This is a genomic window from Megalodesulfovibrio gigas DSM 1382 = ATCC 19364 (assembly GCF_000468495.1).
GTDB lineage: Bacteria > Desulfobacterota > Desulfovibrionia > Desulfovibrionales > Desulfovibrionaceae > Megalodesulfovibrio > Megalodesulfovibrio gigas.
Genome location: NC_022444.1, coordinates 3,093,088 through 3,149,766, shown reverse-complemented (window position 1 = coordinate 3,149,766; position 56,679 = coordinate 3,093,088). Strand labels below are relative to the sequence as shown.

The window sequence follows — 56,679 nt, the reverse complement described above, 5'->3', positions numbered from 1 at the left end:
GCCAGGCGGTGCTGCGTCGTCGTCGGGCGAAGGGCCGCAAGCGGCTGGCTGCCTAGTTCGGCCGTTGGCACAGCCCCAGGTCCATTCCCGGACCCATCCCAAATGCCACAGGCTGCGGCATCGGCCGGAGTACCAGCAGTGTTACGACACGGGCCGTCGCTACGGCTCGCGGAGTTTCCTGGTGTTCGTGCGGTCGCGCGTCGTGGCGGAGTTGTTGCCGGGCTGCGGGCAGGCTGACGTCCTGGCGCAGCCGCAGCATCGTTTGGGCATGGCGGTGAGTCGCAAGATCGGCAAGTCCGTGGTGCGCAATCGGTGCAAGCGGGTGCTGCGGGAGTGGTTCCGGCTGCACCGGCATGTGCTTGCGTGGCCCGACACGGGATCGCCCGTGCCGACGCTGGCCGGGCTGGATCTGGTGGCCGTGCCGCGGCGCGGGGTGGACGTGCTGGCCCTGGATTTGGAAACCGTTGCTCGCGAGCTGACGCCTCTGGCACGGCGGGCCTGGAAAGACTGCCTGCATCAGGCTGCCTCCGTCCGCCCGTCCTGTGGTGGCGACGGCTGATCCGCCGCTGCATCGTCTTCTTGCGTCGTGCTGCATGAAAAAATCCGCCACGCCCCGCATTGGCCCTGTTGCAGGGCTTGTGATTTGGTGCATCAAAGGGTATCAGACAGTTCTCTCGCCGTGCTTGCCCCGCGCGTGCCGGTTTTGGCCGTCGTGTTCGGAGTATACCATCGGTGCAGTGCGCGCGTACGGCCTGGCGGCAGGAATGTTGTTGGGCATGTGGCGCATTCTGAGATGCAATCCCTGGAATGCCGGCGGGGTGGACCCCGTCCCGGAACGGTTGCCTGCGTGGTTTGCCAGGGCAGGCCTGGCTGGCCGACTGGAGCGGGCGGACGGCGCATGCCGGCCGCAGGGCTCCGGCGCGAACCTGCAGACGGCCGACAGACGGCGGGGCTGACGCACCGTGCGCAGACCCTCGCAGCAGGATCGCATCATGCGCCCGCCGCGCCTGCTCGGCGCGTGGCAGTGGGTGCGGGATGCGGCAACTCAACCGATTCGCAGCGCATGCGCTCGGCCTTGCGTGCCGGCCGTGCGGCGCTGCAGAGCAAGGCTCAGTGCACATGCAGAATTCTCCTGATCAAAAGCGCCTCATCGTTGCCGTGGTCCTGTCCCTGGGGGTACTCCTGGGGTGGGGGTACTTCTTTCCCGCGCCCAAGGCGCCGCCGCCAGTGGTGAACGCCACGGCCAGCAACACTACGCAAGCGCAGTCTTCCCCGGCCGAGCAGTTTGCCGCGCCCGTCACGCCTGAACCGGTAAAAACCGTGACTGGCACTCCCGTGGTGGTGCAGAGCCCGCTGTACAAGGCGGTCTTCAACTCCGCCGGCGGCTGGTGCTCCACGTTCCAGCTGCATCGCTATCAGGTGTCCATCGCCGATGGTGCGCCGGATGTGGATCTGGTGGCGCAGGGCGCCTCGGCCGCGCATCCCATGGGTGTGCTGCTCTCCAAGTACCCCACCTGGGACGTCTTTTCCTGGGGGCCGGCCCTGGGTGCGGACGGCCAGCCTGTTTCCGAGCTGAACCTGGCTGACGGCAAAAACGCGACCCTGTCCTTCGTGGGCGAGGCCGCGGGCATTCGCCTGAAGCGTACCCTGACCTTTGATCCTTCCACCTATTATATTGCCGAATCGCTGACCATCCACAACGTCAGCGAAGACGCCAAACAGGTGGGCGACGTCCGCTTCACCATGGCCGTGCTGCCCTTCACTGCCGACGGCGACAGCTACAACGTCACCCGCGTGGCCGCCTACGACGACGAAGGCTTCAAGGAAGATCAGGACAAGGACGATCTGCGCGAGAAAGGCTTCCAGCGCGACCTGGGCGTGCGCTGGGGCGGCATCATCAGCAACTACTTCATGGCCGTGGTCGCACCCGTGGACCCGAGCGCGCCTGGGCAGTTCCTGGCCAAAATCGAGGACGGCATCTTCCGCACCACCCTGTCCAAGCCGGCGGATCAGCTGGCCCCGGGCGCGGAAACCACCCTGCAGATGGGCTACTACCTCGGACCCAAGGATCCCGTCTACCTCAATGAGTTGCCGGGCAATTTGGCCGCCGCCATTGATTACGGCTTTTTCAGCGTCATTGCCAAGCCGCTCTTGGTGGCGCTCAACTACTTCTATTCGCTGGTGGGGAACTATGGCGTGGCCATCATCCTCCTCACCGTCTGCGTGAAGATTCTGTTCTGGCCGCTTTCCGCAAAGAGCTACAAGTCCATGGAGCAGATGAAAAAGCTGCAGCCCATGATGGCCAAGATTCGCGAAAAGCACGGCGACGACCGCCAGAAGATGAACGAAGAGATGATGAGTCTCTACAAGACGTACAAGGTGAACCCTGCGGGCGGTTGTCTGCCCATGCTGTTGCAGATTCCGGTGTTCATCGGCCTGTACCAGGCCTTGCTGGGCGCCATCCAGCTGCGGCATGCGCCGTTCATTTCCCACGTGCCATTCACGGATCTGGTGTGGCTGGCGGACCTCTCGGCCAAGGATCCCTATTATGTGACGCCCCTCGTCATGGGCGCCACCATGTTCCTGCAGCAGAAGTTGAGCCCCCCGCCCGGAGATCCCACCCAGGCCAAGATCATGATGCTCATGCCCGTGATCTTCACCTTCATGTTCCTCAATTTCCCTGCGGGACTGGTGGTGTACTGGCTGGTGAACAACGTGCTCTCCATCGCGCAGCAGAAGTGGATGCTCCGGAACGCCTGATGGCGCACGCAGCGCGCATCCTCAAGCCATGATTGCGGGAGAGACAATGGACGAGTTTCGGATTTTTGAAGGCAAAAGCATTGACGACGCCATATCCCAGGCCCTGACCTACTTCGACGTTGCCAGAGCCCAGTTGGAGATAGACATCATCAGCGACGCCAAGGCCGGCATCTTCGGCCTGGTGGGCGCACGCAAGGCGCAGATCAAGGCCCGGCGGCGGGAATCGCCCCGCAAGCAGATGGAAGCCGTGCGGGAGGCCGTGCGGGCCCCGCTGGAAGACGCCGCCGCTGCGGAACAGCCCCGGCCGCAAGCGCCTGCAGCGCCCGTCGCAGTCCAGGCGGATCCGTCCGCCACGGAGACGGCACCCATCTCCCCGGCGACCCCAGCCCCCGAAGGGACGGCCGACACACCCGATGCCGGGCCGGCGCCTGCCGGAAACGGCGGCAAAAACGGGCAGGAAAAATCCCGCCGCAGCCGCTCCCGTCAGAAGCCCGCGCGCAAGGATGGCGCCGCGCAAGGTGCGGAAGCCCCGGCTGCCGCGCCCCGGCCTGCCCGGTCCCGCCAGTCCGCGCAGATGTCGGAGGATTCCGGCGAAGCCGTCGCCCGTCCTGCCTCGTCAGCCCCTGCGGCGTCCGCCTTGCCCGACCTCGGCGACGAGCAGGCCGAGGCGGTGAAGGAGCAGGTCCAGCAGATGTTGGAACAGCTCCTGGCTCCCCTCGTGGGCGAACCGGTGCTGCAGCTCTCCATGCCCGAGCCAGGCAAGATTCTGGTGGGCGTGGATGCCGGCGAGGACGCCGGGCTGCTCATCGGCAAGGAAGGCGGCACCCTGGCCGCCCTGCAATATCTGGCCAACCGCATTCTGGCCAAGCAGTGCGAAGGGCCCCTGCCTCGCGTGTCCCTGGAGGCCGGCAACTACAGAGAACGCCAGGACGACACCCTGCGCCAACTGGCCCTGGGCCTGGCGGAAAAGGCCCGGACCACGGGCAAGGCCCAGTCCACGCGGCCGCTTTCGTCGTACCATCGCCGGGTCATCCATCTCGCCTTGCAGGAGGATGGCGGCATCGTCACCCGCAGCAAGGGCGAAGGCGCGCTCAAACGGGTGATCATCATGCCCAAGAAGGTCCGCCGTGCCCCGGGGCCGGAGGACGGCGCCGCAGTCGAGGCTGTTGCCGGTGCTGCGGACGCGCCCCAGACCAACGGCCGGCCCGAGGCGGGCTCCAATGGCAGTGCTGCCGACGGCGGCGAGTCTCCCGCCAAGCCGCGTCGGCCCCGGCGTCCCCGTCGCAGGCGCAGCCAGGGCGATGCCCAGCGGCAGGCCGCTGGCGCCGAGCAGGGCCAATCGGCCGGCGAACAGGATAATGTCGGGGGTGACACCGGGGGCGATATCAGGGGTGATATCGGGGAAGCCGCTGCCCCTGCCCCTGCCTCTGCCCCGGCACCCGAGCCGCCCACCGCGATGACGCCTGCCGAGACGTCCCCCGCGACGCCTCCCCCGCCGGCAGAGCAATAATCGGGCAGCGCCGTGTCCTACTCCGGGGACGACACCATCGCCGCCATCGCCACGCCGCCCGGCCAGGGCGGGGTCGGGGTGGTCCGGCTCTCTGGTTCGCACTGTCGCGAGGTGCTGGCCCGCATGTTCCGGCCCTCAGCCCGCGCAACTGGCGAGTTTCTCCCAAGACACCTGCACCACGGCCATGTGCTTGATGCGCATGGCCGGGTGCTTGATGAAGGCCTGGCCGTGTTCTTTCCCGCCCCCCGATCCTTCACCGGGGAGGATGTGGCCGAGTTGCACTGCCATGGCGGCGGCGCCATTCTGCGAGCGGTGCTGGAAACCGTGCTGGCCACGGGGCTGGTACGGCCGGCATCGGCCGGGGAGTTCTCCCGCCGGGCCTTTCTGCACGGCAAGCTGGATCTCACCCAGGCCGAGGCCGTGGCCGAGGCCATCGCCGCCCCCACCACCGCCGCGGCCCAACTGGCGCAGGACCGCCTTTCCGGAGCGTTGTCCCGACGCATCGACTCCCTGCGATTGATTCTGGAATCCCTCAAGCGCGACTGCTGCCTGGCTGTGGATTTCCCCGAGGACGAAGTGGAATGCCTGCCGCCGGATGCGTTCCAGGCGCAGGTGGCTGAGGTCCGCGAGGCAGTGGCCGGGCTGGCGGCCCAGCATCGCCGGACCCGTGTCTGGCGCGAAGGCGCGCTGGTGGTGCTGGCCGGGCGGGTGAACGCCGGCAAGTCCAGCCTGCTCAATGCCCTGCTGGGCCGGCAGCGGGCCATCGTTTCCGAGGTGCCGGGCACCACGCGGGATTATCTGGAAGAATCCCTGCTGCTGGCGGGCATGGCCGTCCGGTTGGTGGATACGGCTGGGCTGCGCGACCAAGGCGAGATTGTCCCCGGCGGGCTGGACGGCGCAGAAGCCCAGGGCATTGCCCGCAGCCGCGAGTTGATGGACGGTGCGGATCTGGTGCTGCTGGTGGTGGATGCCCGTTCGGACGCCGCCGCGCAGCCGCACAGCCCGGAGCGGGCCCTGCTGGCCCGGCTGCATGATCGGGCGCTGGTGGTGTTGAACAAGATGGACGTGGCGGCTGCATCGGCCCTGGCGGCCTTTCCGGACGCCGTGCCGGTGAGCGCGGCCACGGGCCAGGGGCTGGACAGCCTGGCCACCATCATGGCCGACCGGCTGGCCGCTGCCGCACCGGAGCCCAGGCCCGGGGAACTGACACCCAATCTGCGTCAGACCATGCTGCTGGAACAGGCCGATGCCGAGCTGGCCGCGCTTGCCGCCGAACACGCCGCCGGCATGCCCTGCGACATCCTGACCGTGCGTCTGGATGCCGCCGTGGCCCTGCTGGCGGAACTCACCGGCGCCATCACCAGCGCCGCCATTCTGGATCAGATTTTTTCCAGCTTCTGCATCGGCAAATAGGCGGGTATTCTTCCTGTTCCACTGCACGGATACCGGACGGTTGACGTGGGGCAGGACTCAATCTTCTTCCCCTGAAAAAGCAGGCGCATCGCGTCGGCCGCGCGCGCAACGCCAGGGTGTTTCCAAGGCGATCCATACTCATGCAGAATCAATCTCTTCTGGCGGAACTGAAGCGGGAAACGGCCCGCCGCCGCACCTTTGCCATCATCAGCCACCCTGACGCCGGCAAGACCACGCTTACGGAAAAGCTCCTGCTCTTCGGCGGCGCCATCGCCATGGCCGGGGCCATCAAGGCCAAAAAGGCCGGCCGCCACGCCACGTCGGACTGGATGGCCATCGAGCGCGAGCGCGGCATTTCCGTAACGTCCTCGGTCATGAACTTCGACTTCAACGGCTGCGCCATCAACCTGCTGGACACCCCGGGGCACCAGGACTTCTCCGAAGACACCTACCGCGTGCTCACAGCCGTGGACTCGGCCCTGATGGTCATCGACAGCGTCAAGGGCGTGGAAGCGCAGACCAAGAAGCTCATGGATGTCTGCCGCCTGCGCGATACGCCCATCATCACCTTCATCAACAAGCTCGACCGCGACGGCCGTTCCCCCTTCGAACTTCTTGACGACATCGAACAAAGCCTGGGCATTGAGGCCGCGCCCCTGTCCTGGCCCATCGGCATGGGCAAGCTGTTCAAGGGCGTGTACGATCTGCGCCAGGCCCGTCTGCGCTTTTTTGCCGGCCAGGAAGGCCAGACGGGACGCGACGCCCGCCCCAGGGAAGCCGTGGTGCTCCAGGGACTGGACGACCCGGCCCTGGACGAATTGCTGGGCGACACCGCCGCCGGGGAGTTGCGCCGCGATGTGGAACTGCTCGACGGCGCCGGCTACCCCTTTGATATGGACCGCTACCTTTCCGGCAAGCAGACACCGGTCTTCTTCGGCAGCGCCATCAACAATTTCGGGGTCAAGGAACTGCTGGAAGCCGTGGCGGACCTCGCCCCCGCGCCTCGCCCCCGCCGGGCCGATGTGCGGGACGTCTCGCCCCTGGAGGAGCAGTTCTCGGGCGTGGTCTTCAAGATCCAGGCGAACATGGACGCCGCCCATCGCGACCGTGTGGCCTTTGTGCGCATCTGTTCCGGCCGCTTCAGCCGGGGCATGAAGCTGCGGCATCACCGTCTGGGCAAGGACTTCAAGGCCTCCAATGCCATCCTGTTCATGGCCCAGGAGCGCAGCGGCGTGGAGGAGGCCTGGCCCGGAGACATCATCGGCATTCCCAACCACGGCACCCTGAACGTGGGCGACTCCCTGACCGCCGGGGAACCCCTCAGGTTCCTGGGCATTCCGCACTTTGCCCCGGAGCATTTCCGGCGGGTGCAGATCAGAAATCCCTTCAAGGCCAAACAGCTGGAAAAGGGTCTGGCGCAGCTTTCCGAGGAGGGCGCCATCCAGTTCTTCCGCCCCGTGACCGGCGGCGGCGTGCTCCTGGGCGCGGTGGGCGCGCTGCAGTTCGAGGTCATCGCCGAACGGCTGGCCTCGGAGTACGATGTGGAAGTGGAACTGGTGGGGACCAAATACAACGCCGCCCGCTGGCTGTTTGCCGAGAGCAAGGAGCCGCTGGACAAGCTGGCCCGGGAGGAACCCATGGCCATGGTCACCGATGCCGCCGGGTACCGGGTGATGATGTTCACCAGCCAGTGGATGATGGAACGGACCATCGAAAAGTGGACCGCCATCCGCTTCGAGGCCACGCGGGAGTGCGCCGATACGACGCTTTGACCGGTACACCACGCCGGCGGCAGGGTGGTTTCCTGGCCGCCGCGTGGGTGTGCTGCATCGCTGGCGGCATCAAATCGTCATGACGATGCGTGAATCGTCACAGAACAAGCCTTGACGCATTTGCGACTGTTCCACTATGGATAGCGTTGTTTGGTCATTTGACCAAGCGTATATCCGGACAATTCGCGAGTGGAGGCCGTCATGGCTGCGCAAAAATCCTTGTCCTTTCTGGACCGCTTCCTGACCCTGTGGATCTTTCTGGCCATGGCCCTGGGCGTGGGCGCAGGCTGGCTGATGCCGTGGATCAAGGACGTCATCAACTTTTTTTCCATCGGCACCACGAACATTCCCATCGCCATCGGGCTCATCGTCATGATGTACCCGCCCCTGGCCAAGGTGCGCTACGAGGAGTTGCCGAAAGTCTTCAAGGATGTGAAGATTTTGGGATTGTCCCTGCTCCAGAACTGGATTGTCGGGCCGATCCTGATGTTCCTGCTGGCCATCGCCTTTTTGTCCGGCCATCACGAGTACATGGTGGGGTTGATTCTCATCGGTCTGGCGCGGTGCATCGCCATGGTCATCGTCTGGAACGACCTGGCCGAGGGCGACTGCGACTATTGCGCCGGTCTGGTGGCCTTCAACTCCATTTTCCAGGTGCTGTTTTTCACGGCCTATGCCTGGTTCTTCATCACCGTGCTGCCGGGGGCCATCGGGTTGAAGTCTGAAATCGTGAACATCTCCACGGGGCAGGTGGCCACGTCGGTGTTCATTTACCTGGGCATCCCGTTCATCGCCGGCGTGGTGACGCGCATCTGGGGACTGAAGAAGCGCGGCAAGGACTGGTACGAGCAGGAATTCATCCCGCGCATCAGTCCGTTTACCCTCATTTTCCTGCTGTTCACCATCGTGGTGATGTTCTCGTTCAAGGGTGACAAGATAGTGGAGCTGCCCTTCGACGTGCTGCGCATCGCCATTCCGCTGTGCGTGTACTTTGTGGTGATGTTCCTGGCTTCTTTCTGGATGTCCTGGAAGGCCGGGGCCAACTACGAGCAATCTGCCACCCTGTCCTTCACCGCGGCGTCCAACAACTTCGAGCTGGCCATTGCCGTGGCCATTGCCGTCTTTGGCATCGATTCCGGGGTGGCCTTCGCCGCGGTCATCGGGCCACTGGTGGAAGTGCCGGTGCTCATTGCCCTGGTGCACGTGGCGTTTTACATCCGTCGGAAATACTTCCCCAACGCCATCCAGACCCCGGCCGGCGTGTGCCACGTGAGTTGCAAGACGGGGAAGTAGGAAGAAGAAAGAAACGGGATGAATGCGGGGGGCTGAGTTCCCCCCGCACGCCCACCAGTGGTGAAGAAGGAAGAATAATGAGCAAGTTACGAATATTGTTCTTGTGCACCGGGAATTCCTGCCGCAGCCAGATGGCCGAGGGGTGGGCCAGGGCCTTGAAGGGCGAGGAACTCGACGTCGCCTCCGCCGGCATCGTCCGCCATGGCATGAACCCCCGGGCCGTGCAGGCCATGGCCGAGGCCGGGGTGGATATTTCCGGGCAGACCTCCAAGACCATCGATGACCTGCCCGGCCTGGACTTCGACTGGATCATCACCCTCTGCGGCCACGCCAACGAGAGCTGCCCCACGGTCTTTGGCCCGGCCAGAAAGCTGCACATGGGCTTCGACGATCCGCCTGCCCTGGCCGCCGAGATTGCCAGGGACGCCCCCACCGAAGAAGCCGCGATGGCCCCCTACCGCCGGGTGCGCGATGAAATCAGGGCCTTTGTGGAAGGATTGCCTGATTCGCTGGAGTCATAATAGAAAAAGTCTTTGGAAAGGTTCTTCCCCTCTCGCGCTCTCCCCNAGAAAGGGGTTCCCCCAGGAACTCTTCTCAAAGATAAAATGCCCTAGCGCGCCCAGCGGAGCCGCAGCGCATTGCCCACGACGCTTACGGAGCTCAGGGCCATGGCTGCGCCGGCGAGCATGGGGCTCAGGGTTGGTCCGCCGAAGGCGTGCAGCAGTCCGGCCGCCACGGGGATGCCCAGGATATTGTAGCCGAAGGCCCATCCCAGATTCTGCAGGATGTTGCGCCGCGTGGCCCGGGAGAGCCGCAGGGCCGTGATCAGGCTGCGCAGGCCGCCGGAGCCGCCGGCTCCCAGCAGCACCACATCCCCGGTTTCCACGGCCACATCCACCCCTGATCCCATGGCCAGGCCCACGTCGGCCGTGGCCAGGGCCGGGGCATCGTTCACGCCGTCGCCCACCATGCCTACCAGCCGGCCGCCCTGTTTCCATTGCGCCACGGCCGCCGCCTTGCCCTCGGGCAAAACTTCGGCCATCACGTCCGCCTCGGGCAGGCCCAACTCCCGGGCCACGGCCAGGGCCGTGCGCCGGGCATCGCCGGTGAGCATCACCGGACGCACGCCGTGATTGCGCAGCCAGTCCAACACTTCGCGGGCCTCGGGCCTGAGGGCGTCGGCCAGGGCCAGCACCGCCGCCAGCCGGCCATCCACGGCCAGCAGCAGCGGCGTGCGACCGGCTTCGGCCTGGGCATCCAACAGGGCCTCATCCTCCAGGGACAGCCCGGCATCGCGGATGTACTGGGGGGAGCCGATGCGCACTTCCCGCGCGCCGTCGCCGGTCTGGATCATGGCCGTCACCCCTTTGCCGGTGACAGTCTGGAAGGTGGTTGCCGCCGGCAGGGACAAGCCCTGCTCCTGGGCCGCGCGGACAATGGCCCGGGCCAGGGGATGTTCGGACGAGGTCTCGGCAGCGGCGGCCAGGGTCAGGCAGGCGGATTTGTCCAGGCCGGCAAGGGGAAGGATCTCCATCACCTGCGGCCGGCCCTGGGTCAGGGTGCCGGTCTTGTCCAGCACCAGCACGCCCAGGCGGCCGGTCTGCTCCAGGGCCAACCCGTTTTTGAACAGCACGCCCAGCTGGGCCCCGCGGCCCGTGGCCACCATGATGGAGGTGGGCGTGGCCAGGCCCATGGCGCAGGGGCAGGCGATGACCAGCACACTGATGCAGATGCGCAACGCCACGCTGAAAGGTTCTCCGGCTGCCAGCCAGGCCAGTCCCGACACCAGGGCGATGCCCATGACGATGGGCACGAAATACAGGGAGATGCGATCCGCCAGATTGGCCACCGGGGCGCGGGAGCCTTGCGCCTCCTGCACCAGGGCGATGATGCGCGCCAGCACCGTCTCCTCGCCCACGCGGGTGGCCCGCATGCGCAGGCTGCCCTGCACGCTCACGGTGCCGCCGGCCACGGCATCGCCCACGCCTTTGGTCACGGGCAGGCTTTCGCCGGTGAGCATGCTTTCGTCCAGGGCGGCTTCGCCGGCCACAATCTCGCCATCCACGGGCACGCGCTCGCCGCTTTTCACCAGCAGCACATCGCCGGGCCGCACCTGTTCCACGGGCACGAGTTCGGTGGCCGCGGTGGTCCGGGCGTCTTCTTCTGGTCCGGCCGCCACGCGGGTGGCCTGCTCCGGCGTGAGCTGCAGCAGGGCCTTGATGGCCGAGGACGTGCGGATGCGCGAGCGCAGCTCGAAATATTTGCCCAGAGACACCAGCGTAATGATGACCGCCGCGCCTTCGAAGTACAGATCCATGGCCCGCTGCATGGGGTCCACGCCCAGGGCGATTTCCAGTGTGTTCCAGCAGGAATAGATCACCGCCGCCCCCGTGCCCAGGGCGATGAGGGAATCCATGTTCGGCGCCTTGCCCAGCAGTTTTGTGACACCGGAAACGTAATACTGCCGCCCGGTCCAGACCACGGGCAACACCAGGGCCAGCTGGGCCAGGGCGAAATGCAGGGGGTGATGATGCGGGGAAAGAAATGCCGGCAAGGGCAGGCCCACCATCTCCCCCATGGAAAGGATGAACAGCGGGATGGTGAAGGCAAAGGCCGGGATCAGCCGCCGCCGCCACCCGTTCAGTTCCTGGGCCAGCTCCTGCTGCCGCGCCTCCCACAGGGCCCGGCCATCAGCCTGACGAGAGGTCACGGTGGCGGAAAATCCTGCGTTGGCAATAGCCTGCAGCACGGCTTCCACGGCCTGGCCGCGGGCGGCTTCGTCCAGCGAGGAGTCCAGCACAATTTCCGCACTGGCTGCCGGCAAGGACACATCCGCTCCGGTCACCCCCGCCTGCATGGAGGCCACCCGCTGCACCCTGGCGGAACAGGCGCCGCAGGTCATCCCCTGCACGGCCAGCCGCACGCTGTGGTGGTTTTGAGACATGCGCACTGCTCCTGATATTTTCACGTACTGCACGGCCGGCCCCTGCTTGACCGCAGATTAGGGAATATCTAGTATGCACCTGGAAGGATACCAGCAAGGGGCCTTGTCCAACTCACATCCTAACCTCCAGCATGGTGAGCCGTCATGGCCCAAGGTGCGCCCAACTCCCCGTCCCGTCAAGCGTCTGCCGCCAGGATGCGCAAACGTACTTTTGACGTGGACTTTATCAACCCCTTTTTGCAGGCGGTCATCGACGTACTCACCACCATGGCTCAGGTGGTGCCCACGCCGGGGCGGCCGTTTCTCAAGGAATCCACCTTTGCCCGCGGCGAGGTCTCGGGCATCATTTCCGTAAGCGGATACTCCAACGGCTCCATTGCCTTGACGTTTCCAGAGGACTGCGCCAAGGTGATCGTGGGCAACATGCTCAACGAATCCATCCGCGAGATGGGGCCGGACGTGTACGACGGTGTGGGCGAATTGACCAACATGATTTCCGGGCAGGCCCGTAAAGGTCTGGCCACCCAGGGCATGAAATTCCATGCAGGCATCCCCAAGGTCCTGCACGGCAAGGGGCACACGGTGGTGCATCCCACCAGCGGGCCGGTGATCGGCATCCCCTTCAACACGCCCTTTGGTGACTTGACGGTGGAAGTAAGTCTTTCCTGACGCGGCGTGGCCGCGCGCACCATGGAGGCGCATATGCCGTGGACCCAGGCGCAACAGTGGGAGGCCATCTCCCGGCTTTCGGAGATTTCCCATTCCTTCACGTCCACCCTGCAGCGGCAGTTGGCCGGCCAGTTTAACAAAATGAATGCCCTGGGGCTGGCCAACATCGAGCAGCCGCAGTCCGTGACCGTCACGCCCCTCATCGAGGCGGACACCGGACGTCTGGCCAGTTACAAAGCCTGAACGGCGCTGCTATCTTCGCCTTGCAGGAGGATGGCCATGTCTGTTTTTTCGCGTGACGACGCATGGGCCGCCATCAAGGAATGGACCCGTTATTCCCAGTCCAGTGTGGGCAAGGACCTGCACGATATGGCCACCTGGTACGAGGGACGCAAAAAACTCGGCCTGCTGCCGCCGGATGCTGCCGCCCTGGGCACCCCGCCTGAGTACGTGCAGCAGCAGCGGGACGAATTGCGCGCTGCCCAGCAGCAGGCGGCGGCCCCGCCATCCGCAACGCAGGCGGCAGCCACGGGCGACATGGCGGAAGCCCGCAGCGGCGCCATCGTGCACGAAAAGGCCTGAGTCTCCCGGCGACGTTACGTCCCCAGAAATTTTGCGGTGAGATTTTCCCAGTACGTCCGGTTGGCCCGCAACCGCAGCAGCTCCACGTTCACCCGCTTGCGCAGGGGGCTGTGCGCCGGGAAGGCGAAGCCGTAGTTGTCGTTCTCCACTACGGTGGGCAGGATGACGACCTGCTTGGCCCATCCCCGCAGCAGGGCGTATTGCAGCAGCGGCCGGTCATGCACCAGGGCGTCCAGCATGCCGGACTGCAGATCCGCCAGTGCGGCTTCCAGGGTCTGATACCGGTGCGGCTGCACGCGAAGATGCTGCAACAACTCCTCGCCCATGGAATCGGCCAGACACCCGGCGTGCACCGCAGCCAGGTCGGCCACGCTGTTCACCCTGGAGCCAATGCGGTTCACGGTGAGGGTGGTGGTGATGCTGGCCGTGAACACCGTAACCAGGATGACGCAGCTGAACATCCAGAACAGCGCCACCATGCGGGCCGGGAGGGATTTTGGCGCGGCATCGCCGTAGCCCACGGTGGTCATGGTCACGCTGGCCCACCAGATGCCGTCGAACACGCCGGCCGCACCGTGCCGGAACTGCTCGGGGTTCACCCGCCGTTCCAGCAGCCAGACAAGGCACCCCGCCACCAGGGCACACAGCAGCATCATCCCGACATACACCAGAAAATCAAGGGAAAAAATTTCCTCCAACACATTCAGGAACACCCCGGACGATGCCTGCCGGGGCACGGCGATGGCCAGATCCGTATCGAAATACGGGGTGGAGAAGTCCATGTGCTGTTCGCGGCTGGAGGTGATGGACAGGGCCGTGACTGCAGCGTCGATGCTGCCTTGCTCCAGGGCCTGCAACAGGGCGTGCAGATCCATCTCCTGCAGGGTGAACGGCTGCTGGCGATGGGCCATGATGTCGCGCCAGAGTTCCACGGCAATGCCGGTCCATTCGCCGGTGGCATCCTTGAAGGCGAAGGGCGCGGCCTCGGTCACCCCCACCAGCAGGGTATGCGAAGAGGGCGTGGGAGGCGCGGCGGCTTCCTGCGCGGCGCAGGTTGCCGGCCACGTCAGGCAGAGCCAGCACAGCCCGCCAAGGATGCAGACAAGCAGGAGGGAGCCCCAGCCGAAGCAGGGCTCCCCTGGACGTATTGAAGATGCAGGACGATGCATGGATGGATGGCGCGGGCTACTCGGCCGGCTGTTTGCTCCAGGCGCTGTCGGCCGGGAAGAGGTGCGTGCCCGTGGTGATGGACGGCGGGCCCACCAGCAGTTCGCCTGCGGCCGCGCCAAAGCGGGCAAAATGCGGCATGGCCTTGTGCGTCTCGAAGGCGTCCGCGCTGGCATAGACCTCGTACAGATGCAGACGATGGTCGTCTTCCGCGCTCTGGACCACGTTGAACTGCAGGCAGCCGGGTTCGAGCTTCACGGAGTTCACGGCGTCGTCCAGCATCACTTCCAGAAACTGCTCACGCTTTCCGGGTTTGATTTGAAGGGTCACGATGACTGCAAACATGTCGCCTCCTGGAGGGGTCGGGAGTTGTGCTGCCACGGCGCGAACATCGACATTCGATGCCATGTGCCCGGAGTGTGCCATCATCCCGTGAAATAGCCAAGCCAGGAGATGCCCAGCCACAACAAGCCGAGCACGATCAGGTGCAGCGCCACGGCCGCCGTCAGGCAGGCTGCGGTGCAGACCTCCACCAACGCCTCGCAGCGCTGCTGCGTCCATTGGCGCGGCTCCAGCCCGTCACCCTCGGCCGGTCCCAGCCAGGGCTTCATCTGTTCCTGGCCAAAGTAGCGGGCCGGGCCGCCCATGCCTGCCCCCAGGCCCCAGGCTGCGGCGGCCATGGGCCAGCCGGCATTGGGGCTGGAGGTTTTGCGGGCATCGCGCACGGTGTATTGCCAGGCACGCTTGAGCCGGGCCGGACTGCGGCCGCCCAGGAATCCCCGCGCCCAGGCCACCAGCAGGATGCATACTGCGGTAAGCCGGGCCGGCAGGAGGTTCAGCAGATCGTCCATGCGGGCCGCACCCCAGCCGAAATGCAGGTATCGCGGTGTCTTGTAGCCCCACATGGAATCCAGGGTGGAGGCGGCCTTGTACGCCCACAGGCCGGGCGGACCAAGGAGCGCCAGATAGAAAAAGGGCGCCACGAAGCCGTCGGAGGTGTTCTCGCTCACAGTCTCGGCCAGGGTGCGGCGCACCTGGGGCAGGGTCAGGTGTTCGGTGTCCCGGCTTACCAGCATGCGCAAGGCCGTGCGGGAAAGGCCGTCCTGCTCGCGGGTGAACTTGAGCACGCGCCGGGCCTCCCGCCGCAGCTGGCCCAGGGCCAGCCCGGCATAGGCCAGGTACAGGGCCACGAATCCGCCCAGGGGCAGAAACACCACGGCCGCCCCGGCGGCGCTGGCGGCCAGGAGCATCAGCAGCACGGTACAGCTCAGGCCCATGGCCCGCTGCAGGCGCGGCGAGGCGGATTGCGGCCGGAACAGCCGCTCCATTCCCTGGGCCAGCAGACCCAGCCCGCGCACGGGATGCGGAAAACGCGGCGGATCGCCCAGGAGCAGGTCCAGGGCAATGGCCACAAGGGGAATGGCGGCCGGCAGTACGCGTTCATCAAGCATGTGCAGTTCTCTACCTGCCTCCGGGCCGGCAGACAAGCGCGCAGACAGGGAATGGTTGACGAGGCTTGCGGCAAGGCGCTATCCAGCAGCCATGTCCATCCCCGTTGTCCCGCCGCCCGCTGCTTTGCCAAGCCCCCATGTCTGCGCCCGCTGCGCCAAGTGCTGCGTGGTCCAACCCGGCGACGAGGACATGCTGTTTCCCCTGTTCGACGAGGAAATTGCCCGGCTGGAGGCGGCCGCGGCAGCCGCAGGGCTGGAGGTTCCGCCCGTGTCGCCCGCGCCCAACTCCCCGGCCTTTCTGGCGGCCATGCTGCGTCTGTTTCCTGACGATCCCGAACGCATCCAAACGCTTATCCCCCTGGACGGCCGGCACATGCAACTGGCCGTGACGGACACAGGGGCCTGCGTCTTTCTGGGCGCACACGGCTGCAGCCTGTCGCGGGATGTGCGGCCGGCCCACTGCCTGCTGTTCCCGTTCTGGGTCCACCGCAACCGGCTGCGAGTGCTGGATGCGGACTGCCTGGCCATCCGCGAGAGCAGGGCCGTCTGGAAGTTGCTGGACGTGCTTGGGTTGCAGGAGGCGGAACTACGGGACGCCTTTGCCCGGCTGCGTCGCATCTGGGGTCTGCCGCCCGAGTGAGGGCCGGAAATATTTTGGAAGAAGAGGGCGCGAGAGGGGAAAGGCCCGGAATGGTATCCCCCCGGAGGCTCAACTCAATGCGCAGCGCACGGCGTTGCGGCCCTGCTGCTTGGCCAGAAACAGGGCCTTGCCGGCTTCGGCCAGCATGTCCGCCTGGATCAGCGGAGTTTCGGGCAGGCTCACGGCCACGCCCAGGCTGGCGGTGAGCACGGCGTCGGGCGGGGTGCCCCGCGGGATGCGCAGGTCGGCCACGGCGGCGCGCAAGGCTTCGGCCGTCTGCATGGCGGCATCGGCACCGGCATTGGGCAGAATCACGGCCAGTTCCTGGGGGCCATGCCGGAAGACCATGGCGCAGGGATCGCGGTTCAGCACGTCGCTTATGGCGTCCGCCACCTGCGCGAGAATCTGTTGCGCCCAGGCCTGGCCGTAATGCGCCAGACAGGCCTCGAAGTGGTCCAGATCCAGGAGGATCACAGACACGGCTTCGCCCCTGGCGCGGCCGGTGCGCAGGGCGCGGGCAAAGAGGTCCTCAAAGACGGATTCGGCCAGCACGGGCGCTTCTTCTTCAAAGCAGCGCTGCTGCGCGCCTGGTTCGGCCGCATCGCCGTTGGCGGCATGGGCCAGACTGTGGCCAGCGTCGTACTCTTCGCCGCCGGGCAGCAGGCTCACGGTGGCCACCACCTCGTCGCCTTCCTGGGTCATCTGCATGGTGCCGTGCATGGAGGTCACCACCCGGTGGCCGGTGGGCAGGCCTTCGTTGAAGCCGCCTTCGTCAAAGGGCAGCAGCACCATTTCCGGATTGAGGGGCCGTTCGGGATCCACGGGATGCCGGCACTCCAGATGCACCTTGCCGGCGGCGGCGTAGGTGCGCAGGTGGAAGGTGCCGCCGGGCGGGGTGGCCTGCAGCGCGCCGCGCAGCAAATCGCCAACCACCTGGGTCAGCAGCTTGGGATCGGCCTGGGCCGGGGGCAGCTGCTCGTCCAGGTCCATGGCGCACCAGACGCGGCGGGCTTCCATTTCCGGGGCCACGTGGTGATGGGCGTCGGCCAGGACGATGTTCAAGGACACCTCCCGCGCATGAATGGGCACGGGCTTGAGGTAGTCCCGAATGCGGTTGAGCAGATTTTCCAGCCGCCTGGATTCGCGCAGGATGATGCCCACCTCCGGCGTGTCCGGGCTCTTCTTTTCCAGCCGGCGGGCGAACCCGGCAATGGACATGAGGGGATTGCGCACCTCGTGGGCCACTTCCGCGCTGATGGCGCCCAGGGTCTTGAGCCGGGCGCTCTGCACCAGGGCCTGTTCCAGATGGATGCGGTCCGTCAGATCCACGAAGATGCCGTCCAGCCGGCGGATGTGGCCGGCGTGGGTGTCGTATTCCAGGTACGGGATGGTGCGCACAATGCCGTGCACCACAGCGCCGCGGCGGTGCAGCAGCCGGCTTTGGGTGGAGATGGGCTGCCCGGTCTCGAAGCTGCGCTCGAAGAGCGCCACCACCATATCTCGATCCTGGGGATGGATGCGCTCCACCAGCCAGCGCGGGGCGAGCATGGCGTCATCCGGCGCAAAGCCGAGCATCTCTTCCACGGTCTTGTTGATGAAGCAGAGATCGAGCTGCCGGTTCAAGGCATAGATGAGCAGGGGAATGTTCTGGATGAGGGCCGCGTGCTGCAGCTCGGCCCGGCGCACCCGCTGCTTGAGTTCCCAGCGCTCGCGCACGCGGGAGATGATGAGCTTCAGGTCTGCGGGATTGAACGGCTTTTGCAGATAGTCATAGGCGCCCAGCTTCACGGCGCGCACCACGGTATCAAAGGGCGCACCCTGGGCCATGACGATGCAGTCCCCCACCAGATTACCCTGCTTGAGGGTGGCGGCCAGCTCCAGGCCGGCGGCGTCGGGCGGTTTGACGTCGATGAAGGCCAGGTTGAACCGACGGCCTTCCACCTCGCGCAGCACGTCATGGTGCTGGCGCAGGGTGGTGGTGTCGAAGCCGGCCTGACGCAGGGCGTGGCTGATGGTGGCCGAGACGGCGGGATCGTCGTCAACGACCAGGGCAGTGAACAGCGGGGGGAGCTCGCAGCCGCGAGCGGAAGACTGGAAAGACATCAGCACACGCCGTGGAAAGACATCATGGATGCACCCTCCATACGCGCAAGCGGCTGCGAAGGCAATCGTCCCCGAAAAAACGTCGTGCTCCCCGAAGGCGGGAAGGTTAGATGCTGAGCGCCTGGTCCAGGTCGGCCATGATGTCTTCGGCGTCCTCAATGCCCACGGACAGGCGGATCAGGGTATCGTGGATGCCGGCGGCCTGGCGGGCCTCGGGGGTCATCTTGTTGTGGGAGGTTTCCGCCGGCAGGGTGACCAGGGATTCCACGCCGCCAAGGCTGATGGCCGGAGTGACGACCTTGAGCCGGGCCAGCATGGCCCGCACCTCGGCGGGGGTCAGCCGCGGCTCGAAGGAGAGCATGGCCCCGAAGCCGCGCATCTGGCGGGAGGCAATGTCGTGCCCGGGGTGCGTGGACAGGCCGGGGTGGTGCACCCGCTCCACACGGGGATGCTGGGCCAGGAACTCGGCCACGGCCATGCCGTTGTCGTTGTGGCGTTCCATGCGCAGGGCCAGGGTCTTGAGACTGCGTTCCAGCAGGGCGCAGTCGTGCATGCCCAGGGTGCAGCCCACGCCCACGGCCCAGTGGAACATGGCGTCGAAGATTTCGCCGGATGCCACCGCCACGCCGCAGGAAAGGTCGGAATGGCCGCCCAGGTACTTGGTGCCGCTGTGGATGACCACATCAAAACCCAGGGTCAGGGGCGTCTGGTTGATGGGCGTGGCGAAGGTGTTGTCGATGGCGCTCACGGCTCCGCAGGCCTTGGCCACGGCGGCCACGGCGGCGAGATCCACGATCTTCAGCAGGGGATTGGTGGGAGATTCCACATAGACCACCCGCGTGCGCGGCGTGCAGGCCGCGGCGATGGCTTCGGGGTCCGAGGAGGCCACCAGCGTGAAATCCACCCCGCGCCGGGGCAGTTCGTTCAGGGTCAGCCAGTGGGTGCCGCCGTAGAGGTCCGCCTGCAACACCACATGGTCGCCGGCCTTGGCCAGGCCCAGCAGGGGGGCGCTGACGGCCGCCATGCCGGTGGAAAGCGGCATGGCCCGCACTTGGGCAGCGGCGTCTTCCTCCAGGCCCACGCTTTCCAGGGCCGCCATTTTGTCTGCCACGGCCTGCTGCACCGGGATGTTCATGTAGCGCGGGTAGCAGACCTGGGAGACGTTCTCGTTGGGATGCAGAAAGGAGGACGAGGCGTGGATGGGGGTGTTGACCGCGCCCACCAGGGGGTCGCGCTGGGTGCCGGCATGCACGCACCGGGTGTTCAGCCCGGCAGGGGAGGCGTGTTTGAACATAGCAATTTCCTTGGGCGGCAGGGTGATGGGCAACTGTCCGGAAACGAGGCGGCCGCCAAGCCCGCACTTGTACCGCCAATGGCGGCGGGGATCAACCAAGGGGAGGTTGCCTTTTTCCGTGCGTCCCTCTATGTATGAATGATGGCGCGATTTTGATCAGCCTCGTCGCAGCGTGACACCTGCATTCATGGCCGCGGATCAAGGAGATGCATTATGACGGACCACGCTTCCTGGAGTCTTGAAACGCTGGCGTTGCATGCCGGCCATGCTCCGGACTCGGACACTGGCTCCAGGGCTGTGCCCATCCATCAGACCACCAGCTATCTGTTCAAGGATGCCCAGCACGCGGCCGATCTCTTTTCCCTCAAGCAGAGCGGCTACATCTACACCCGCATCATGAACCCCACCACCGACGTGCTGGAAAAACGGCTGGCGGCCATGCATCATGCCTCCGCCGCCCTGTGCACGGCCTCGGGCATGAGCGCCATCTTTTACGCCGTGCTGGCCATTGCCGGGGCGGGGCAGAACATCGTCTCCGGCTCCAATCTGTATGGCGGCACCAACACGCTCTTCAAGCACACCCTGAAGCGCATGGGCATTGAGTGCCGGTTCGTGGACTCTGCGGACCCGGAGAACTTCGCCCGCGCCATCGACGAGAACACCCGCCTGCTGTACACGGAAACCATCGGCAACCCCCGCTGCAACGTGGACGACCTGGAAGCCATCGGCCGCATTGCCGAGGCGCACAAGATCCCGTTCATCCTGGATAACACCGTGGCGCCGCCGCCCATCTGCAACCCCTTCGACTTCGGCGCGCATCTGGCAGTCTATTCCCTGACCAAGATCATCGGCGGCCACGGCAACAGCATCGGCGGGGCCATTGTGGAGGCCGGCACCTTCGATTGGGGCGGCTCCGGCAAGTTTCCGGAAATCACCCAGCCGGACCCCACCTATCATGGGTTGAATTTCTGGGAGGCCCTGTGCCAGCTGGAAGGTACCCCGTGCACGGCCTTCTGCATCAAGGTGCGCACCGGCCTGTTGCGGGATATCGGCGCGGCCCTGTCTCCCATGAACAGCTTCCTGATTCTCCAGGGCCTGGAAACCCTGCCCCTGCGCGCCCGGGTGCATTGTGAAAATGCGCAGAAGGTGGCAGAATTTCTGGAAAGTCACCCGGCGGTGAGCTGGGTGAACTATGCCGGCCTGCCCAGCCACAAGGACCATGCCCGGTCCCGGCGGTATTTCCCCCTTGGCCCCAGCGCCGTGTTTGGCTTTGGCGTCAAGGGCGGGCTGGCTGCCGGACGCAAGTTTATCGAAGCCGTGCAGCTTTGCTCGCATCTGGCCAACATTTTGGACGCCAAAACCCTGGTGGTGCACCCGGCCAGCACCACCCATTCCCAGTTGCTGCCCGAGGAGCTGGCCGCCGCCGGCGTGCCGGAGGATCTGATCCGCATCTCCGTGGGTCTTGAACACGTGGGCGACATCATGCAGGATCTGGATCAGGCCCTGCGGATCTCCCAGCAGTAACGCGCGATGTCGAGAGGGAGGACCATGGGCGTCATCAATGCGCACGACATCAAGCCGGGCATGATCCTGGAAAAAGACCTCGTGCTGGCCAATGGGCGACGGCTGCTGCCACGGGGCGCCGTCATCGAAGACAAGCACCTGCGCATCTTCAAGGCCTGGGGGGTGACCGAAGCCGCTGTGGCAAATGTGAGCCGGGAGGAGGCCGAGGCCGGCGCCCTGAGCGCCCTGGAGCCCCTGGCCCTGCAGTATGCCGCCTCCCTGTGCGAACTGTACTTTGCGCCCCTGGCCACAGAGCATCCCGCGTTCAATGAGATCAAACGGTTGACCGTGGCCTGCATCGCCCGGCGCATCATGCTGGGGGAGGACCCGCCGCGGCCGGCCGTGGTGTGCACCGACAACGGCCCCGCCGAGTTGGCGCCAGGACAGACCGACGCCCGGCATGTGGCCGACGGGCATGTGGAACTGGCGTCCTTCCCGGAGATCTGCGAGCTGATCCGCGAGGTGGTCAACGATCCGCGCGCCTCCAGCACCCGGCTGGCGGAAATCATCAGCCGGGACACCAGCCTCTGCGCCAGCCTGCTGCGCTTGGTGAACAGCCCGCTCTACGGTTTTCCCAACAAGGTGGAGTCCATCCCCAGGGCCGTCACCCTCATCGGCACCCGGGAGCTCTGCACCCTGACGTACGGCCTTGTGGCAGTGCGGTTTTTTCGTGGTATTCCGGCTTCCTATCTGGACATGCGCCGGTTTTGGAAGCACGCCGCCGCCTGCGGGGTGTTCGCCCGCATCCTGTGCAGCTTCCACGGCAGGATGGACGAGGAACGGGCCTTCGTGGCCGGCTTGCTGCACGATATCGGCAGGCTGGTGCTCATCAGCAAGTATCCCGCAGCTTCAGCCAGAGCCCTGGCCAAGGCGCAGGAGCAAAATCTGCCCCTGCATGAAACCGAGCTGGAGATCTTCGGGTTCCACCATGCCCGCGTGGGCAGCCATATGCTCAAGGCCTGGCACTTCCCGGATTCGCTGCGGGATATGGTGAGTTTTCATCACGAGCCGACCAAGGCGCATCAGGTGCCGGAAGCGGCGGTGCTGCACCTGGCGGATGTCTTGAGCGTGGCCATGGATCTGGCCACAGGCGGCGCGCCCAGGCCAGTGCCGGCCCTGGAGCCCGGCGCCTGGGAAGCGGTGGGGCTGCCGCTTTCGGCCCTGGAGGCAGCCTTCGGGCAGTTTGACCGGCAGTTCCAGGAAGTGATGGGTATTTTGATGGACAATGAATGATGCTGCGACATGCATAGAGCATGTTACTTTTGAAAAAGGACGTTGCGAGAAGGGGAACCTTTTTGCAACCGGTTCCTCCCCTGAGAACTCCTTTCAAAACAACGTGCTCTCAGCCCCGGTGACGTGGAACTGCCATGCGGCAGGCCGCAAAAAAACCGGGCTCCTGCGCCTCGTGGTGCGTGGGAGCCCGGTTCATGGTGCCTGGGCGAACGTAGCAGACGCGCCCGAGCCGCTGTCAGCCCGTGTTACACGCGCATGACGTTGGCTGCGCGGACGCCCTTTTCCCCCTGTTCAATGTCGAAAGTGACGCGCTCACCCTCGTGCAGCGTCTTGAAGCCGTTGCCCTGGATGGCGGAGAAATCCACGAACACGTCGTCGCCTTCCTCGCGCTGGATGAAGCCGAACCCTTTCTTTTCATTGAACCACTTAACCACGCCTTGGAAACTCATACCAACTTCCTCCATCAGTTGTACTCACTCGCCCGACTACTCATAAGAAGGCCGGCGGGCGCCCCGGCACGTTCTGCACGTTATGCAGCATCGCAGTCCGCAGGTCCGTGGGATGCGGGTGATGCGGGCAGCGGTGCAGTCTCCCCCCCCTGACCAGTTTCCGGCGTGCAGTGTACGACGTTGGCGGGTGCGAGGGGCGCTTGTGAAAGAACAGAACAAGCGCGTTCTCCATGCTCGTTCCAGGTGCGATTACTGCCTTCGACGAAAAATGGCAAGGAATTTTCACCGGACCGCCAAAAAATCTGTGAGCGATGGCAGTGTGCTAGCGCATATTTGTCAAAATGACGGCAACATTTTTCCGGGCAAATCTGGCCACGGCGTAGTGGTTGTGATTTTATTCACAAGTGCTGAAATGGGTTCTCAAGGGAATGAATAACGGTCCCGGGTTGTTCCACGGAGCAAGGCCGGGATTGGTCTGCTCCCGATGCCGGGGGCCGGGGTCAGGGAGCCGGGGTCAGGGCGGCGCGTTCCTCTTCGAAGTCGGCGAACTCCAGGGCGATGGTGCGGAAGTCTTCTTCCATCTCCAGGAAGGCGGCGCAGAGGTCGGGATCGAACTGCGTGCCCAGCCCCTCGGCGATGAGGGATACGGCTTTGGCATGCGTAAAGGGTGGCTTGTACACCCGGCGGCTGATCAGGGCGTCGTACACGTCGGCAATGGCCATGATGCGCGCCGCCACGGGGATGTCCTCCCCGGCCAGACCCTGGGGATAGCCCTTGCCGTCCCAGCGCTCATGGTGGCTGTGGGCAATCTCCTTGGCGATGCGCAGAAAGGAGTTGCCGCCCAGCTTTTCTTCCGCCTTGCTCAGGCTGAAGTGTCCCAGGGTGGTATGGGCTTTCATCTGCTCAAACTCTTCCGGGGTGAGCTTGCCGGGCTTGAGCAGGATGGCATCCGGCACGCCCACCTTGCCCACGTCGTGCAGGGGGGCGGAGAGGTAGAGCAGCTCGACGACGGCTTCGTTGATGTGCGGGGCAAAGCGCGGATGGCTGACCATCCTGGCGGCCAGGGCCTTGACGTAGTGCTGCGTGCGTTTGATGTGCCCGCCGGTTTCCGGATCCCGGCATTCAGCCAGGGTGGCCAGGCCTTCGATCGTCACTTCCTTGATGAGGGCCACTTCCCGGGTGCGTTCCTGCACCAGCTCGTCCAGGTGGTCGCGGTGTTTTTTCAGCTCCAGCTGGTTGCGCACGCGCATCTTCACCAGTCCGGGGCGGAAGGGTTTGGTGATGTAGTCCACGGCGCCCAGAGCCAGGCCGCGGGCTTCGTCCTCTTCTTCGGTCAGGGCGGTGATGAACAGGACGGGGATGTCCTTGGTGCGCACATCGGCTTTCAGGCGGCGGCAGACCTCGTACCCGTCCATGCCCGGCATCATGATGTCCAGGAGTACGAGATCGGGATGCGGTGCGGCAAAGGCCAGGCGCAGGGCCTTTTCGCCGTCCTTGGCGGCCTGCAGGGCGTGCTCGCCTCGCAGGGTTTCCATGAGCACCTGGATGTTTTCCGGGGTGTCGTCCACAATGAGCACGCGGGACTGCGGCGCGGATGTCATGCGTCATGCCTCCTGGGCCGGGGTGGCGGCCAGCGTTGCGGCCAGAGCTTCCAGCTCGGCCACGGCTTCGTCGGTGTCGAAGTTGTCGAGATAGGCGGCGGCCTTTTCGGCCAGGGCCAGTTCCGCCGGGGCAAAGGGCAGCGCCAGCAGCGCGGTCAGCTTGTCCATGGCCTGGGTGAGGTTGTCGTTGACGGCGGCGGCGATGTCGCGGGCCAGGGCCGCGGCGGCGGGGCGGTCCAGGGCGGCGGTGGGTGCGGGGGCAGGCGCCTTGGCGGCGGGCACTGCCGGCAGGAGCCGGGCCAGGGAGGTGCCTACCACGGTCAGCCGTTCGGTCATGTCGGCCAGGAGGGAGGTCACCTCGGTGTGGCCGGCCTTGAGGGCGCGTTCCACCTCGGCCGAGGCGCGGGAAAGATCGTCCGCCCCCAGGTTGGCTGCCACGCCCTTGATGGTGTGGGCCAGACGGGTGGCCTCCTGCACCTGGCCGGCCTGCAGATAGGCGGCCACCTCCGCAGCGGAATGCAGGTATTTGTCCCGGAATTTTCCCAGCAGCTTGCGGTACAGGGAGCGGTTGCCGGACACCTTGGACAGGCCGGACTTGATGTTCAGGCCGGGCACGCCTTCCAGGGGCAGGTCCTCCTGCTGCAGGACAGTCTCCAGCGTGCGCGAGCGGGGCACGAACCCCTGCGGCAGGGGGCGGTCTCCGGGCTTGATCCAGGTCACCAGGGTGGTCAGCAGCTGGACCGGGTCGATGGGTTTGGTGATGTGGTCGTTCATGCCGGCTTCCAGGCTCAGTTCCCGGTCGCCGGACATGGCGTGGGCGGTCATGGCCACGACGGGCATGCTGGCGCTCCAGGGCGCATCCAGCTTGCGAATGGCGGCGGTGGCCGCAAGGCCGTCCATCTCCGGCATCTGGATGTCCATGAGCACCAGATCGTAACAGGTGCTGGCCGCGGCAGCCACGGCCTCCAGGCCGTTGTTGGCCACTTCCACCACCAGGCCGGCTTTTTCCAGCAGTTCGATGGCGATTTGCTGATTGATTTCGTTGTCCTCGGCCAGGAGGATGCGCGCCCCGCGGATGGCGTCCATGCCTTCCGGTTCCTGGCCGGCCAGGGTCGGGCGGCGCAGCCTGCCTTCAGCACCGTAGCCGAACACGCCCATGATGGTGTCGAAGAGCACGGATTGATTGAACGGCTTGATAAGGAAGGCAGCCATCCCCACGTCCTCGGCCTGGCGCATCACTTCCTCACGGCCATAGGCCGTGACCATGAGAATTTGCGGAATGGCGGTCAGTCCCGGGGTTTGCCGAATCTGGCGCACGGTATCGATGCCGTTCATGCCCGGCATTTTCCAGTCCATGAGCACCAGTTCATAGGGGTCGCCGCACCGGGCGGCGGCGCGCAGCTCGTCCAGGGCATCCTGCCCGGACTCCACCGCGGTGACCCGGAAGGAGAACGCCGCCAGGGCATTGCTGAGGATGGCGCGCGCCGTGGGGTTGTCGTCCACCACCAGGGAGCGCATGCCGCGCAGATCCACGGCAGGGAGATACGGGACGGGCGTGGTGGCCGCGGCCCGCTCCAGGGTGGCGGTGAACAGGAAGGTGCTGCCCTGGCCGGGCTCGCTTTCCACCCAGATGGTCCCGCCCATCATTGCCACCAGCCGCTTGCAGATGGTCAGGCCCAGGCCGGTGCCGCCGTACTTGCGGGTGTGGGAGCCGTCCGCCTGACTGAAGGACTGGAACAGGCGCCCCATCTGCTCCTGGCTGAGGCCGATGCCCGTATCCTTGACGGCGCAGCGCAGGGTGACGGTGGCGGCGTCCTGGCGTTCCAGGCCTACGCTGATGACCACCTCGCCGGCCTCGGTGAACTTGATGGCGTTGTTGGCCAGGTTGATGAACACCTGCCCCAGGCGCAGGGGGTCGCCTTTGAGGTCGTTGGGCACGTCGGGCTGCAGGTTGAAGAGGACTTCCAGACCTTTTTCCTCGGCCCGCAGCGAGACGATGTTGGCCAGGTTGTCCAGCACTTCATCCAGCCGGAAGGGGATGGATTCGATTTCCATCTTGCCGGCTTCGATCTTGGAGAAGTCCAGGATGTCGTTGATGATGCCCAGGAGGTTGTGGGCGGCGGCCTGGATTTTGGAGATGTAGTCGTGCTGCTTGGCCGTCAGCTCGGTCTGCAGGGCCAGATGGCTCATGCCGATGATGGCGTTCATGGGGGTGCGGATTTCGTGGCTCATGCGGGCCAGAAAATCACTCTTGGCCTTGTTGGCGTCGTCTGCCTCACGGCGGGCGACCTCCAGATCCTCCATGATGTTGAGCATGGCCCGGCGGGCCTTGCCCAGCTCATCCACCTGATCGCGCAGGGCCTGGGTGGATTCGGCGCGTTCCTGGAACGAGGCCTGGAGCTGTTGGGCCATGGTATTGAAGGCCTTGGCGAAGTCCCCCATGAAGCTCACGCGCTGTTCGTAGTCGCCCTGGGCGATCTGCTGGGTGGTCCAGGTGAGGTGACGCAGGCTGGATTGCAGGCTCTTCACCGAGGCCAGGATGGCCAGCCTGCCGGGCGGGGGGGCGAAATCCAGGCGGCCCCTGGAGAGGGCAAAGACGGCGTCCGTGGCCTGGCCGTATTCCTCGAGGAATCGATTGACGTACTGCACCACCTGCCACAGCTCGTCCTCCGGGTGCCCGGGGGGCAGGGCAATGGGCGCGGCAGGCTGGCCTTTGAGGATAAGATGGAACGCTTCCGTGATCTTATCGAGGTATGCGGGATCGACGAGTAGCATGATCAGGCGTCATCCAACGGGGTGGCGTGGAACCGGCACACGCGGTCGCCGGAGCACCAGCAGTCCACTTCCTTCACGGCAAAGGGCTTGCCGGAGTATTCCCCCAGCAGGCCGGCCAGGAAGCCTTCATCATACACGCACACGGTCTCGTCGCATACGGGCAGGCCGGAGCAGTCCAGGTCTTCGGCCACGGTCAGCGTCAGTTCCATGCGTTCCAGGTCGGCCGATTCCACGCGCAGCATGCCCACCTTCAACTGCTCCAGCAAGTCCTTGGTGCGCGTGAAAAATGTATTGAAGTCCCAGGCGGTGTCGATGAAGTTCCTGCAGAATTCCCGCCCGGCCAGCTCGCCGGCCGTGCGGAAGATGTCGTCCGTGGCCTGGACGCCGAGTCGATGGATCATCACGTCACGCAGGGTGAACTGCATCAGGCGGTAGATGCTCACGTCGGTGTGCGGGCCCAGGTTTGGCCGGCCAGCGCCGATATCGCCGATCATGCCCCAGTCGAACAACAGCTCGCGTCGCGCTTCCTTGAACATGCTTGCCTCCCGGACGGATCGCCGGTCACTGGACGATGTTGTACTTGCCTGCCAGACCTTGGGCGGCGAGCAGGGTGTTGATTTCCTGTTTGAGCTGGATCATGCGCTCCTCCCGGCCCACCACCAGGCGGTTGAAGCGCTCCAGCTCCTCGAAGTTGCTGCGCAGTTGTTGCTCGATGCGCCGGCGCTCGGTGATGTCCTCCACTGTGGCAATGACGCCAGTGGGACGGGTGTTCGGATTGATGGGATTGAAGGATGCCCGCAGGACCATGGTTCTGCCGCCGGTGACGGAGGTGTATTCATCCTCGAACACCGTGGCCTCGCCGTCCAGGGCCCGTCGCAGGGTGGCCCGCATGTTGGGCGTGCTCTGCCGGGCGGTATTGAAGCCGATGAGCTTTTCCCGCGGCGAACCCATGAGCTCCACGAATTTGTCGTTGCAGTCCATGATGGTGCCGTCCTTGGAAAAAAGGATCATGCCCAGGGGGGACTTCTCGAAGATCACCCGGTGGCGCTTTTCGCTTTCCTGCAGGGCGGCCTCGGTTTTCTTGCGTTCGGTAATGTCTGTGGACATGCCGCATACGGCGTAGGGCTTGCCGTCCGCATCCAGCAGGGGGAACTTGATGGAATAATAATCAATGCGTTCACCCTGGGAATTGGTGACGATTTCTTCCCAGCTGTGCGGGCGGAGAGATTCGATGACGGTGCGGTCGTTTTCCTGCAGTTGCCGGGCCAGGGCCTCGGGGAAGAGATCAGCATCTGTCAGGCCGATGGGCTCGGCAAAGGCCGCGGCGCTGGTGCGTCGCCAGGTCTGGTTGCCCAGGATGTAGCGGCCCTGGAGATCTTTCACGTAGATGAGGGCGCTGGAGTTGTCGATGACGGACTGCAGAAAGTTCTGCTTCTCGGCCAGGGCCCGGCGGGTGGCCAGACGCTCCGTGATGTTGCGGAAAGTGACCACCGCGCCGGCGATGTCCTCGCCCTTGCGCAGGGGAGCGGTGGTGTATTCCGCGGGAAAGCTCGTGCCATCCGCCCGCCAGAGCACCTCATTTTCGATGCGATGCACCACGCTCTGGGTGCAGGAGCGGTGCATGGGGCTTTGTTCCCGAGGGTAGGGTGTGCCGTCGGCATGGCTGTGGTGGATGAGGGCATGCACATCCTGGCCGATGGCGTCGTCGTGATCCAATCCCAGCATTTCGCAGGCGGCGGTGTTGATGAACAGCAGCGCGCCGTTGGCGTCCATGCCGAAGATGCCTTCCCCGGCAGATTCCAGCACCAGCCGGCTGCGGGCCTCGGCATCGCGCAGGGCTTCCTCGGCGCGGGTGCGCACGGCCACTTCCCGGGCCAGCCGCCGGTTCCAGATGAACACGGCCACCAGGATGCCCCCCACGAAGACAGCCAGGGTGAGGCCCACCCGCCGCACGGCGGTCCAGTCCACAGTGCGTTCAAAATGCACATTGATCCAGCGCTCATAGAACACGGTCCTGTCCGTCTCGGGAACGGCCGCCAGGGCCTGATCCAGGATGGCCGCCAGCTCGGGCAGATCCTGGCGCACGGCCATGGCCAGCTCATACGTGTACGGCGTGGGGCCGGCCACCTTGAGGTTCTTCAATCCCAGCCGGCGTTCCAGATAGTGCAGCACGGCCCCGTTTTCCACCAGGGCGAAGGCGCGCCCATCCACCACGGCGCGCACGGCCTCTTCGGAGGTGTCCGTCAGCAGCAGGGGGATGTCCGGGTGGTCGCGCTCAAGATAGTGCTGGACGATGTGATCCCGGACCACGGCCAGGGGCTTGCCGGCCAGCCGTTCCAGGCTGTCCACATAGTCTGCATCGTCTCGGGTGGCGATGACGATGGGCAGGGTCAGGTATGGTCGGGTGAAGTGCAGGAAGGCCCGGCGTTCATCGTTGGGGGTGACGGCGGGCAGGATGTCGATGCGGCCGTCGCGGGCTGCCTGCAGCGCTTCCGGCCACAACATGCCAGACACCGGCTGCATGGTGATGGACAAGGCCTGCTGCAGCCACTGGACATATTCCGGAATCACGCCGCCATAGGTGCCCGTGGCCGTGGTCAGCTCAAAGGGCGGCCAGTCCGTGGAAGCGGCCATGCGGAAGGACGGGTGCGCCCGGAGCCAGGCCTCCTGCGCCGGCGTGAACCGCAGTTGCGGTTCCGCGGCTTCGCCTGCCCGGGGCGTCAGCCAGGCGGCCTTCAGGGCGGCCACCTCGGCCGGGGTAATCAGCGTCATTCCTTTGGTCAGGATTTCCGCCAGCATGGCCTGGTTGCGGGAGATGGCCATGTGCAGGGGGACGGCGCCGCCCGGCGTCGGTCCCGGGTCCAGTTCCGGGACCATGCCCCCCACCTCCAGGTTGGTGACCTGGAGCTGTTCGCTCAGGTAGTTGACCACGGGCATGGGCGCAAGCAGCAGGTCCGCCCTGCCGGAGGAGACGGCCAGGACGGCTTCGGTGGTGTCCCGGACCTCCACGATTTCGATTTCCGGGTACGCGGCCAGCAGTTCCTGATAATAAAATCCCTTGGGCACCGCGAAGCGCTTGCCGAACAGATCCGCAATGGCGCCCATGTGGGGCTCATCCTTGCGGGTGTAGAGCATGCGGGCCATATCGACGTACGACGGGGTGAAGGTCATGTATTCGCTGCGATCCGGCGTGATGACGATGTTCATCATCACGTCCAGCTGCCCGGCCCTGAGCATCTCCTGATACTGATCCCAGCTGAAGCCGCTGATGAATTCCACCTCCAGCCCGGTCTTTTCGGCCAGCAGGCGAATGTAATCAATGGAAAATCCGCGCGGTGCGCCGTTCTCTTGAAAATTGAAGGGCGCCCAGTCGCTTTCGTTGTGCACGGTGAGGACGCGTTTGCGCGCCAGGAATTCGCGCTCTTCGACGGTAAGCATGCCGGCGAGCGCCGGGGGGATGGTCTTCACGCCGGACACGAGCCAGCGCTGCAGCAGGGCCGCGCGCTCCGCCTCGCTGATGCGGGCCAGACCGGCGTTGACCTCGGCAATGCGCGCGGTGTCGCCCTTGCGGGCCGCGGCGCAGTACGTCTGGCTGGAGAGCGGGGCGGCCTTGTCGTAACCGAAGGTGTTGGCCAGCCGGTTCTGGTCCAGAAAATAGAGCAGGGCCAGTTCCGTGGACACGAAGGCCTTGATCTCCCCCCGCAGCGCCGCCTGGAACAGCGCCTCGTTGCTTGGGTATTCGCGGATGAGGTGTGCGGGGATGCTGATGCTGACCAGATCGCGCGTGAAGCCCCCCTGCGGCACGCCCACCACCATCCCCTGCAGCTCGTACAGGCTGGTGGCCATCTTGATTGAGGGGTGCGTGAACACGAAATAATTGAGGGTGAAGACAGGGTCGGAGAACTCCAGGAAGGCCTCGCGCTCCGGTGTGCGGAACAGCCCGGCGTTCAGCGCGGCCCGGCCGTCCTTCACCATCTCCAGGGATTCGTTGAAGGTCTCGGTGCGCAGAAACTGGATGGCGCGCCCGGTCTTCTCGGCCCACAACCGCCAGATATCCGGCAGAATGCCCGCGGGCAGCCCGGCGGCGTCCTCGAACTTCAGCGGCGCCACGCCGGCGTTGTAGACGATGGACGTCGCCTCCTGCGCACGGGCGGGCGTGGAACACAGCAGCAATGCAAGCACAGCCAAGGCCAGTCGCACGATCGTTCCCCCCGGTCCTGTGAGTCCAATGAGTCCTGCAGCTGTCGGCAGAGGCTGACAGCCTGGTCCGGCTGCAATCGTGTCACCAAGCCCCCGCCTGGCGTCAACGTCAACCCGGATCTCGCCATTGCACGGAAACCATATCGGCGACCTCAACAATATGCAAGGAAACGATGGCTCGTGCGGCTACACCTCGAAGGTGATTGCCCCGCCACCGGCATTTTTCAACGCGCCGGGTGCAAGCTCGCAGGCAAGGACGTATTGATCCGGGATGTCGTTGGTATTGGCAATGCCGAAGGTCGCGGCCGCCTGGAAGCCCAGCCGGGTATAAAAGGCGGGATCCCCCACCAGGATGACGGCCGTGTGTCCCTGGCCTTGGGCGCGGCGAAGGGTGTCGCGGATGAGCTGCGAGCCGAGGCCCTGGCCCCTGCGCTCCGGCACGATGGCCACCGGTCCCAGCAGCAGCAGGGGATGGGGGCCGGCGCTGGTTTCCACATGGGTTCGCGTCAGCATGATGTGGCCGAGGAGCTCGCCATGTTCTTCCCCCACCAGGGCCAGATCCGGGAGGTAGCCCGTGCTGGCGCGCAGGCGGTCCACAAAATGCTGCTCCTGCCCGTTGGAGACGCGCGCCGTGGCGAAGGCGCGCTGCACCAGGGCGAAGATGGCGGGGAATTCGTGCGGAACTTCCGGTCGGATCTGCATGCTGCTCTCCAGCGCCGCGGCGGGCTTCAGGGGTTTCCGGGGGGAACCCGTTGTGGAAAAAGGGGTTCCCCCTTGCGACGCCTTTGTTCCAGAAGGCAGAATCCGGAAACGCTACTCGATGCCCACTTCCTCGGAAGCGTCAAGCACCTTCATTCGGGGCTTTTTTTTGCAAAGATCCACCAGATTGGTGCCGAAATCCTGCATGCCGTCCCAGCGCAGGGTGGTATCGCCGCTCACGCCGCTCAGGTAGCCGTCCAGCCACATGAAGATCACGCCCACATCCTCGGCGCTGGCGGTTTGCAGATCGGCCACGAAATCCCCGCAGGTGATCTGAGAAAAATCAATGTCCTGGATGCCCTGCTTCTTGGCCATGGCCGGGGAGGCGCACAGCGCCACCAGGCTGGCCGCGATCATGGCCGTCTTCATCAGCTGTCTCATGGGGGCTCCTTGTGCAAAAAGGTGAGGTGGATGTACGGACCCTATCCTTCCAGGCCGGGGCCTTGCAAGGGGGGTGGACGAGAATTGCGGTGTCTGCGAGTGGCCTATTTCTCCTGAAAAAATGCTGCCCAGTCTCCCAGTTCCCCGCCTGTACGCAATTGCTGACGCAGGGCGGCCAAGCCGTTTTCCAGGCCGGCCAGCCGGGCCAGCAGGGCTTCCTCTGCCGGGGTGCGGGTGAGGATGGCGGCCACGGCGCCGTTGGCGATGACCACCCGCCGGTCTGCGCTGAGGGCCAGCACCGGATCATGCGTGGCGATGACGACGATTTTCTCGCTGTTGAGCAGCAGCCGCATGGCGGCGCGCTTGTCCACGCCGGCGTTCTCGATCTCGTCCAGGAGCAGCACCGGGGACCAGCTCAGCAGGGCTGTGTCCGCGATCATCAAGGCCCGGGACTGCCCGCCGGAGAGTTGCGTCAGCTGGGTGTGCGGGGCGAAGGGTTCGCCGGCCAGGGCATTGGCCGCATCGATCACCTGACGGGCTGCGGCGGGAGGATCGGCGATGCCGCGGCTTTCCGCATGGGCGGCAATGAAGTCCTGGGCGCCCATGTCCAGCACGAAGTTCATGTTCTGGGTCAGCTGGGCCACCAGCCGGCCATGCAGGGCAAAGCGCTCCTCGGCGGTGGGGGCGCGGCCGTCCAGCAGCAGGCGGCGGCCGGAGGGGGTGTCGCCGTCGGCCAGGGATTCGATGTCCGAGAGCAGCCGGCTCTTGCCCGATCCCGTGGGGCCCAGCAGGGCCACCACCTCGCCGGTGCGGAAGGTCAGATCCAGGGCCTCGGGAAGTCCGGTCTTGTCCTGGCCGGCAGTCACGGTAATGGCGCGGATGGTGGTCTCACTCCCCATGCTGCGCCTCCTGCTGGACGGGCCGGATGCCGAAATCCGCCTTGCGCACGTTGCCTTTCTGATATTTCGAGCCGATGCGTGTTTCGCTCAGGCAGTAGGAGCAGACGGCCGCGGGCATGGAGAAGCGCAGCTTCATGTCCGTCACCGAGGAGACGGCCGGGGCCATGGCCAGAATCTGCGCCAGTTCCTGACAGCCCTGGCCGGTGAGGCCGTTGACGTGGCGGATGACGGCGCGGCTGTTCATCTGACGGATGCGATGGCGATAGACCTCGCGTTCGGCCTGGGACACGAGATCGCCCTTGGTCACCAGCACCAGATCGGCCAGCCGGAGCATGGGGCCGATTTTTTCCGGTGCATCAATGCCCATCAGGTTGTCGATGATGCACAGGGCCATCACGCCGCGCAAGTGCGGGGAGCAGCGGTTGCACAGGCCGGCAGTCTCGATGATGCAACAGTCCGCCCCGGTCTCCTGCGCCCAGTCAAAGGCCTCTTCCAGGTTGGAGGCGAAGAAATGGTCCGGACACAGCCCGCCGGAAAGGGCCACGCTCACGGGCACGCCGGCGGCCCGGTACAGGGTGTCGTCCCTGGTCTGCAGGCAGTCGAACTTGATCACCGCCGTGGAGACTCCGGCTTCGCGCAGCCTGCCGCAGGTCTTGGCCACCACCGCCGTCTTGCCGCAGGCCGGCGGCCCGGCCACGGTGATGAGTCGGATGGGCCGTGCCGCTGGTATCGGCTGTGCCGGCTGTTCCGGCTGGGAAGGCTCGTTCATCGCCGCTCCCGCAGCAGGGTGCGGAACACCGGGTGCAATTCCTCGCGCAGGCGGTTGACGTCGAACTGCTCCACATAGTCCCAGCCCACCCACTTGAGGGACGCGCCCTCGGGCAGGGGCGAGTCGTGCTCGGCCATGGGGACGAACCAGCGGGCGCTGTCGATGGCGGCAAAGTCATGCAGGAAGAAGTTGAGGAGCGGGGCCAGGCGCTCGTGCTCCGCGGCCTTGGCCAGAAAATACAGGGGCGAGGCGCAGGCGCCGTCCTCGGGCCAGACCATGCGCACATGGGAGGTGGGCCGGACGCTGGCGGCGAAGAATGCCGGGATGATGAACACGGCGGCGGCGCGCGGATCGTTGGTGCCGGCCACCTTGGCCATTTCGGAGGAGTGCAGCAGACACTTGGCGTTGTTGGCCAGGGCCTGCAGGCCTTCCATGCCGAACTCCTTGTGGATGTTCATGACCACGGCGTCGGCCATGTCGTCGCCGTCGCCGCACATCACCAGCATGCCTTTGTATTTGGGATCCAGCACATCGGCCCACACGCGGGGGGCGGGCACGTCGCCCAGTTTGCGATCGTCCACCAGGAAGATGTACGGGGTGACGCCGTAGATGCTGTACCGCCCCCGGGGATCCACCAGCCCGGCGCGAACATGCAGGGGGTTGAGGCGTGGCGGGAGCACGGCCTTGAAGAGATCGCCCTGCAGATGACGCTGCGTGAAGGTGCGCTTCCAGAAATCGCCGAAGCCGATGGAGGCGATGATGCCCGGCAGCCGGGCCGGGTCCGGCTCCTGGAACAGGGGGTCGTAGGGGTCCACGCTGGTGCAGCCCATGGGGATGCGCACCGTGAGCGGCACGCCGGCATCCCGGCTGGCTGCGGCAATGGCCTCCACACGGTCCCTGGCCACCAGCTTGACCGGGCAGGGACAATAGAGCAGCAGGTCTGCGCCCTCGGCCTGGCGGGGGGCGTCGTCCTCGTATTGGGCAATGGATCGGATGAGCTGATTCAGATCGTGCATGGTCTTCTCAATGCGGAGGGGGAAGAAAGGCCCGGGGGAGTGTCGGCAGGGCGACGCTCCCCCGGGGCGGGGCGTGTTGTCAGTGTTCGTAGCCCGGGGGCAGCTCCTGCCAGCCGGTCTGGTTGCGGCCGATTTCGTAGCCGAGTTCAAACGTCTTTTTCATGGCCACGGGATCGAAGGGCTCGGCGGCCTGGGCTTCGAACTCCTCGGGGATGGCCAGGAAGCGCATGTGCATGTCGTCGCGCTTGGCCAGCAGGTAGGCATAGGCCAATGCGCCCTTGGCCTGGGATTTGATGAGGGTGGAGATGGCCCGGGAGGCGATGGGCGCGAGGCGGGGCTTCACCGGCTCGCCCACGGGACCGATTTTGTTGTTGATGAGGATGTGCACGCGCTTGAACACTTTTTCGTAGGCGTGCATCTGCCCCAGTTCCTCGGCCATGCGTTTGGGATTGAGATAGCCGTCGTAGACGATGAACTGGGAGATGACGCCGCCATCCACGTGCATCTCGTCGTAGAGATCCTCGCCGCGCTGCACGGGAATGTACTGCGGCGGAAAGGCCACGGGAATGGCGGAAGAAGCCAGCAGCACCTTGTGGAACAGTTCCAGAGCCTTGGGATGACCGGAAACGGCAATGGCTCCCATGTCCCACACCACGTTGCGCTGGGCGTCCAGGTTGGTGGTGGCAATGAACAGCCGGCGGCCCCGGGCATGCTCCTTGGCAATGGCGTCCAGCATCTCGGCGTTAACGCGTTGCTGCAGGATGCGCAGCAGGGGGGTGTTGTCGGTGACGGAATCGCCAAAGATAATGCGATAGATGCCCTTGAGGAAGAGAATGTCCTTTGTCTTCAGCGTGGTGTAGAGCTCGCGCAACTCGGCGTCATACTTTGACCCCAGGAAGACGAAGGGCGCAGAGAGCGCGCCGGTGCTCACCCCGGTAACAATGCGGAATTCCGGCCGGGTGCCGGTGTCTGTCCAGCCGCAGAGCACCCCCGCGCCAAAGGCGCCGTCTGGTCCGCCGCCGGACAGGGCCATGATGTCGAAGGCCTGGGGCATGGGCTGGCCTTCTTTCTGGAGCCGGTCGCGATATTGTTGCGTGGACTCGGCAAGGCTGTGCTGCAGATCCGGGGAGAGCACGTCGCCCCAGCCACGCACGCCGGCAATGCCGGCATCGTTGCGGGTGGCCATCACCCGGGTCTGGCTCAGGGTCAGGGGATTGGTGTCCTGCCCGGGGATTGGTGGCCGGACGCGCAGGCTGCCGCAAGCAGCGCAGGCCAGACACAGCAGGGAGACGATCCCCAGAACACAGGCGTGAGGAAGGCGAGGGGGGCAGGGGAGGGTGGACATGCGGGGATGCTCCGGAAAAAGGGTGGACGGCGAGAATTCGTTGAATGGGTTACTCGGCCTTGTTGTCCGCCTCTTCCTTTGCCAGCTCCTCGGGGGTGAGGGTCCACCAGCCTCTGCCATCGCCGGTCTTGCGGACCTTGACCATCTTGTCACCGACCACGATCTTGTTCAGCAGAAAAATTTCCTTGTCGGCCAGGTCATTGTACACGCCGTAAATCTTGGCTTTGGCGCCGGGGGTCACGGCAGCCCAGTCTGATCTGGTGGTGACAAAGTCCTTGGGGCCGATGTGCACGGTGACTTTTTCGCCGGTGTCGTCTCGTTTGGCGATGAGGCCCACGCCTTCATCCATGCCGGGCATGGGGGTGATGTCGATGACCTTTTCAATCACGGCCGTGAATTTTTCACGGTCCGCGGGGATGTAAAGCGCGTCGTAGGCAGAGCCCTGCTCCCAGCCCTTGAGGCGCCAGTCCGCGGCATGGACGGTGGCATGGGTGGCGGCAAGGAACACGCCGGTGGTGAACAGGCAGAGCAGCAAGGCAGCAGCGGGATGTCTGACAAATTGCATGGGCACGGTCCTCCATGTCCAAGTGCGAGGTTGACTGATGCGTGCGAGCATTTGATAGCACAGAACAGGCAAGAGGCAACCCCGAAGAATCCGCCGCTATGGCCGAGGCGAGGGAAGTTCTGACGTGGAGGCCTTCCACACCTTGCCTGCCGGGGAAAAGATGGCTACAGAAGAGAGATGGAGACATTGATCCACGAACTCGCCATGATGATCGACTTCTCCCGTATCCGCTTCTGGGAATGGGCGCTGGCCGGCATCGCCGTTGTCTTTTTATTGGTAAGCATCTGGAGGCTGTGCGTGCGTCGCAAACGCCACGACATCCAGGTGCTGCACCACTTCAACATGAAGGAATACAAGCGCCGCCAGCAGCAGCAGGATCCGGAATCCACCGGCTTGCGCTGAGTTCCCCATGCCTGTGCGGCTCGATTTCATCTGTCCGCACACCCCCTTGACCTTGATCGGCGTCGTTGCTATGCTAGAAAAAGTCTAGAGCAAGGGCGTACGCTCTTGCCCGTTCGTCGCCGCGTTCCGCGGGGGGATCAGCAACGCCATGTGGGCGGAGGCTTGCCATGCGCGACATCCAGCATCTCGTCGAACAGCACCTCAAGGACATGGAACTTCTGGAGCGCCGCCGCCGGGCCAGCGCCTCCATCCGGGATCAAAAGCTCCGGGAGCTGGACCGCCTGCTGCAGGAGGCCAAGAGCGCCCAGCAGCAGATGCTCCAGCAGGAACGCTTCGCCGCCTGAGCCCTTGCGCCTGTTGTGGCGGCGATGGTCGCCATGGTGGTGATAGTCGCCATGCTGGCGATAGTCGCGACGGTGGTGATAGTCGCGCCTCCTCTCGCCGGTGGCCGCCCGCTGTTTTTTTTGTGTTGCCTGGGGTGATGCCCTGGCATACCATGCCGCCAGAGCATGACGATGTCGCGCGGGCCGTGCTCCCCCGGAAAGCCCGGGGGCGAAGTGCCTGCGTCGGGCAGATCGTCCGGGCGAGGCGTTCGACGCGTGCCCGTAACCTGCACTCGTTAGGGTTGCGCGAACGGATGTAACACGAATGGCCGACAGGTCCCTGTACTGCAAAAATACCATCCTCGGCTTTCTCCGTAAGAAAGAGCCGTTGTTCGGCGGCTGGAAGGTCGTGGCGTTTCTTGGCGCCGGGGCCTTCGGGTGCGTCTTCAAGCTGGAGCGCGAGGACCTGGGGGCCAGATTCGTCTCCGCCCTCAAGGTCATTTCCCTGACCAAAAAAGCCAGCACCAACAGCGATTCCCTGGATTCCCTGCAGGACGCCATCAGCCAGGAAGCCAAGGAGCTGGTGCACCTGTACAGCCTGGGCGGCCACCAGAATGTGGTGGGCTGGCACAATCATCAGGTGTTTCACATCCGCGATTCCGAGTCCGTCACCGCCCTGTTGGCCGTGATGATGGATTATCTGCCCAACAACCTCGCCAAGGAAATCAAGAAGGGCCCCATCCCCTGGCCCCGGGCCATGCGCATGCTGGCGGACTGCCTGCGCGGCCTGATGCACATCCACGCCAAGCAGGTCATCCACCGCGACATCAAGCCGGAGAACATCTTCATCAACGAAGACGGCATGGCTCGCATCGGCGACTTCGGGGTGGCCCGCCAGGTGACGGATACCAGCCAGGCGGAAACCCGCGTGGGCACGCCGCTGTACATTGCCCCCGAAGTCATCAAGGACCCCTACGGCCACGGCTACGATTTTCAGGTGGACATCTATTCCCTGGGGCTGGTGGGCTACGAAATGTTGACGGGCAGTCTTCCCTTTGAGGAGGACGCCAAGGGCAACAAGAATTTGATGGTCAAGAAGCGGCTCTCCGGCGCCATGATCACCATGCCGGACACGCTGCCCCGCGGCGTGCGCGAGGTCATCCTCGGCGCCGTGCAGTACGACCCGGACCGCCGCTATTCCTCGGCCGCCGAGTTTCTGGAGGCTGTGGAGCGCGTGCTGGCCAGCGAGGGGCTGGACACGGTGCGGCCCCTTCCCATCGTGCGCGTGATGCCGGATGCCGCAGAAGACGGCAGCCCCTCCTGGAGACAGGTGCATACCACGGCGGCCCCTGTTCCCGCATCCGCTCCTCCGTCGGCGGGCAAGGCGGCCTCCGGCGCCGAGCCGGCCTCCCTCCCTGCACTTCCCGGCCCGCCGCCGGCCCTGGCCTCGGTGGTCCAGGCCGTGGCAGCCACGCCGCCGCCGGCGTCGCAGCCAGCGCCTCCGGCCAACGGCAACGGCAATGGTGCCGGGGCATCGCAGGACGAGCCGGCCACGCCCGCGCCTGCATCCGTACCCACATCAAGCCCTGCCGCAGGCAGACCCCAGACTCCGGCATACACCCCCTATGCGCATGGCCCCGACCGGAAATCCATCCACGGCGCGTGCGACGACACCTACGGGACCTGCCCCAGGGGCTCAGGCTTGCTGAGCTGGGAGGTGGCCGCTTTCGTGGCGACGCTGGGATGTGTGCTTTCCGTGCGTTTTCGGGAGGATGATGTCGTGGCGTCCCTGGTGTTCGTCTTGTGTTATGTGCTGGGGGCGCTGTACTTCATCCTGGCGGTGCGGCGCAATCGGGCCTTGGTGCTGGCGAGCTTTGCCCTGTCGCTGGGGGTGGGGAATTATCTGATGACGGGCAGCCTGAGTGCCGTGTTCACGGCCATTGATTACGCCCTGCTCGCCGCGTATGCGGTGGCCTGCCTGCTTGCGCCCAAGGTGCATGACTTTCTGGGACGATCCTGACCGTCATCTGCCCTGAAGCACGGTACGTCTGAGAAGAGCCGTCTGGGGAGAACCGTTCTCACACGGGTTCCCCCCCCCTCGCAAGGATCTGTTTCGGGGGTGATCTGCTCTACAATCAGGCGCGTTTCCACTGCAGTTGGGGGAATGCTTTCCATCCTGATTCCTGAATCAGCACCACGCCCTGCACGGTGCCTCCCGCCTGTCGCACGCCGGCAGCCGCGTTGGACAAGGCCTCGCGGTGGGTCACGCCCTGGGAGGCCACCAGCACCACGGTATTCAGCACGGACACGATGCGCAGGCCGTCGGCATTGGTCGCCAGGGCAGGCAGCAGGCACACGGTGCGGTCCACCTGTGCGGCGAGGGAGTTCAACAGCGGCTCCAGTGCGCGTTTGGAAAGGACGGTTCCCTGGAGCAGATCCGCCCGTCCGGCGGCCAGCAGCCGGGCCTGCTCAAAGGGCAGGGGCTGCAGACAGGCCTGCGCCGTCGCCTTGCCGGCCAGCACTTCCGCCACGCCGGGGGATCGGGCCACGCCGAACAGGGCATCCAGATGCGGGGTGCGCAGACACAGATCCACCAGCAGGGTGCGGTGGCGTTCCTCGGTCTGCATCTGGCCCAGATGCGCCACGGCCAGGGCGGTGGCGGGCTCATCATTCAGCGGCAGCAGGCCGATGCGGCGGGGGACAGGATTTCCGGATTCCAGGGTGGCGGCCAGGGCGGAAAGCGCCTCGCGCTGCGGATGCCCCGCAGGCCGGCTGGCAAAGGCGCCCTGCCGCGTGCCGGATCCCGCCGGCAGCACGGCCAGACACGGTGCGCCGGCGGCTGTGGCTGCATCGTCCGGCCGCAGCACGGCAGGATCCAGGTATTCCCGTAAAAATGTGCCGACAAGGGAGAAAAATCCCGCCAGAAAGATGGCCAGGGCCACATGCAGCATCAGGTTCGGCTGCTTGTAATCGGTAATATCCGGGGGGATGCTGGCGGCTTCCACCAGCCGCAGGTTGGAAACAGCCAGGGAGCGGGCCGTGTCCACCTGATAGTTGATGTCCATCAGTGTCTGAAGATACTGCTCTGCGCGGCGATATTGAAGACTGAGCAAGGCATAGTTGGTCTGCATGGCCGGGAAGCGCAGCAGCTTCTGGTTCAGGCTGGCCAGCACCTGATCATACGCCTGCTGCTGCATCTCCGCCCCGGCAGTGTCGGCAGCGTATTGGGAGGCGCGTTGCGCGAGTTCGGTGAAGAGCGGGTCCAGGGCAAGGGTGACGTCACCGAAGATCCTGGCGGCTTCTTCTTGAATAATTTCTTTGGCTTGCTTGATGCGGTTTTGGATGTCCACCACCTGGGGGTGCTGTTCGGTGTAACGGGTGCGGGTGTTGGCCAGCTCCAGGTACAGGTCGCGCAGGGTGAGTTTGACCGAATCCACCACCGGGTTGCGTTCCATCTGCTCCTGGGATTTGGAGTACTGCGGCGTGGCAGCCAGCAGACGCCGGGTTTCGGCCAGCATGGCGCGATATTGTTCCGCCTGCACGCCGGCTTCGTCTCGTTCGCTGGCCACGGAGGAAATCAGGCCGATAAGCCGCAGGATTTCTTCATCCAGGCTGATGGAGGCGTGCTTTTCGCGGAAGTCTTGCAGCCCCTTGAGGGTCCGCTCATATTCCGCCTTGGCCAGGGGGATGCGGGCCTCAATGGAGTCGGCAAAGCGGTAGAACTCCTCGCGCTGCAGTTCCACATCGCGGTCGATGAATGCCTTGGCCACGGTGTTGGCGATGCGCACGGACTCGGCCATGTCTGTGGCCTGCACCGTGATGGTGAATATGTCCGCGTCCTGATCCTCGGAAATATCCACATACGGCCTGGGGAAGAAGAATTGCAGGATGCTCTTCTTGCCCAGTTCGTCCCATTGCAGGGGCTTGGTGGCGTTGAGCAGGCCATCCAGCCCCAGCTTGGGCAGGAGCCAGGTGGCGCCGGGGATCATGCGCGGCAGCAGGGACCGGGCCCGCACGCGCTGCAGCTCCAGTTCCTGGGTCACGGCCTGCAGCACGGGTGCGGACTGGGCGATCAGCTTGTAGTTGGCCACTTCGGCGTCGGACACCGTTTCCGGCATGGTGGACGAGCGCAGGCCCAGGGAGCTGAGCAGGGTGCTTGCCGAGGGAGATTTGTACGCCAGGACCTTGGAGGTGGCCACGTACCGGGGCACTACAAGGAGCGTGAGCAGCAAGATGCCCAGGAACACCCCCAGTGCAATGCCGCCGCACAGCCGCCGCCGCCGCCACAGAATTTCGAGAAGCTGTCTGAGTTCCACGTGGTTATTGCGTAGGCGTGATTACGCCGCCCTGGTTGCTGAGGTTTTCGCCGGCGACGTTGTTCAGGTTGCCGGAGCTGCTGGTGTAATCCGGCGGCTGGCCGTCGTAGACGTCGATCAGGGCGTCGCGGACCTGGGGAATGAAGATGATGGCGCGTTCCGCCGAGGCGATGGCCTCCAGGATGTTGCGCAGCCGGGTCATGAAGCGTTCCACATTGGCCAGGGTGGTAGGCGGCACGAACACCAGGTCGCCGGGGGCCAGGTAGCCGGAGAAGTTGAAGGGTTTGTCCTTTTCCACGTTGGCGAGCTTCATGTCCGCCACCAGGAGCTGCATTTCCCCCCGGCCCTGGGCGCCGCGGATGATCAGCACGTTGCCCTCGCTGGCGTCGCGGGTGAAGCCGCCGCACCGGGAGATGGCCTCCCACAGCGTGACGTCATGATTCAGGACCACCGGCCCTTCGGCCGTCACTTCGCCGTAGACATAGGCCGTGCGGAAGGCAGATTGCATCAGCTCCACCATGAGCTGGGGATTCACCAGATACACAGCCAGGCGGGAGCGCATTTCGTCGCGCAGCTGGCCGATGGTCTTGCCGGAGGCCTGGACCTTGCCGATCAGGGGAAAATCGAAGCCGCCGGTTTCGTCCACCTGCGGTTCCAGGGTCAGGTCGTCATGCCGCCAGACATGCACGGAGAGCTTGTCGCCGTAGGCCAGGGGGCCGGCATGCACGGCGTTTCGGGTGGCGTTTATGGAACTTCCCGCCGACACAGGGGAAAGAGACACGGGATCCTTGGGGCCGCCGCAGCCTGGACACAGCAACGCCGCGATCCAGAATAGCGCAAGCAGCAAGACAGGACGAAGATACAAGGTCATGATGGCGCCAGGCTGAAGGTTGATTGCTCCCATGCGGTTGCATGCGGGCCTGTGCTCTTGTAGAAGCTTTATTTTCCCATGGCAAGACAACTCCTTAGACAGGCCGGCCCAATCATGCACATTCTTGTTCTAAACCCCCCGTATTTTCCCAAATTTTCCAGGCCGCAGCGCAGTCCGGCCGTCACCAAGTCCGGTACGCTGTATTATCCCATCTGGTTGGCGTATGCCGCCGGCGTGCTGGAAGAAGCCGGGTTCGACGTCACCTTCCAGGACGCGCCGGCTGCCGGCCTGTCCCTGGATGCCGTGCTGGACCGCGCCCGCATTGAACAGCCGTTGCTCATGATTCTGGACAGCTCCACCCCCTCCATCGCCAACGACCTGGAGGCCGCCCGGCAGCTCAAGGCCGTCGTGCCCCAGGCCATCGTGGTCATGGTGGGGGTGCATGTGTCTGCCCTGCCGGAGGAAACCCTGCGGCAGGCTCCCTGGGTGGATGCCGTGGCCCGCCGCGAATACGAATACACCGTGCTGGAGCTGGCCCGGGCCGTGCGCCAGGCCGGCGGCCGGCCGCCGGCGACCGTGCTGCAGGACATCCAGGGCCTGACCTTCCGTGCCGAGTCCGAGAGCGAGGACATCCGCGCCGCCGCCGACCGGCCCTTCCTTGACGATCTGGACGTCTTGCCCTTTGTGAGCCGCGTGTATCGTCGGCATCTGCGGCTGGAAGACTATTTCAACCCCAACGGGCTGCATCCCATGGTCACCCTGACCACCAGCCGGGGCTGCCCGTTCCGGTGCAGTTTCTGCGTGTATCCGCAGACCCTCACCGGCCATGTTGTGCGCATTCGCAGCATCGCCAACGTGCTGGATGAGGTGGAGGAGATTTTGCGGGAATGCCCGCAGGTGCGGTCCATCTTTTTCGAGGATGATACCCTCACCGCCAACCGCGCCCGCAGCCTGGAGTTCGCCCAGGTCATCCAGGACCGCGGGTTGCAGTTCACCTGGTCCGCCAACGCCCGCATGGATCTGGACCTGGAGACCATGCGCGCCCTCAAGGCCGCAGGCTGTCGCATGCTCTGCGTGGGCTTCGAATCCGGCGTGCCGGCCACCCTGGCCTGCATGCGCAAGGGCCTGGGTGCGGACCGGGCAAGACGCTTCATGGCCGATGCACGAGCCGCCGGCCTGCGCATCCACGGCTGCTTCATCATCGGCTTCCCCGGCGAGGACCGTGCCGCCGTGGAACAGACCATCCGTCTGGCCCTTGATCTGGACCCGGACACGGCGCAGTTCTACCCGGTGATGGTCTATCCCGGTACGCAAGCCTACGCCATGTATCAGGAAAAGGGGTGGATCACCACGGTGGACTTCTCGGCCTGGCTGACGCCGCAGGGGCTGCACAACTGCGTCACCCGCAACGAGCACTTCGGCCCCGAGGAGCTGGTGGCCCTGTGCGATCAGGCCCGCCGGCGTTTCTATTTCCGTCCCAAATTCCTGCTCCGCAAGGCCTGGGAGGCGCTGAAGGATCCTGATGAACGCCACCGCAGTGTCAAGGCGGGCCGGGTGTTTGTGAAGCACCTGCTCTTCGGGTCCGGTGCCGGCGCGCCCCCGGCCTGCGCCGAGTCCCTGCCGGCCCTGGAGCCGCAGGAACCCGGTCTGGCGGCCTCGGTGGTCATCCCGGCGTACAATGCCGCCGGGACCCTGCCGCACACCCTGCGCAGTCTGGTGCGGCAGAATCAGTCGCGAAAATCCTATGAAATCATTGTGGTGGATGATGGTTCCACCGACGATACCGCCGCCTGCTGCCGCTCCTGGGTGGATGATGGCAGCGTGCGCTGGCTGCAGCATCCCGACGGGCGCAACCACGGGCCGGCCGCGGCGCGCAATCTGGGTGGCCAGTACGCCCGGGGCGCGGTGGTGGTCTTTACCGATGCGGATTGCCGGCCCGGGCCGGATTTTCTGGTCAATATCCTGAAAAAATTCGAGGACCCCACCGTGGACGGCGTCCAGGGCGCCTACCGCACCCTGCAGCGGCAGCTCACGGCGCGGTTTGCCCAGGCCGAATTCGAGTCCCGCTATGCCCTGCACGAGGACGGCGGCCCCGTGGATCTGGTGGCCACCTACGCCGCGGCCTTCCGGCGGTCCGTCTTCCTGGAGTCCGGTGGGTTCGATGTCTCCTATCCAACTGCCAACAATGAGGATACGGAGTTCTCCTACCGCCTGCTGGCCGCGGGTCGACGGCTGGTGTTCGCGCCGCGGGCTGTGGTCCAGCATCTGCACCCAGCCAGCCTGGGGCGCTACTGCCGCACCAAGTTTTGGCGGGCGTACTGGCGGGTGAGGGTCTACCGGCGCTATCCGGACAAGGCCGTCTCGGACCGCTACACATCCAAGGCCGTGAAATTCCAGACCCTGGCCGCCATGCTCGGCTGGGCCATCCTGCCCCTGGCGGTGTGCTGGCCGGGATTGTTCCGGGTGGAGGCGTTGCTGGCGGCGGGCATTGCGGCCTCGGCCCTGCCCTGGACGGGAAGACTGCTGCGGCAGGATGTCGTCCTGGCCCTGGCCGTGCCGGGGTTCGTGCTGGCGAGGGCAGCGGCCCTGGCCGCGGGCTCCTGGTGGGGGCTGGCGACAGGCTGGCGACGCCGGAAGGCGTGATCGACCTCGCAGCAACGGGGAGAGCCGCCGCAGGCGATTCTCCCCGTTACGCTGTAAGGTTGCCTACTGGACGGTTTTGTTGCCGTCGGGGGCGCAGTCGGGGCTTTCGGCCGGCTGGCCGTGCTTGCCCATGGCCTTGGCGTGGGAATCCTTGAAGGCGTCCCATTCCTGGGGGGAGATGCCGCCGTCGCCGTCGGTGTCGATCATCTTGAAGGCGGCATCCTTGTTGTCCGGATGCGTGCTGCCGCGCATCATGGTCGCGAACTCGTCCCGGGAGAGGCTGCCGTCCTTGTCTGCGTCGAGATGATCAAAGCCGATCATCCCGCCATGGGGGCTGCCGTGCGGGCCGGCGGCCATGCCGGCATAGGCCGGGGATGCGGCCAGGAGCAGGAAGCAGCAGAGCAGGCGAAGGGTTTTCATGTTGGATGGCTCCTTTGTGCGTGATGGAGTGGACCGGCGGCCCTGGTCGAGGGTGCCGAGTCATCAGACAGCATAAGGCGGACAGGGGAGAGGGTCAATGCGGCGGGGCGAAAATCTCAGGGCCGCGGCACGGTGTCGTCCTTCTCGCCCTGGCCGCGGTGGCAGGGCATGTAATCCTCGTCGTGCACGGTCATGAAGGCGTCCCATTCCTCGCGGGTCAGGCGGCCGTCCCGGTTTGTGTCCATGCGGGCGTGGGGATCCCCGGCCCTGGTCGGCGGCGGTTGCGGATGGCGGATGGCTTCCAGATGCTGCAGCAGGGCCTCCCGGGTCTGATATTCCGGTGGCTGCTGCAGTTGTCCATGGATCAGTACCAGTGCAATAACGCCTGAGATGACTGCAATCATGGCCACGCCGTACCGCGTGTGCGGTGCAGGCGTCAAATGACATTTTCATGTGCACTGCATCGTTTAAAGCGAAACAAATACTTTGCAAGGCGATGAATGCCTGCTACAGTGCCGGCCATGGCTTCTTCCACTGTCACTGCGGTATCAACCTCCAAGGATCTGGCCTCCCTGCGCATTCAGCGCGATGGCCGGGGGCTGCGTCGTCGTCGTCGCATCCCCTGGGGGCTGCTGTTTCTGTTGGTCTGTCTGGGGGCCGGCGCGGCCTGGTGGTTCTGGCCCCGGCCGCCCCTGGTGCGCCTGGGCACGGTGGCCCTGACGCATCCTTCCCAGACCCTGGCCGCCCTCACCGCCAGCGGCTACATGGTGGCGGATCGCAAGTCTTCCGTGGCCGCCAAGATCACTTCACAGCTGGTCTGGCTGGGGGTGGAGGAGGGCCAATTGGTGCGCCAGGGCGACATCCTGGCCCGCCTGGAAGCCGAGGACCTTGCCGCCGCCCACGCTGCGGCCCTGGCCGAGGTGGTGGCCGCCGAAGCCCGTCTGAAGCAGTTGGAGGCCGAACTTCTGGACACGGAACGTCAGGAGCGCCGTCTGCAGGCCCTGGTGCGCACGGGGGCCATTGCCCAATCCGAATACGATGCCGCCGAGACCCGCCGTGACGTGGCCCGGGCGGCCATTTTTCAGGTTTCCAAGCAGGTCCTGGCTGCCAAGGCCGCCGCGGAACGCGCCCGGGTGGACCAGGGCTATGCCACCCTGCGTGCGCCGTTTGACGCCGTGGTGCTCACCAAGAATGCCGACGTGGGCGACATCCTCACTCCCCTGGGCGCGGCGGCCAGCGCCCGGGCCTCGGTGGTCACGCTGGCGGATCTGACCTCCCTGCAGGCCGAGGTGGACGTGAGCGAGTCGCAGATCGGCAAGGTGGCGGCGGGCATGCCCTGCGAGATTGAGCTGGATGCCCTGCCCGGCGAGCGCTTTCCCGGCGTGGTGCATATGATCGTCCCCACGGCAGACCGCACCAAGGCCACCATCCTGGTCAAGGTCCGCTTCAATCATCTGGATCCGCGGGTGCTGCCGGACATGAGCGTGCGCGTGTCCTTTCTTTCCCGGGCTCTGGCTCCCGGCGAGGAAACACCCCGCCTCACGGCGCCGGCCGAGGCCCTGGTGTGGCGTCAGGAGCGCGCGCACGTGCTGCGGTATGCAAACGGCACGCTGGAGCAGGTGGCCGTGCAGCCGGGCGAGGCCTTCGGCGGGCTCACCGCCATTGCCGGCGAACTGGCCGCGGGGCAGAAAGTGGTGCTTTCTCCCGCGGAGGAACTGGCCGGCGGCATGCCCGTCCGGGTGCAGGAAGACTGACCATGGCGGAACCCCTGCTGCGCATCCGCAACCTGGCCAAGCACTACCGCCGCGGCGAGCAGGATATTCCCGTGCTCACGGACATCACCCTGGACATCATGCCCGGGGATTTCCTGGCCCTGATGGGGCCGTCGGGGTCGGGCAAGTCCACGCTGCTGAACTGCATCGCCGGCATCGATCAGGCCGACGCCGGAGAGATTGTGTTCCGTGGCGAGGATCTGACGCAATACTCCGAATCCGAGCTGGCCGCCTGGCGTTCGCACCATGTGGGCTTCATCTTTCAGTTTTACAACCTCATTCCCGTGCTCACGGCCCAGGAGAACGTGGAATTGCCGCTGCTGCTCACGGATCTTTCCGCCAGGGAACGGCGCGCGCACGCCGTGGCGGCCCTGTCCGCCGTGGGGCTGGCCGACCGGCTGGACCATTATCCCGGCCAGCTCTCTGGCGGGCAGCAGCAGCGCGTGGCCATCGCCCGGGCCGTGGCTGCGGATCCCGATCTGCTGGTGGCCGACGAACCCACCGGCGACCTGGACCGCGCCTCCGCCGAAGAGGTGCTGACCCTCATGGAGCGGCTCAACACGGAACTGGGCAAGACCATCGTCATGGTCACCCACGATCCCAGGGCCGCGGAGCGCGCCCGCAAGCTCATCCATCTGGACAAGGGTGAATTGTGGATCGATGCCAACGGCTCGCCGTACAATGTCCCGGGAGGCGACGGCCATGCTGCTCCTCAAGCTCCTGGTCCGTAACGCCTTCCGCCACCGGCTGCGCGCCGCGCTCACCGTGGTCGGCGTGGCTGTGGCCATCCTGGCCTTCGGGCTCTTGCGCACGGTCATCGATACCTGGCACGCCGGTGTGGAAGCTGCGGCGGCCAACCGGCTGGTCACGCGAAACGCCATCAGCCTGGTCTTTCCCCTGCCGCTTTCCCAGCGAGACAAGATCCACAATGTGGAGAACGTCAGCGCCGTATCCTACGGCAACTGGTTTGGCGGCATCTACGTGGACGAGAAGAACTTCTTTGCCAATTTTTGCGTGGAGCCGGTCACGTATCTGTCAATCTATCCGGAATTTCTGGTGCCCGAGGCGCAGCGGCTGGCCTTTTTCAAGGATCGCAAGGCTGCCTTGGTGGGCCGCAAGCTCATGGACCGCTTCGGCTGGAAACTGGGGGACACCATCACCCTGCGCGGGACCATCTATCCCGGCGACTGGCCCCTGACCATCCGCGCCGTGTACGAGGGCGCGCACAGCACCGTGGACGAAACGCAGTTGCTGTTCCACTGGGCGTACCTGGACGAAACGCTCAAGCGGGAGCAGTCTGCCAGGGCCGGGGAGGTGGGGTTCTACATGATCCAGATCCGGGACGAAACCCGCGCTGCGGCCACGGCCCAGGCCATCGACGCCCTGTTCAAGAACTCCCGCGCCGAAACCCTCACCGAGACGGAAAAGGCCTTCACCCAGGGATTTCTGGCCATGAGCGAAGCCATTCTGGTGGCCATCCGCATCGTGTCGTACGTGGTCATCGTCATCATCCTGGCCGTGGCCGCCAACACCATGGCCATGAGCGCCCGGGAACGCACGGCGGAATATGCGGCCATGAAGACCGTGGGCTTCGGCGGCGGCACCCTCGGGCTGCTCATCATGGGGGAATCCCTGGTCCTGGCCGCGGCCGGCACAGGGCTGGGGCTGGCCGGCATTCCGCCGGGCGCGCAGGCTTTCGGGCATTTTCTGTCGGATTATTTCCCTTTTGTGGAGGTGAAGGTCCAGACGTTCCAGCTCGGGGCCGTGCTGGGGCTGCTGGTGGGACTGCTGGCGGGCATCTTTCCGGCCATCTCGACGGCGCGGTTGCGCATTGCCGAGGGGTTGCGGAGGCTGGGCTGATGGCCGTCCCCCTGTCCTATTCCTGGCGCAATCTGGCCCGACGCCGGCTGACCACGGCTCTTACCGCCGGCGGCATGGCCCTGGTGGTATTTGTGTTTGCCGCCACGCTGATGCTGGCCGAGGGCCTGCGGCAGACCCTGGTGGCCACGGGCTCGCCGCACAACGCCATCCTGCTGCGCAAGGGCGCGGAAACCGAGGTGCAAAGCGGCATCGAACGCTGGGCCGCGGGCATTGTGCGGACCAGTCCGGAAATCGCCCCTGGTCAGGACGGCCTGCCCCTGGTGGCCCGGGAACTGCTGGTGCTCATCGGCCTGCCCAAGAAGCGCACCGGGGTGGTGGCCAACGTGCCCGTGCGCGGGGTGGAACCGGCGTCCCTGGGGCTTCGTCCGGAATTCCGCCTGCTGCGGGGCCGGTTGCCGCGGCCGGGGTCCACGGAAGTGCTGCTCGGCATGGCCGTGGCACGAGGCTTTGCCGAGGTGGATCTGGGGCAGGCCCTGCAGTTTGCCCAGGCACGCTGGCCTGTGGTCGGCGTGTTCGATGTGGCCGGCTCGGGCTTCGGGTCGGAAGTGTGGGGGGATGTGGAGGTGCTGATGCAGGCCTTCCGACGGCAGGCCTTCTCCACGGTGGTGCTGCGGCTGCGCGACGATGCCGCGCTGGAGTCGTTGCAGGTCCGCCTGGCTGCGGATCCGCGGCTGCAGGTGGACGTGTTCCGCGAGACGGCCTTCTACGAAAAACAGTCCGAGATGATGGCCACCTTTCTGCGGGTGCTGGGGGTGTCCCTCACGGCCATTTTTTCGCTGGGCGCGATGATCGGGGCCATGATCACCATGTATTCCGCCGTGGCCACGCGCATTGCGGAAATCGGGGCCCTGCGCGCCCTGGGCTTCGGGAGGGGATCGATTCTGCTGGCCTTTCTGCTGGAAGCGCTGCTGCTGGGGCTGCTGGGCGGGGCGGTGGGGGTGCTGGCGGCGTCGGCGCTCACGCAGTTCACCTTCTCCACCACCAATTTTCAGACCTTTTCGGAGCTGGCCTTCACCTTTCGCCTCACACCGGGCATTGCCGGCCTGTGCCTGGGCTTCGCGGCGTTCATGGGGGTGGCCGGAGGGCTGCTGCCGGCGGTGCGGGCGGCGCGGCTGTCCATCGTGGAGGCCCTGCGCGGGGCGTGAGGGTGGCCGGCTACCCCTGCATGGCCAGACGGAGCTGGTGGAAGAAGCGCTGGACGTAGCGGCCGGAGACCACCTCCGCAATGGAGAAGGTCAGGGGCGATTCCGGCAGAAACGAGCCGGAGAGGGCCAGAAAGGTCTGGCTGGAGAGCTGGGCCAGGGTGGGGGAGATGTGCCGCCAGAGCGCATCCGCAGCATCCGCGGGCATGCCGTAAGTGCGGCATTGCAGGGGCCGCATGTAGAAGAGCAGGCAGCGGCCGTCCTCCAGCAGGGGGCAGGGGAAGGCCATGTCCGCCAGACAGCTTTCTCCCTGGACGATTTGGGCATCCTGCGTCTGGGCCTGACGGGCAAGCCGCTCCTGGCGGGAGGCCTGGGTGGCGCGTTCGATGAGGGCCTGGCGCTTCTCGCTGGTTAGTTCCTGGTTGATCACGGTGGCCAGATCCACGGCCTCGATGAACGTCAGTTGCACGGGCCGGCTGCAGCAGCGGGCATGTTCGCGGCCGCACCGAGGCAGGGCAGCGCAGGCGGCGGCAATGGCGGCCTCGACCTCGGCGGCCAGATTTTCGTAATCGTGGATGAAGGGATGCAGATCCACCAGCCGTTTGAACTCCAGCCGCGGCTCGCGGATGGTCAGCTTGCCGGCAACCTTGCCGTAGCGCTTGACGGCCCGCCACTGGCAGAAGTTGGTGGGCTTGCTGCGCAGCTTGGCCAGCACGCGATCCGCCAGCTTGTAGCCCAGGCCGCGGCGCAGCAGGTAGGCATTGAGCACGGTGCCGGTGCGGCCGATGCCGTGGCGGCAGTGGATGTAGACCTTCTTGCCCAGATAGATGGCCTCGTCCAGCCAGGAGAGGGCCTGTTCCAGGGCGGTCATGTCCGGGGCTTCTTCGTCGGGGATGGGGAGGTGATGGACCTCGAACCCGTGATCGCGCTCGATGTCGTGCAGGTCGCAGAACTCGTCGCACAGGTTGAGGATGGCGGAAATGCCCTCGTCGTGCAGGCGGGCCAGTTGCACGTAGGAGAGGGGTGCCGCGCCCACGGCCAGCTGGTCCGAGACCCACATGAGCGGCGATTCCCGGCCGGCCACGGCTAGTGTTCCTGCTCGGCGGCCATGGCGTCCAGGAACTCCCGGGCCTGGGCGTGGGCCTGCTCGGGGGTGTCCAGGGCCATGTCCATGAGCCGGGTGGTGGCCAGCAACCGACCCAGCACCACCAGCCGGCGGCGCAGGGTGTTGCAGTCCACCCCGGCCAGACGGGCCTCGAACAAATCTCCCATGGTCTTGATGGAAAACCCTTGCGCCTCCAGTACGTGGCGGAGGAAATCCAGCCGCAGCAGCCGTTGGTGATACTGCCCGCCGCCGCCCTTGAAGCGCACGGCCACATGGTTTTTTTCCCCACCCTGCACGCACAGGGCGTCCACCACACAGAAATGATAGCCGAAGCGCAGCATCAGATGGGCGTAGGCATCATCAATGACGGCGAAGCTGGCCAGCAGTCTGTCGTCCAGCAGCAGCCCGCCGCTGTGGCGGTCCAGGGATTCCCAGTCGGCCATGGGCAGGGAGGCGGCCGGCAGGGGCACGCTGGACATGCCCCACCACAGCGCCCACATGGGGGTGGAGGTGATGTCGTCCGGGACAATCTCGGCCTTGTCCCGCGCGCCGGCAAAGAGGCCGCCGCCCAGGTCCAGCACGTACATGCTCATGGGCAGGCGGGTCTGGAGCTTCTTGGCCCGGGCCATGCCGCGGGCAGACTTGCCCAGCAGGGAGAACATTTCCTGCACCGCGGTTTCGTGGGCAAAGCGGACCACATCGTGCACGGAGCGGCAGCTTTCCGGCCGGAACTGGGGGGAGGTGGGGTCCGTGAGGGAGAGGGTGGCCACATGCGGCAGGAGCTTGCCCAGGCGGGAGTGCGCCGCCGCCACCAGGGACTTGCGCGGCAGCCGGGCAGCCTCCACCACGGCCTGGATGCAGCCGGGAAAGACGTGGCCGTGCACGGCGTCCAGGGTGATTTCTTCGCCTTCCCGGAGCAGGGAAAACACGCGGTCGCCACCCACCACCACCGGCAGGCCGAATTCCCGGGCCACGGAGGCAAAATGAGAGGCCCGGCTGCCCCGCAGGCTGATCACCCCGGCCACCTGGCCCATGATCTGCACCAGGGAGGGCGGCATGGATTCCGTGATCAGGATGCAGCCGGCCGGCGCACTGCGGATGGCCGCCTCGGTGCGGGCGTGCACCACCGGGCCACAGGCGCCGCCAGGGGAGACGGACACGCCGCCGGACAGCAGGGGATCCGGCAGATGTTCGGGCAGATGTTCGGGCAGATGCTCGGGCAGATGCCCGGGGATATGCTCAGGCAGCTGCTCTGCAGCAAAGGCGGCGGGCGTGGCCGTCTGGCCTTGCTGCATGGGCCGGGTTTGCAAAATCCATGGCGCACCGGCCCGGTCCACGGCCCATTCCACATCCTGCGGGCTGCCGAAGAACTGCTCCAGTTGCCAGGCCATGCGGGCCAGACGGCGCACGGTCTCGTCGGGCAGACCGGCAAAGCCGGGCGGCCGCTGCAGGATGGCCGGGGGATGCGCCGGCGGCGCGCCGGGATCGATGCAGAACACCCCGGGAGACAGTCGGCCGCTGACGAGATTCTCCCCCAGCCCCGGCACGGCGTACAGGGCCATCATGCCGCACAGGCTGGCGGAGCGGTCCGCATCGCGGGTGTAGCAGACGCCGGCATAGGCAGCGTCCACCATGGGCATGACCAGTACGGCCATGGGCGTTTCCAGGTCCGACAGGCCGGTAAGAATGCGGTAGGTCAGGGCCCGGGGGGAATACTTGCCCATGACCACGGTGCGCCAGGCCTCGGGCAGATCCTCGGGGACCACGTCCAGGAGGCTGTCGTACTGCCCGGCGAAGGAATTGGCCGCATCCTCGGCCACGGCGCTGGAGCGCACGGCCAGGCGGGCGGCCGGGGTGGGCAGGCTGGCGCGGGCCTGGGCCAGCTCCTGCAGGATGGCCGGGGGAATCTCGGCCTCGCGCACCAGGGCCTGCAAGGTGGCGCTGGCGCGCTCCAGGCCCTCGGGATCGTCCAGCCGCAGGGTGCGCAGTTGTTCGTCCAGGGCTTCGCGCAGGTTGTTGGCTTCCAGAAAATAATGAAAGGCGCTGGCGGCGATGACGAAGCCCTGGGGCATGGGCATGTCCGGAAGCTGGCGGGCCTGCACCAGATTGGCGGCCTTGCCGCCCAGCTGGGCCGGCGGGGCCTTGGGGTCCAGGGGCAGCACAAAGGGCGGGGCGGCTTCGGGTGGGGCGATGTCCACCGCCATTTCCAGATAGAAGGCGATCTTCTGGAAATATTCCATCAAGGCAACGCCCTTGGTGGGCGAGAGGGAGGTCAGGGCGGAGACGAGTTTGCGGCCGAGGTCCTCCAGCTCGTGCACCAGATACACCACGCGGGTCCAGTCCACGGCGCGGCGGCCGTAGTGGATGTCTTCCAGCTCGGTGATGCGCTCCAGGCAGGTTTCGTCCAGGGCCAGCAGCTCGCGAAACGCCTCGTACCGGACCCGCAGCAGCGTCCCCGGCGCAAAGACCTGATAGGTCCAGTGTTTCAGTAGTTCCTTGTTCAGCACGGGGACCTGCATACCACGGCTGGGGCTTACTTGGCGAGCACCTCTTCCACCTTGAATTCGAGCTCGTCCTTGTCGATGGGTTTCACGCAGTATTCGTCCGCGCCCAGGCGCACGCTTTCGCGCGCCGTTTCCAGGGTGGGATAGCCTGTGAGCATGATGACCTTGATGCCGGCGTCGATCTTTTTCAGCTCGTCCAGCACTTCCACGCCAGTCATCTTCTTGAGTTTGATGTCCAGGATGGCCAGCTGCGGCCGGTGTTTGGCGGCAAAGGCCAGGGCTTCTTCCTCTTCGGTAAAGCTGGTCACGGCGTGGCCCTTGCGCTCCAGGATGCGCTTGATGAGCACGCCGGCGTCGGCCACGTCGTCCAGCACGATGATGTTTGCCATGGGGGTCCTTGTGGTGGAGTGGCTCACGCCGTCCCGGCGGAGGCAGGCGTTTTGCCGGATGGTTTGCCGGCGGGAAGCTCCAGATCCGAGTGGTCCAGGGGCAGTTCGATGATGAACTGTGCGCCCGGCCCGGCGCGGTCGGGAAGGTCGGGAAGGTCGGGAAGACCCGCGGGACCGGACGCCATGTCCGGCGCCGGACTGCGTACGGAGATGGACCCGCCGTGGTCCTTGATGATGCCGAAGGAGACCGACAGCCCCAGCCCGGTGCCCTGGCCCACATTCTTGGTGCTGAAGAACGGGTCGAAGATGCGGGGCAGGTTTTCCGGGGGAATGCCCTCGCCCGTGTCGGCAAAGGTGGCCAGCACCACGCCGCGTTCGCTTTCCAGCCGGGAGGTGACGCGCAGCAGGCCGCCGTGGGGCATGGCGTCTCGGGCGTTGTTCAGCAAGTTGATCCAGACCTGTTTGAGCTTTTCCGGATCGCCGTAGATGATGGGCAGGCGGTCGTCAAGTTTTGTCTGGATTTCCACCTTGTCCAGCTGGAAGGTGTGGCGCACCAGGGTCACGGCTTCCATGAGGGAATTGTTGAAGCACATCTCCATCTTGGCGCTGGCTGCCTGACGGGAGAAGCCCAGCAGGTCGGCCACGATCTTGCGGCAGACCTTGGCCTGCTTTTCGATGATCTGCAGGTCGGCGCAGATGGTGGACTCCGGCGGCACATCCTCCTGCAGGAGCTGGGAATAGCCGAGGATGACGCCCAGGGGCGTGTTGATCTCGTGGGCCACGCCGCCGGCCAGCTTGCCCAGGGATTCCATTTTCTGCGCCTGGATGAGCTGGTCCTGCATGCTCTTGAGCTGGGTGACGTCCCGGGCAGAACGGACCACGGCCATTACCCGGCCGGTATCGTCCTTCACGGGCACGCGGACGATGTGCAGCCACTGCGCGCCGCCTTCGCGGTGCAGCTGGATCTCTTCCTCCTCGCGCCGGCCGGTCCGGAAAATACGCTCCAGGGCTTCGTGGTTGCGGCGGGCCTCGGCCAGAGGCACGAGCGCGGCATCCCCCTGGCCCACGATGGCGGGTTCCCTCTTGCCGAGCATCTCGGAAAGCGCTTTGTTGACAGCGACGTACTTGTAATCGCGGTCCTGCAGGGCCACGTAGTCCGGCGTGGCGTCCAGAATGGTGCGCATGAGCTCCTTCTGGCGGGTCAGCTCGCGCTCGGCGGCGTGCAGCTCGTCCAGGTGCAGGCGCAGGGTATAGGTCATGATGTTGAAGGTTTCGCTGAGCTGCTGGATTTCGTCCCCGGCATTTTCCAGATACACTTCGCAGTTGGCGCAGGCCTCGTCCGTGGCCGGGGTGCAGTGGCCCTCGAAGCATTCGGGATGCGCGGCCAGGTTGCCGGCGATGTACCAGCAGGGCAGGGAGCTGTCCCCATGCACGGGGCACTTGGCCAGGGAGCAATGCTTTTCCTTCCAGCACACGCGGGGCTTGGGCAGGGTGTCCGGCAGCTCCAGCCGGCCAGCCACCACCGAGGCCGCATGCTCCCGCAGCATGTTGATGCGTCGGGTGACGCGCCGGGCATACAGAGTGGCCAGGGCCACGGCCACGATCATGGTCAGGAAGGAGACGTTGATTACCGGATCGATGAGGGCGCGGATGACGTCCTCCACCCCGGATTTGGACAGCCCCACCCGGGCCACGCCCAGCCGGTTGCCGGCCACCACCACGGGGGCGGCGAAGTCGTACACCAGGAGGGTGCCGGTA

General features: G+C 65.6%; 49 protein-coding genes (2 of these 49 cut by a window edge). 23 read left to right on the top strand and 26 right to left on the bottom strand.

Features of this window, described 5'->3' with window-relative positions; genetic code table 11:
- The 9 genes from rpmH to DGI_RS13800 form a co-directional block, all read left to right on the top strand.
- Positions 1-56, top strand: the 3' portion of a protein-coding gene (rpmH, locus tag DGI_RS13840; RefSeq protein ID WP_021761780.1) for a 50S ribosomal protein L34. Its footprint begins 85 nt before the window's first position; 56 of the gene's 141 nt are visible here — the last part of the coding sequence; the start codon falls outside the window, past its left edge; its stop codon occupies positions 54-56.
- An 8-nt stretch (positions 57-64) separates the two neighbouring features.
- Positions 65-559, top strand: coding sequence for a ribonuclease P protein component (gene rnpA, locus DGI_RS18065; protein WP_021761779.1), 495 nt, complete (start codon positions 65-67; stop codon positions 557-559).
- 34 nt (positions 560-593) lie between these two features.
- Positions 594-956 (top strand): membrane protein insertion efficiency factor YidD, encoded by a 363-nt coding sequence (yidD, locus tag DGI_RS19460; protein ID WP_081696925.1) that lies wholly within the window; start codon positions 594-596, stop codon positions 954-956.
- Between the two features lie 163 nt (positions 957-1,119).
- Positions 1,120-2,760: a membrane protein insertase YidC gene (gene yidC, locus DGI_RS13825; RefSeq protein WP_021761777.1), complete on the top strand. Its 1,641-nt coding sequence runs from the start codon at positions 1,120-1,122 to the stop codon at positions 2,758-2,760.
- Between the two features lie 46 nt (positions 2,761-2,806).
- On the top strand, positions 2,807-4,270 hold the full coding sequence (jag, locus tag DGI_RS13820; RefSeq protein WP_021761776.1) for an RNA-binding cell elongation regulator Jag/EloR: 1,464 nt from the start codon (positions 2,807-2,809) through the stop codon (positions 4,268-4,270).
- A gap of 12 nt (positions 4,271-4,282) precedes the next feature.
- Positions 4,283-5,683, top strand: a complete 1,401-nt coding sequence (gene mnmE / locus DGI_RS13815) for a tRNA uridine-5-carboxymethylaminomethyl(34) synthesis GTPase MnmE (RefSeq protein ID WP_021761775.1) — start codon at positions 4,283-4,285, stop codon at positions 5,681-5,683.
- A gap of 140 nt (positions 5,684-5,823) precedes the next feature.
- Positions 5,824-7,455: a peptide chain release factor 3 gene (locus tag DGI_RS13810; RefSeq protein ID WP_021761774.1), complete on the top strand. Its 1,632-nt coding sequence runs from the start codon at positions 5,824-5,826 to the stop codon at positions 7,453-7,455.
- A 201-nt stretch (positions 7,456-7,656) separates the two neighbouring features.
- Entirely contained in the window at positions 7,657-8,748 is a 1,092-nt protein-coding gene (gene arsB, locus DGI_RS13805; RefSeq protein WP_021761773.1) for an ACR3 family arsenite efflux transporter, read from the top strand.
- A gap of 77 nt (positions 8,749-8,825) precedes the next feature.
- A complete protein-coding gene (locus DGI_RS13800; protein WP_021761772.1) occupies positions 8,826-9,269 on the top strand; it encodes an arsenate reductase ArsC in 444 nt (147 codons plus the stop codon).
- Positions 9,270-9,358: 89 nt separating this feature from the next.
- Here the strand turns inward: DGI_RS13800 and DGI_RS13795 are convergent, their stop codons facing one another.
- Positions 9,359-11,692, bottom strand: a complete 2,334-nt coding sequence (locus DGI_RS13795; protein ID WP_021761771.1) for a heavy metal translocating P-type ATPase — start codon at positions 11,690-11,692, stop codon at positions 9,359-9,361.
- A 195-nt stretch (positions 11,693-11,887) separates the two neighbouring features.
- Here DGI_RS13795 and DGI_RS13790 point away from each other — a divergent pair, with 195 nt between their 5' ends.
- The 3 genes from DGI_RS13790 to DGI_RS13780 are packed head-to-tail and all read left to right on the top strand — an operon-like array spanning position 11,888 to position 12,943.
- The gene (locus DGI_RS13790; RefSeq protein WP_021761770.1) at positions 11,888-12,361 is read left to right on the top strand and encodes a chemotaxis protein CheX; all 474 of its coding nucleotides are present in this window, start codon (positions 11,888-11,890) and stop codon (positions 12,359-12,361) included.
- A 33-nt stretch (positions 12,362-12,394) separates the two neighbouring features.
- Positions 12,395-12,604, top strand: coding sequence for a hypothetical protein (locus DGI_RS13785; RefSeq protein ID WP_021761769.1), 210 nt, complete (start codon positions 12,395-12,397; stop codon positions 12,602-12,604).
- A 36-nt stretch (positions 12,605-12,640) separates the two neighbouring features.
- Positions 12,641-12,943 (top strand): hypothetical protein, encoded by a 303-nt coding sequence (locus DGI_RS13780; RefSeq protein ID WP_021761768.1) that lies wholly within the window; start codon positions 12,641-12,643, stop codon positions 12,941-12,943.
- A gap of 14 nt (positions 12,944-12,957) precedes the next feature.
- On the opposite strand, the gene DGI_RS13775 is transcribed toward DGI_RS13780, so the two are convergent.
- The 3 genes from DGI_RS13775 to cbiB all read right to left on the bottom strand — a co-directional run bounded on the left by DGI_RS13775 (position 12,958) and on the right by cbiB (position 15,561).
- The gene (locus DGI_RS13775) at positions 12,958-14,112 is read right to left on the bottom strand and encodes a transporter substrate-binding domain-containing protein (RefSeq protein WP_021761767.1); all 1,155 of its coding nucleotides are present in this window, start codon (positions 14,110-14,112) and stop codon (positions 12,958-12,960) included.
- Positions 14,113-14,128: 16 nt separating this feature from the next.
- Positions 14,129-14,455, bottom strand: coding sequence for a putative quinol monooxygenase (locus DGI_RS18840; protein WP_021761766.1), 327 nt, complete (start codon positions 14,453-14,455; stop codon positions 14,129-14,131).
- Between the two features lie 80 nt (positions 14,456-14,535).
- Positions 14,536-15,561: an adenosylcobinamide-phosphate synthase CbiB gene (gene cbiB / locus DGI_RS13765; protein WP_021761765.1), complete on the bottom strand. Its 1,026-nt coding sequence runs from the start codon at positions 15,559-15,561 to the stop codon at positions 14,536-14,538.
- A 91-nt stretch (positions 15,562-15,652) separates the two neighbouring features.
- On the opposite strand from cbiB, the gene DGI_RS13760 reads away from it, so the two are divergent.
- Positions 15,653-16,201, top strand: a complete 549-nt coding sequence (locus DGI_RS13760; RefSeq protein WP_051286266.1) for a YkgJ family cysteine cluster protein — start codon at positions 15,653-15,655, stop codon at positions 16,199-16,201.
- Between the two features lie 69 nt (positions 16,202-16,270).
- Here DGI_RS13760 and DGI_RS17460 read toward each other — a convergent pair whose 3' ends face one another.
- Together DGI_RS17460 and DGI_RS13750 are read right to left on the bottom strand one after the other, a co-directional pair.
- Positions 16,271-18,304: a diguanylate cyclase domain-containing protein gene (locus tag DGI_RS17460; protein WP_021761763.1), complete on the bottom strand. Its 2,034-nt coding sequence runs from the start codon at positions 18,302-18,304 to the stop codon at positions 16,271-16,273.
- Between the two features lie 106 nt (positions 18,305-18,410).
- Positions 18,411-19,697, bottom strand: coding sequence for a trans-sulfuration enzyme family protein (locus DGI_RS13750; protein WP_235619903.1), 1,287 nt, complete (start codon positions 19,695-19,697; stop codon positions 18,411-18,413).
- A gap of 114 nt (positions 19,698-19,811) precedes the next feature.
- Between DGI_RS13750 and DGI_RS13745 the strand changes: the two genes are divergently transcribed.
- Together DGI_RS13745 and DGI_RS13740 are read left to right on the top strand one after the other, a co-directional pair.
- Positions 19,812-21,122 (top strand): O-acetylhomoserine aminocarboxypropyltransferase/cysteine synthase family protein, encoded by a 1,311-nt coding sequence (locus DGI_RS13745; protein ID WP_021761761.1) that lies wholly within the window; start codon positions 19,812-19,814, stop codon positions 21,120-21,122.
- Positions 21,123-21,146: 24 nt separating this feature from the next.
- Complete coding sequence (locus DGI_RS13740; RefSeq protein ID WP_021761758.1) at positions 21,147-22,394, top strand: HDOD domain-containing protein; 1,248 nt, start codon at positions 21,147-21,149, stop codon at positions 22,392-22,394.
- Positions 22,395-22,639: 245 nt separating this feature from the next.
- Here the strand turns inward: DGI_RS13740 and DGI_RS13735 are convergent, their stop codons facing one another.
- The 12 genes from DGI_RS13735 to DGI_RS13680 form a co-directional block, all read right to left on the bottom strand.
- Entirely contained in the window at positions 22,640-22,843 is a 204-nt protein-coding gene (locus DGI_RS13735) for a cold shock domain-containing protein (protein ID WP_021761756.1), read from the bottom strand.
- A 500-nt stretch (positions 22,844-23,343) separates the two neighbouring features.
- Entirely contained in the window at positions 23,344-24,444 is a 1,101-nt protein-coding gene (locus DGI_RS13730; protein ID WP_021761754.1) for a response regulator, read from the bottom strand.
- Positions 24,445-24,447: 3 nt separating this feature from the next.
- Entirely contained in the window at positions 24,448-27,219 is a 2,772-nt protein-coding gene (locus DGI_RS13725; RefSeq protein WP_021761752.1) for a response regulator, read from the bottom strand.
- Positions 27,220-27,221: 2 nt separating this feature from the next.
- On the bottom strand, positions 27,222-27,755 hold the full coding sequence (locus tag DGI_RS13720) for a V4R domain-containing protein (RefSeq protein ID WP_021761750.1): 534 nt from the start codon (positions 27,753-27,755) through the stop codon (positions 27,222-27,224).
- A 25-nt stretch (positions 27,756-27,780) separates the two neighbouring features.
- Positions 27,781-31,419 (bottom strand): transporter substrate-binding domain-containing protein, encoded by a 3,639-nt coding sequence (locus DGI_RS13715; RefSeq protein WP_021761748.1) that lies wholly within the window; start codon positions 31,417-31,419, stop codon positions 27,781-27,783.
- Between the two features lie 186 nt (positions 31,420-31,605).
- Complete coding sequence (locus tag DGI_RS13710) at positions 31,606-32,121, bottom strand: GNAT family N-acetyltransferase (protein ID WP_021761746.1); 516 nt, start codon at positions 32,119-32,121, stop codon at positions 31,606-31,608.
- 111 nt (positions 32,122-32,232) lie between these two features.
- Positions 32,233-32,559, bottom strand: a complete 327-nt coding sequence (locus DGI_RS13705) for an HdeA family protein (RefSeq protein ID WP_021761744.1) — start codon at positions 32,557-32,559, stop codon at positions 32,233-32,235.
- A gap of 104 nt (positions 32,560-32,663) precedes the next feature.
- The gene (locus tag DGI_RS13700; protein ID WP_021761742.1) at positions 32,664-33,458 is read right to left on the bottom strand and encodes an ATP-binding cassette domain-containing protein; all 795 of its coding nucleotides are present in this window, start codon (positions 33,456-33,458) and stop codon (positions 32,664-32,666) included.
- A complete protein-coding gene (locus DGI_RS13695) occupies positions 33,448-34,227 on the bottom strand; it encodes a GTP-binding protein (protein WP_021761740.1) in 780 nt (259 codons plus the stop codon). The genes DGI_RS13700 and DGI_RS13695 overlap by 11 nt, the downstream gene beginning before the upstream one ends.
- Positions 34,224-35,243: an ABC transporter substrate-binding protein gene (locus tag DGI_RS13690; protein WP_021761738.1), complete on the bottom strand. Its 1,020-nt coding sequence runs from the start codon at positions 35,241-35,243 to the stop codon at positions 34,224-34,226. Before DGI_RS13690 ends, DGI_RS13695 begins: the two co-directional genes overlap by 4 nt.
- A gap of 79 nt (positions 35,244-35,322) precedes the next feature.
- Positions 35,323-36,588, bottom strand: a complete 1,266-nt coding sequence (locus DGI_RS13685) for a patatin-like phospholipase family protein (RefSeq protein ID WP_021761737.1) — start codon at positions 36,586-36,588, stop codon at positions 35,323-35,325.
- Positions 36,589-36,637: 49 nt separating this feature from the next.
- Positions 36,638-37,153: a hypothetical protein gene (locus tag DGI_RS13680; RefSeq protein WP_051286270.1), complete on the bottom strand. Its 516-nt coding sequence runs from the start codon at positions 37,151-37,153 to the stop codon at positions 36,638-36,640.
- 177 nt (positions 37,154-37,330) lie between these two features.
- Here DGI_RS13680 and DGI_RS13675 point away from each other — a divergent pair, with 177 nt between their 5' ends.
- The 3 genes from DGI_RS13675 to DGI_RS19455 all read left to right on the top strand — a co-directional run bounded on the left by DGI_RS13675 (position 37,331) and on the right by DGI_RS19455 (position 39,898).
- Positions 37,331-37,555, top strand: a complete 225-nt coding sequence (locus tag DGI_RS13675) for a hypothetical protein (protein WP_144284199.1) — start codon at positions 37,331-37,333, stop codon at positions 37,553-37,555.
- Positions 37,556-37,722: 167 nt separating this feature from the next.
- Entirely contained in the window at positions 37,723-37,899 is a 177-nt protein-coding gene (locus DGI_RS18835) for a hypothetical protein (protein ID WP_021761732.1), read from the top strand.
- A gap of 304 nt (positions 37,900-38,203) precedes the next feature.
- The gene (locus tag DGI_RS19455) at positions 38,204-39,898 is read left to right on the top strand and encodes a serine/threonine protein kinase (protein WP_021761731.1); all 1,695 of its coding nucleotides are present in this window, start codon (positions 38,204-38,206) and stop codon (positions 39,896-39,898) included.
- Between the two features lie 115 nt (positions 39,899-40,013).
- On the opposite strand, the gene DGI_RS13665 is transcribed toward DGI_RS19455, so the two are convergent.
- On the bottom strand, positions 40,014-42,194 hold the full coding sequence (locus DGI_RS13665) for a GumC family protein (protein WP_021761730.1): 2,181 nt from the start codon (positions 42,192-42,194) through the stop codon (positions 40,014-40,016).
- Between the two features lie 4 nt (positions 42,195-42,198).
- Positions 42,199-43,065 carry a polysaccharide biosynthesis/export family protein gene (locus DGI_RS13660; protein ID WP_158407336.1) on the bottom strand — a complete coding sequence of 289 codons (867 nt, stop codon included), beginning with the start codon at positions 43,063-43,065 and terminating at the stop codon, positions 42,199-42,201.
- 114 nt (positions 43,066-43,179) lie between these two features.
- Between DGI_RS13660 and DGI_RS19285 the strand changes: the two genes are divergently transcribed.
- Complete coding sequence (locus DGI_RS19285) at positions 43,180-45,708, top strand: B12-binding domain-containing radical SAM protein (RefSeq protein ID WP_021761728.1); 2,529 nt, start codon at positions 43,180-43,182, stop codon at positions 45,706-45,708.
- Between the two features lie 63 nt (positions 45,709-45,771).
- Here the strand turns inward: DGI_RS19285 and DGI_RS13650 are convergent, their stop codons facing one another.
- Both DGI_RS13650 and DGI_RS13645 read right to left on the bottom strand, forming a co-directional pair.
- Positions 45,772-46,128 (bottom strand): EF-hand domain-containing protein, encoded by a 357-nt coding sequence (locus tag DGI_RS13650; RefSeq protein ID WP_021761727.1) that lies wholly within the window; start codon positions 46,126-46,128, stop codon positions 45,772-45,774.
- 116 nt (positions 46,129-46,244) lie between these two features.
- On the bottom strand, positions 46,245-46,532 hold the full coding sequence (locus DGI_RS13645; RefSeq protein ID WP_021761726.1) for an EF-hand domain-containing protein: 288 nt from the start codon (positions 46,530-46,532) through the stop codon (positions 46,245-46,247).
- Positions 46,533-46,649: 117 nt separating this feature from the next.
- On the opposite strand from DGI_RS13645, the gene DGI_RS13640 reads away from it, so the two are divergent.
- Genes DGI_RS13640 through DGI_RS13625 form a run of 4 tightly spaced genes read left to right on the top strand, consistent with a single transcriptional unit; the run spans position 46,650 to position 50,926 of the window.
- On the top strand, positions 46,650-47,882 hold the full coding sequence (locus DGI_RS13640; RefSeq protein ID WP_021761725.1) for an efflux RND transporter periplasmic adaptor subunit: 1,233 nt from the start codon (positions 46,650-46,652) through the stop codon (positions 47,880-47,882).
- 2 nt (positions 47,883-47,884) lie between these two features.
- A complete protein-coding gene (locus DGI_RS13635) occupies positions 47,885-48,631 on the top strand; it encodes an ABC transporter ATP-binding protein (RefSeq protein ID WP_021761724.1) in 747 nt (248 codons plus the stop codon).
- A complete protein-coding gene (locus DGI_RS13630; RefSeq protein ID WP_021761723.1) occupies positions 48,603-49,760 on the top strand; it encodes an ABC transporter permease in 1,158 nt (385 codons plus the stop codon). The genes DGI_RS13635 and DGI_RS13630 overlap by 29 nt, the downstream gene beginning before the upstream one ends.
- Positions 49,760-50,926, top strand: coding sequence for an ABC transporter permease (locus DGI_RS13625; RefSeq protein WP_021761722.1), 1,167 nt, complete (start codon positions 49,760-49,762; stop codon positions 50,924-50,926). Before DGI_RS13630 ends, DGI_RS13625 begins: the two co-directional genes overlap by 1 nt.
- A gap of 10 nt (positions 50,927-50,936) precedes the next feature.
- Here DGI_RS13625 and DGI_RS13620 read toward each other — a convergent pair whose 3' ends face one another.
- The 4 genes in view from DGI_RS13620 to DGI_RS13605 are tightly spaced (at most 23 nt apart) and all read right to left on the bottom strand, a layout consistent with a single transcriptional unit that may run on beyond the window.
- Complete coding sequence (locus tag DGI_RS13620; RefSeq protein ID WP_021761721.1) at positions 50,937-52,007, bottom strand: protein-tyrosine phosphatase family protein; 1,071 nt, start codon at positions 52,005-52,007, stop codon at positions 50,937-50,939.
- Between the two features lie 2 nt (positions 52,008-52,009).
- Complete coding sequence (locus DGI_RS13615; RefSeq protein ID WP_034606990.1) at positions 52,010-54,547, bottom strand: PEP/pyruvate-binding domain-containing protein; 2,538 nt, start codon at positions 54,545-54,547, stop codon at positions 52,010-52,012.
- Positions 54,548-54,561: 14 nt separating this feature from the next.
- Complete coding sequence (locus DGI_RS13610; protein ID WP_021761719.1) at positions 54,562-54,921, bottom strand: response regulator; 360 nt, start codon at positions 54,919-54,921, stop codon at positions 54,562-54,564.
- A gap of 23 nt (positions 54,922-54,944) precedes the next feature.
- Positions 54,945-56,679: the 3' portion of an ATP-binding protein gene (locus tag DGI_RS13605; protein WP_021761718.1), read on the bottom strand. The gene runs 398 nt beyond the window's last position; only the last 1,735 of its 2,133 coding nucleotides appear in the window; its start codon lies beyond the right edge, outside the window; its stop codon occupies positions 54,945-54,947.

What these genes read in the sequence shown, in the direction of transcription:
- yidD (WP_081696925.1), top strand. Translation starts at nt 594, where the DNA reads ATGAAAAAATCCGCCACGCCCCGCATTGGCCCTGTTGCAGGGCTTGTG.
- yidC (WP_021761777.1), top strand. Translation starts at nt 1,120, where the DNA reads ATGCAGAATTCTCCTGATCAAAAGCGCCTCATCGTTGCCGTGGTCCTG.
- jag (WP_021761776.1), top strand. Translation starts at nt 2,807, where the DNA reads ATGGACGAGTTTCGGATTTTTGAAGGCAAAAGCATTGACGACGCCATA.
- DGI_RS13810 (WP_021761774.1), top strand. Translation starts at nt 5,824, where the DNA reads ATGCAGAATCAATCTCTTCTGGCGGAACTGAAGCGGGAAACGGCCCGC.
- arsB (WP_021761773.1), top strand. Translation starts at nt 7,657, where the DNA reads ATGGCTGCGCAAAAATCCTTGTCCTTTCTGGACCGCTTCCTGACCCTG.
- DGI_RS13800 (WP_021761772.1), top strand. Translation starts at nt 8,826, where the DNA reads ATGAGCAAGTTACGAATATTGTTCTTGTGCACCGGGAATTCCTGCCGC.
- DGI_RS13795 (WP_021761771.1), bottom strand. Translation starts at nt 11,692, where the DNA reads ATGTCTCAAAACCACCACAGCGTGCGGCTGGCCGTGCAGGGGATGACC.
- DGI_RS13790 (WP_021761770.1), top strand. Translation starts at nt 11,888, where the DNA reads ATGCGCAAACGTACTTTTGACGTGGACTTTATCAACCCCTTTTTGCAG.
- DGI_RS13785 (WP_021761769.1), top strand. Translation starts at nt 12,395, where the DNA reads ATGCCGTGGACCCAGGCGCAACAGTGGGAGGCCATCTCCCGGCTTTCG.
- DGI_RS13780 (WP_021761768.1), top strand. Translation starts at nt 12,641, where the DNA reads ATGTCTGTTTTTTCGCGTGACGACGCATGGGCCGCCATCAAGGAATGG.
- DGI_RS13775 (WP_021761767.1), bottom strand. Translation starts at nt 14,112, where the DNA reads ATGCATCGTCCTGCATCTTCAATACGTCCAGGGGAGCCCTGCTTCGGC.
- DGI_RS18840 (WP_021761766.1), bottom strand. Translation starts at nt 14,455, where the DNA reads ATGTTTGCAGTCATCGTGACCCTTCAAATCAAACCCGGAAAGCGTGAG.
- cbiB (WP_021761765.1), bottom strand. Translation starts at nt 15,561, where the DNA reads ATGCTTGATGAACGCGTACTGCCGGCCGCCATTCCCCTTGTGGCCATT.
- DGI_RS13760 (WP_051286266.1), top strand. Translation starts at nt 15,653, where the DNA reads ATGTCCATCCCCGTTGTCCCGCCGCCCGCTGCTTTGCCAAGCCCCCAT.
- DGI_RS17460 (WP_021761763.1), bottom strand. Translation starts at nt 18,304, where the DNA reads ATGTCTTTCCAGTCTTCCGCTCGCGGCTGCGAGCTCCCCCCGCTGTTC.
- DGI_RS13745 (WP_021761761.1), top strand. Translation starts at nt 19,812, where the DNA reads ATGACGGACCACGCTTCCTGGAGTCTTGAAACGCTGGCGTTGCATGCC.
- DGI_RS13740 (WP_021761758.1), top strand. Translation starts at nt 21,147, where the DNA reads ATGGGCGTCATCAATGCGCACGACATCAAGCCGGGCATGATCCTGGAA.
- DGI_RS13735 (WP_021761756.1), bottom strand. Translation starts at nt 22,843, where the DNA reads ATGAGTTTCCAAGGCGTGGTTAAGTGGTTCAATGAAAAGAAAGGGTTC.
- DGI_RS13730 (WP_021761754.1), bottom strand. Translation starts at nt 24,444, where the DNA reads ATGACATCCGCGCCGCAGTCCCGCGTGCTCATTGTGGACGACACCCCG.
- DGI_RS13725 (WP_021761752.1), bottom strand. Translation starts at nt 27,219, where the DNA reads ATGCTACTCGTCGATCCCGCATACCTCGATAAGATCACGGAAGCGTTC.
- DGI_RS13720 (WP_021761750.1), bottom strand. Translation starts at nt 27,755, where the DNA reads ATGTTCAAGGAAGCGCGACGCGAGCTGTTGTTCGACTGGGGCATGATC.
- DGI_RS13710 (WP_021761746.1), bottom strand. Translation starts at nt 32,121, where the DNA reads ATGCAGATCCGACCGGAAGTTCCGCACGAATTCCCCGCCATCTTCGCC.
- DGI_RS13705 (WP_021761744.1), bottom strand. Translation starts at nt 32,559, where the DNA reads ATGAGACAGCTGATGAAGACGGCCATGATCGCGGCCAGCCTGGTGGCG.
- DGI_RS13700 (WP_021761742.1), bottom strand. Translation starts at nt 33,458, where the DNA reads ATGGGGAGTGAGACCACCATCCGCGCCATTACCGTGACTGCCGGCCAG.
- DGI_RS13695 (WP_021761740.1), bottom strand. Translation starts at nt 34,227, where the DNA reads ATGAACGAGCCTTCCCAGCCGGAACAGCCGGCACAGCCGATACCAGCG.
- DGI_RS13690 (WP_021761738.1), bottom strand. Translation starts at nt 35,243, where the DNA reads ATGCACGATCTGAATCAGCTCATCCGATCCATTGCCCAATACGAGGAC.
- DGI_RS13685 (WP_021761737.1), bottom strand. Translation starts at nt 36,588, where the DNA reads ATGTCCACCCTCCCCTGCCCCCCTCGCCTTCCTCACGCCTGTGTTCTG.
- DGI_RS13680 (WP_051286270.1), bottom strand. Translation starts at nt 37,153, where the DNA reads ATGCAATTTGTCAGACATCCCGCTGCTGCCTTGCTGCTCTGCCTGTTC.
- DGI_RS13675 (WP_144284199.1), top strand. Translation starts at nt 37,331, where the DNA reads ATGGAGACATTGATCCACGAACTCGCCATGATGATCGACTTCTCCCGT.
- DGI_RS18835 (WP_021761732.1), top strand. Translation starts at nt 37,723, where the DNA reads ATGCGCGACATCCAGCATCTCGTCGAACAGCACCTCAAGGACATGGAA.
- DGI_RS19455 (WP_021761731.1), top strand. Translation starts at nt 38,204, where the DNA reads ATGGCCGACAGGTCCCTGTACTGCAAAAATACCATCCTCGGCTTTCTC.
- DGI_RS13660 (WP_158407336.1), bottom strand. Translation starts at nt 43,065, where the DNA reads ATGACCTTGTATCTTCGTCCTGTCTTGCTGCTTGCGCTATTCTGGATC.
- DGI_RS19285 (WP_021761728.1), top strand. Translation starts at nt 43,180, where the DNA reads ATGCACATTCTTGTTCTAAACCCCCCGTATTTTCCCAAATTTTCCAGG.
- DGI_RS13650 (WP_021761727.1), bottom strand. Translation starts at nt 46,128, where the DNA reads ATGAAAACCCTTCGCCTGCTCTGCTGCTTCCTGCTCCTGGCCGCATCC.
- DGI_RS13645 (WP_021761726.1), bottom strand. Translation starts at nt 46,532, where the DNA reads ATGATTGCAGTCATCTCAGGCGTTATTGCACTGGTACTGATCCATGGA.
- DGI_RS13640 (WP_021761725.1), top strand. Translation starts at nt 46,650, where the DNA reads ATGGCTTCTTCCACTGTCACTGCGGTATCAACCTCCAAGGATCTGGCC.
- DGI_RS13635 (WP_021761724.1), top strand. Translation starts at nt 47,885, where the DNA reads ATGGCGGAACCCCTGCTGCGCATCCGCAACCTGGCCAAGCACTACCGC.
- DGI_RS13630 (WP_021761723.1), top strand. Translation starts at nt 48,603, where the DNA reads ATGCTGCTCCTCAAGCTCCTGGTCCGTAACGCCTTCCGCCACCGGCTG.
- DGI_RS13625 (WP_021761722.1), top strand. Translation starts at nt 49,760, where the DNA reads ATGGCCGTCCCCCTGTCCTATTCCTGGCGCAATCTGGCCCGACGCCGG.
- DGI_RS13615 (WP_034606990.1), bottom strand. Translation starts at nt 54,547, where the DNA reads ATGCAGGTCCCCGTGCTGAACAAGGAACTACTGAAACACTGGACCTAT.
- DGI_RS13610 (WP_021761719.1), bottom strand. Translation starts at nt 54,921, where the DNA reads ATGGCAAACATCATCGTGCTGGACGACGTGGCCGACGCCGGCGTGCTC.